At 64.3% G+C, this 55,737-nt stretch carries 53 protein-coding genes, 1 tRNA gene and 1 pseudogene; 35 read left to right on the top strand and 20 right to left on the bottom strand.

All coding sequences use genetic code 11. The features are described from left to right. Positions 1 to 1,280, bottom strand: a 1,280-nt coding sequence (locus AB4037_RS15320; RefSeq protein WP_441772112.1) for a S41 family peptidase, incomplete at its 3' end; no start/stop codon positions are given. Further along, positions 1,280 to 2,659 carry a murein hydrolase activator EnvC family protein gene (locus AB4037_RS15325; protein WP_441772113.1) on the bottom strand — a complete coding sequence of 460 codons (1,380 nt, stop codon included), beginning with the start codon at positions 2,657 to 2,659 and terminating at the stop codon, positions 1,280 to 1,282. The genes AB4037_RS15325 and AB4037_RS15320, both read right to left, overlap by 1 nt. A gap of 536 nt (positions 2,660 to 3,195) precedes the next feature. Between AB4037_RS15325 and AB4037_RS15330 the strand changes: the two genes are divergently transcribed. Both AB4037_RS15330 and AB4037_RS15335 read left to right on the top strand, forming a co-directional pair. Further along, positions 3,196 to 3,804, top strand: coding sequence for a YqaA family protein (locus tag AB4037_RS15330; RefSeq protein WP_434959055.1), 609 nt, complete (start codon positions 3,196 to 3,198; stop codon positions 3,802 to 3,804). Further along, positions 3,795 to 4,301: a disulfide bond formation protein B gene (locus AB4037_RS15335; protein WP_434959054.1), complete on the top strand. Its 507-nt coding sequence runs from the start codon at positions 3,795 to 3,797 to the stop codon at positions 4,299 to 4,301. The genes AB4037_RS15330 and AB4037_RS15335 overlap by 10 nt, the downstream gene beginning before the upstream one ends. Positions 4,302 to 4,505: 204 nt before the next feature. On the opposite strand, the gene AB4037_RS15340 is transcribed toward AB4037_RS15335, so the two are convergent. Then, positions 4,506 to 5,678, bottom strand: a complete 1,173-nt coding sequence (locus AB4037_RS15340; RefSeq protein WP_441772269.1) for an NAD(P)/FAD-dependent oxidoreductase — start codon at positions 5,676 to 5,678, stop codon at positions 4,506 to 4,508. A gap of 224 nt (positions 5,679 to 5,902) precedes the next feature. Between AB4037_RS15340 and AB4037_RS15345 the strand changes: the two genes are divergently transcribed. Both AB4037_RS15345 and modC read left to right on the top strand, forming a co-directional pair. Next, entirely contained in the window at positions 5,903 to 6,358 is a 456-nt protein-coding gene (locus AB4037_RS15345; protein WP_441772114.1) for a thiol-disulfide oxidoreductase DCC family protein, read from the top strand. Continuing rightward, positions 6,355 to 7,452: a molybdenum ABC transporter ATP-binding protein gene (gene modC, locus AB4037_RS15350; RefSeq protein WP_441772115.1), complete on the top strand. Its 1,098-nt coding sequence runs from the start codon at positions 6,355 to 6,357 to the stop codon at positions 7,450 to 7,452. The genes AB4037_RS15345 and modC overlap by 4 nt, the downstream gene beginning before the upstream one ends. Here modC and AB4037_RS15355 read toward each other — a convergent pair. Next, complete coding sequence (locus AB4037_RS15355; RefSeq protein WP_434959050.1) at positions 7,449 to 7,820, bottom strand: YkvA family protein; 372 nt, start codon at positions 7,818 to 7,820, stop codon at positions 7,449 to 7,451. The two genes, modC and AB4037_RS15355, sit on opposite strands and share 4 nt — an antisense overlap. A gap of 217 nt (positions 7,821 to 8,037) precedes the next feature. Here AB4037_RS15355 and sdhC point away from each other — a divergent pair, with 217 nt between their 5' ends. From sdhC to AB4037_RS15375, 4 genes are all read left to right on the top strand, one after another. Continuing rightward, positions 8,038 to 8,469 (top strand): succinate dehydrogenase, cytochrome b556 subunit, encoded by a 432-nt coding sequence (sdhC, locus tag AB4037_RS15360; protein ID WP_441772116.1) that lies wholly within the window; start codon positions 8,038 to 8,040, stop codon positions 8,467 to 8,469. A 9-nt stretch (positions 8,470 to 8,478) separates the two neighbouring features. Continuing rightward, positions 8,479 to 8,865, top strand: a complete 387-nt coding sequence (gene sdhD, locus AB4037_RS15365; RefSeq protein WP_434959048.1) for a succinate dehydrogenase, hydrophobic membrane anchor protein — start codon at positions 8,479 to 8,481, stop codon at positions 8,863 to 8,865. A 3-nt stretch (positions 8,866 to 8,868) separates the two neighbouring features. Continuing rightward, positions 8,869 to 10,695 (top strand): succinate dehydrogenase flavoprotein subunit, encoded by a 1,827-nt coding sequence (gene sdhA, locus AB4037_RS15370; RefSeq protein ID WP_434959047.1) that lies wholly within the window; start codon positions 8,869 to 8,871, stop codon positions 10,693 to 10,695. An 88-nt stretch (positions 10,696 to 10,783) separates the two neighbouring features. Then, positions 10,784 to 11,563: a succinate dehydrogenase iron-sulfur subunit gene (locus AB4037_RS15375; protein WP_434959046.1), complete on the top strand. Its 780-nt coding sequence runs from the start codon at positions 10,784 to 10,786 to the stop codon at positions 11,561 to 11,563. Between the two features lie 24 nt (positions 11,564 to 11,587). Here AB4037_RS15375 and AB4037_RS15380 read toward each other — a convergent pair. Both AB4037_RS15380 and AB4037_RS15385 read right to left on the bottom strand, forming a co-directional pair. Next, a pseudogene (locus AB4037_RS15380) lies at positions 11,588 to 11,937 on the bottom strand (DUF559 domain-containing protein); the annotation flags it as partial. A 60-nt stretch (positions 11,938 to 11,997) separates the two neighbouring features. Continuing rightward, positions 11,998 to 12,216 carry a hypothetical protein gene (locus tag AB4037_RS15385; protein WP_441772117.1) on the bottom strand — a complete coding sequence of 73 codons (219 nt, stop codon included), beginning with the start codon at positions 12,214 to 12,216 and terminating at the stop codon, positions 11,998 to 12,000. Between the two features lie 262 nt (positions 12,217 to 12,478). On the opposite strand from AB4037_RS15385, the gene AB4037_RS15390 reads away from it, so the two are divergent. Then, positions 12,479 to 13,060, top strand: a complete 582-nt coding sequence (locus AB4037_RS15390; RefSeq protein WP_434959044.1) for an AprI/Inh family metalloprotease inhibitor — start codon at positions 12,479 to 12,481, stop codon at positions 13,058 to 13,060. 108 nt (positions 13,061 to 13,168) lie between these two features. Here AB4037_RS15390 and AB4037_RS15395 read toward each other — a convergent pair whose 3' ends face one another. Further along, a complete protein-coding gene (locus tag AB4037_RS15395) occupies positions 13,169 to 14,008 on the bottom strand; it encodes a fatty acid desaturase (RefSeq protein ID WP_441772118.1) in 840 nt (279 codons plus the stop codon). Positions 14,009 to 14,252: 244 nt separating this feature from the next. Here AB4037_RS15395 and AB4037_RS15400 point away from each other — a divergent pair, with 244 nt between their 5' ends. The 3 genes from AB4037_RS15400 (at position 14,253) to AB4037_RS15410 (ending at position 16,991) form a co-directional block, all read left to right on the top strand. Next, positions 14,253 to 15,101 (top strand): helix-turn-helix domain-containing protein, encoded by an 849-nt coding sequence (locus tag AB4037_RS15400; protein ID WP_441772119.1) that lies wholly within the window; start codon positions 14,253 to 14,255, stop codon positions 15,099 to 15,101. A gap of 246 nt (positions 15,102 to 15,347) precedes the next feature. Then, a complete protein-coding gene (locus AB4037_RS15405; protein WP_434959041.1) occupies positions 15,348 to 15,809 on the top strand; it encodes a hypothetical protein in 462 nt (153 codons plus the stop codon). A 222-nt stretch (positions 15,810 to 16,031) separates the two neighbouring features. Beyond that, positions 16,032 to 16,991, top strand: a complete 960-nt coding sequence (locus AB4037_RS15410; RefSeq protein WP_441772120.1) for an alpha/beta fold hydrolase — start codon at positions 16,032 to 16,034, stop codon at positions 16,989 to 16,991. A 100-nt stretch (positions 16,992 to 17,091) separates the two neighbouring features. On the opposite strand, the gene hisN is transcribed toward AB4037_RS15410, so the two are convergent. From hisN to AB4037_RS15440, 6 genes are all read right to left on the bottom strand, one after another. After that, positions 17,092 to 17,877 (bottom strand): histidinol-phosphatase, encoded by a 786-nt coding sequence (gene hisN / locus AB4037_RS15415; RefSeq protein WP_434959039.1) that lies wholly within the window; start codon positions 17,875 to 17,877, stop codon positions 17,092 to 17,094. Between the two features lie 370 nt (positions 17,878 to 18,247). Continuing rightward, a complete protein-coding gene (locus AB4037_RS15420; protein WP_434959038.1) occupies positions 18,248 to 18,556 on the bottom strand; it encodes a hypothetical protein in 309 nt (102 codons plus the stop codon). Between the two features lie 117 nt (positions 18,557 to 18,673). Continuing rightward, positions 18,674 to 22,138 carry an AAA family ATPase gene (locus tag AB4037_RS15425; protein WP_441772121.1) on the bottom strand — a complete coding sequence of 1,155 codons (3,465 nt, stop codon included), beginning with the start codon at positions 22,136 to 22,138 and terminating at the stop codon, positions 18,674 to 18,676. Next, on the bottom strand, positions 22,135 to 23,391 hold the full coding sequence (locus AB4037_RS15430; protein ID WP_441772122.1) for a metallophosphoesterase family protein: 1,257 nt from the start codon (positions 23,389 to 23,391) through the stop codon (positions 22,135 to 22,137). Before AB4037_RS15430 ends, AB4037_RS15425 begins: the two co-directional genes overlap by 4 nt. 63 nt (positions 23,392 to 23,454) lie before the next feature. Further along, positions 23,455 to 23,967 (bottom strand): DUF1993 domain-containing protein, encoded by a 513-nt coding sequence (locus tag AB4037_RS15435; protein WP_441772123.1) that lies wholly within the window; start codon positions 23,965 to 23,967, stop codon positions 23,455 to 23,457. Positions 23,968 to 24,145: 178 nt separating this feature from the next. Continuing rightward, positions 24,146 to 25,075, bottom strand: a complete 930-nt coding sequence (locus tag AB4037_RS15440) for a glutaminase (protein ID WP_434959034.1) — start codon at positions 25,073 to 25,075, stop codon at positions 24,146 to 24,148. Positions 25,076 to 25,539: 464 nt separating this feature from the next. On the opposite strand from AB4037_RS15440, the gene ffh reads away from it, so the two are divergent. The 6 genes from ffh (at position 25,540) to rplS (ending at position 30,331) form a co-directional block, all read left to right on the top strand. Then, the gene (ffh, locus tag AB4037_RS15445; protein WP_434959033.1) at positions 25,540 to 27,096 is read left to right on the top strand and encodes a signal recognition particle protein; all 1,557 of its coding nucleotides are present in this window, start codon (positions 25,540 to 25,542) and stop codon (positions 27,094 to 27,096) included. Positions 27,097 to 27,174: 78 nt separating this feature from the next. After that, complete coding sequence (gene rpsP, locus AB4037_RS15450; protein WP_434959032.1) at positions 27,175 to 27,540, top strand: 30S ribosomal protein S16; 366 nt, start codon at positions 27,175 to 27,177, stop codon at positions 27,538 to 27,540. 253 nt (positions 27,541 to 27,793) lie between these two features. Further along, complete coding sequence (gene rimM / locus AB4037_RS15455) at positions 27,794 to 28,408, top strand: ribosome maturation factor RimM (protein WP_441772124.1); 615 nt, start codon at positions 27,794 to 27,796, stop codon at positions 28,406 to 28,408. Then, positions 28,398 to 29,111: an HAD family hydrolase gene (locus AB4037_RS15460; RefSeq protein ID WP_441772125.1), complete on the top strand. Its 714-nt coding sequence runs from the start codon at positions 28,398 to 28,400 to the stop codon at positions 29,109 to 29,111. The genes rimM and AB4037_RS15460 overlap by 11 nt, the downstream gene beginning before the upstream one ends. 11 nt (positions 29,112 to 29,122) lie before the next feature. Continuing rightward, complete coding sequence (gene trmD, locus AB4037_RS15465; protein WP_441772126.1) at positions 29,123 to 29,833, top strand: tRNA (guanosine(37)-N1)-methyltransferase TrmD; 711 nt, start codon at positions 29,123 to 29,125, stop codon at positions 29,831 to 29,833. Between the two features lie 129 nt (positions 29,834 to 29,962). Further along, positions 29,963 to 30,331, top strand: coding sequence for a 50S ribosomal protein L19 (rplS, locus tag AB4037_RS15470; protein ID WP_434959028.1), 369 nt, complete (start codon positions 29,963 to 29,965; stop codon positions 30,329 to 30,331). Between the two features lie 161 nt (positions 30,332 to 30,492). Here rplS and AB4037_RS15475 read toward each other — a convergent pair whose 3' ends face one another. After that, positions 30,493 to 32,328: an extracellular solute-binding protein gene (locus AB4037_RS15475; RefSeq protein ID WP_441772127.1), complete on the bottom strand. Its 1,836-nt coding sequence runs from the start codon at positions 32,326 to 32,328 to the stop codon at positions 30,493 to 30,495. 128 nt (positions 32,329 to 32,456) lie between these two features. After that, positions 32,457 to 34,397 carry an extracellular solute-binding protein gene (locus AB4037_RS15480; RefSeq protein ID WP_441772128.1) on the bottom strand — a complete coding sequence of 647 codons (1,941 nt, stop codon included), beginning with the start codon at positions 34,395 to 34,397 and terminating at the stop codon, positions 32,457 to 32,459. 421 nt (positions 34,398 to 34,818) lie between these two features. On the opposite strand from AB4037_RS15480, the gene AB4037_RS15485 reads away from it, so the two are divergent. From AB4037_RS15485 to AB4037_RS15535, 11 genes are all read left to right on the top strand, one after another. Beyond that, positions 34,819 to 35,196 carry a VOC family protein gene (locus AB4037_RS15485; protein ID WP_434959025.1) on the top strand — a complete coding sequence of 126 codons (378 nt, stop codon included), beginning with the start codon at positions 34,819 to 34,821 and terminating at the stop codon, positions 35,194 to 35,196. A gap of 143 nt (positions 35,197 to 35,339) precedes the next feature. Continuing rightward, positions 35,340 to 35,424 (top strand) — tRNA-Leu (locus AB4037_RS15490). A 122-nt stretch (positions 35,425 to 35,546) separates the two neighbouring features. Then, positions 35,547 to 36,257: an SDR family NAD(P)-dependent oxidoreductase gene (locus tag AB4037_RS15495; protein ID WP_441772129.1), complete on the top strand. Its 711-nt coding sequence runs from the start codon at positions 35,547 to 35,549 to the stop codon at positions 36,255 to 36,257. 209 nt (positions 36,258 to 36,466) lie between these two features. Next, positions 36,467 to 37,639, top strand: coding sequence for an alpha/beta fold hydrolase (locus AB4037_RS15500; RefSeq protein ID WP_441772130.1), 1,173 nt, complete (start codon positions 36,467 to 36,469; stop codon positions 37,637 to 37,639). 318 nt (positions 37,640 to 37,957) lie between these two features. After that, the gene (locus AB4037_RS15505) at positions 37,958 to 38,650 is read left to right on the top strand and encodes a helix-turn-helix domain-containing protein (RefSeq protein ID WP_434959022.1); all 693 of its coding nucleotides are present in this window, start codon (positions 37,958 to 37,960) and stop codon (positions 38,648 to 38,650) included. 4 nt (positions 38,651 to 38,654) lie between these two features. Then, complete coding sequence (locus tag AB4037_RS15510) at positions 38,655 to 39,764, top strand: extracellular solute-binding protein (RefSeq protein WP_434959021.1); 1,110 nt, start codon at positions 38,655 to 38,657, stop codon at positions 39,762 to 39,764. Positions 39,765 to 40,054: 290 nt separating this feature from the next. After that, positions 40,055 to 40,909, top strand: coding sequence for an ABC transporter permease (locus AB4037_RS15515; protein WP_434959746.1), 855 nt, complete (start codon positions 40,055 to 40,057; stop codon positions 40,907 to 40,909). Further along, entirely contained in the window at positions 40,906 to 41,694 is a 789-nt protein-coding gene (locus tag AB4037_RS15520) for an ABC transporter permease (protein ID WP_149255407.1), read from the top strand. Before AB4037_RS15515 ends, AB4037_RS15520 begins: the two co-directional genes overlap by 4 nt. A 1-nt stretch (position 41,695) precedes the next feature. Then, positions 41,696 to 42,844, top strand: coding sequence for an ABC transporter ATP-binding protein (locus AB4037_RS15525; RefSeq protein WP_434959020.1), 1,149 nt, complete (start codon positions 41,696 to 41,698; stop codon positions 42,842 to 42,844). A gap of 92 nt (positions 42,845 to 42,936) precedes the next feature. Then, positions 42,937 to 44,322, top strand: a complete 1,386-nt coding sequence (locus AB4037_RS15530) for an NAD(P)/FAD-dependent oxidoreductase (RefSeq protein ID WP_441772131.1) — start codon at positions 42,937 to 42,939, stop codon at positions 44,320 to 44,322. Positions 44,323 to 44,368: 46 nt separating this feature from the next. After that, entirely contained in the window at positions 44,369 to 44,728 is a 360-nt protein-coding gene (locus tag AB4037_RS15535; protein ID WP_322432494.1) for a cupin domain-containing protein, read from the top strand. Here AB4037_RS15535 and AB4037_RS15540 read toward each other — a convergent pair. Next, entirely contained in the window at positions 44,713 to 45,552 is an 840-nt protein-coding gene (locus tag AB4037_RS15540; protein ID WP_434959018.1) for a YihY/virulence factor BrkB family protein, read from the bottom strand. The two genes, AB4037_RS15535 and AB4037_RS15540, sit on opposite strands and share 16 nt — an antisense overlap. A 447-nt stretch (positions 45,553 to 45,999) precedes the next feature. On the opposite strand from AB4037_RS15540, the gene AB4037_RS15545 reads away from it, so the two are divergent. Together AB4037_RS15545 and AB4037_RS15550 are read left to right on the top strand one after the other, a co-directional pair. Beyond that, the gene (locus AB4037_RS15545) at positions 46,000 to 46,713 is read left to right on the top strand and encodes a DUF1223 domain-containing protein (protein ID WP_441772132.1); all 714 of its coding nucleotides are present in this window, start codon (positions 46,000 to 46,002) and stop codon (positions 46,711 to 46,713) included. 258 nt (positions 46,714 to 46,971) lie between these two features. Next, positions 46,972 to 47,901: a threonine/serine dehydratase gene (locus AB4037_RS15550; RefSeq protein WP_441772133.1), complete on the top strand. Its 930-nt coding sequence runs from the start codon at positions 46,972 to 46,974 to the stop codon at positions 47,899 to 47,901. A gap of 11 nt (positions 47,902 to 47,912) precedes the next feature. Here the strand turns inward: AB4037_RS15550 and AB4037_RS15555 are convergent, their stop codons facing one another. Beyond that, a complete protein-coding gene (locus AB4037_RS15555) occupies positions 47,913 to 48,488 on the bottom strand; it encodes a dihydrofolate reductase family protein (protein WP_434959015.1) in 576 nt (191 codons plus the stop codon). Between the two features lie 331 nt (positions 48,489 to 48,819). Between AB4037_RS15555 and AB4037_RS15560 the strand changes: the two genes are divergently transcribed. Beyond that, positions 48,820 to 49,335 (top strand): winged helix-turn-helix transcriptional regulator, encoded by a 516-nt coding sequence (locus tag AB4037_RS15560; protein ID WP_434959745.1) that lies wholly within the window; start codon positions 48,820 to 48,822, stop codon positions 49,333 to 49,335. Here the strand turns inward: AB4037_RS15560 and AB4037_RS15565 are convergent. Both AB4037_RS15565 and AB4037_RS15570 read right to left on the bottom strand, forming a co-directional pair. Next, entirely contained in the window at positions 49,325 to 50,704 is a 1,380-nt protein-coding gene (locus AB4037_RS15565) for a sulfatase-like hydrolase/transferase (RefSeq protein WP_441772134.1), read from the bottom strand. The genes AB4037_RS15560 and AB4037_RS15565 overlap by 11 nt on opposite strands. Before the next feature lie 156 nt (positions 50,705 to 50,860). Continuing rightward, positions 50,861 to 51,763, bottom strand: coding sequence for a LysR family transcriptional regulator (locus tag AB4037_RS15570; RefSeq protein ID WP_434959013.1), 903 nt, complete (start codon positions 51,761 to 51,763; stop codon positions 50,861 to 50,863). A 162-nt stretch (positions 51,764 to 51,925) separates the two neighbouring features. On the opposite strand from AB4037_RS15570, the gene AB4037_RS15575 reads away from it, so the two are divergent. The 3 genes from AB4037_RS15575 (at position 51,926) to AB4037_RS15585 (ending at position 55,071) form a co-directional block, all read left to right on the top strand. Next, positions 51,926 to 53,287 carry an ABC transporter substrate-binding protein gene (locus tag AB4037_RS15575; RefSeq protein WP_434959012.1) on the top strand — a complete coding sequence of 454 codons (1,362 nt, stop codon included), beginning with the start codon at positions 51,926 to 51,928 and terminating at the stop codon, positions 53,285 to 53,287. A gap of 75 nt (positions 53,288 to 53,362) precedes the next feature. After that, a complete protein-coding gene (locus tag AB4037_RS15580) occupies positions 53,363 to 54,241 on the top strand; it encodes a carbohydrate ABC transporter permease (RefSeq protein ID WP_434959011.1) in 879 nt (292 codons plus the stop codon). Then, entirely contained in the window at positions 54,241 to 55,071 is an 831-nt protein-coding gene (locus AB4037_RS15585; RefSeq protein WP_441772135.1) for a carbohydrate ABC transporter permease, read from the top strand. The genes AB4037_RS15580 and AB4037_RS15585 overlap by 1 nt, the downstream gene beginning before the upstream one ends. A 75-nt stretch (positions 55,072 to 55,146) precedes the next feature. Here the strand turns inward: AB4037_RS15585 and ppa are convergent, their stop codons facing one another. Then, the gene (ppa, locus tag AB4037_RS15590; RefSeq protein ID WP_434959009.1) at positions 55,147 to 55,686 is read right to left on the bottom strand and encodes an inorganic diphosphatase; all 540 of its coding nucleotides are present in this window, start codon (positions 55,684 to 55,686) and stop codon (positions 55,147 to 55,149) included. Between the last annotated feature and the right edge of the window lie 51 nt (positions 55,687 to 55,737).

Here is a 55,737-nt window from a genome sequence, read left to right on the forward strand (position 1 = left end):
CCATGCAGCAGGTCGATCGCCTTGTTGAGCTGGGTATCGTCCTTCTCGTTGGCGGGCACATAGGCCGAGGAGCCGCCTTCCTCCGACTTGTTGTCGGCATCCGGATTGGCCAGATGGCCCTTGAGACCGGATTCGCCCTTGGTCTGGTCCTTGCCCTTGAGGTCGTCGGGCACGTTCTCCTGAACCACGATCTCCGGTTCGATGCCCTTGGCCTGGATCGAGCGGCCGGACGGGGTGTAGTAGCGCGCCGTGGTGAGGCGCAGCGCACCATTGCCCTGCAGCGGAATGATGGTCTGCACCGAGCCCTTGCCGAAGGAGCGCGTGCCCAGGATGGTGGCGCGCTTGTGGTCCTGCAGGGCGCCGGCGACGATCTCCGATGCCGAAGCCGAGCCGCCATTGACCAGCACGATCACCGGCTTGCCGCCGGTCAGGTCGCCGTTGCGGGCGGAATAACGCTGCACGTCGTCGGCCTGGCGGCCACGCGTGGAAACGATCTCGCCACGTTCGAGGAAGGCATCCGACACCTGGATCGCCTGGTCGAGCAGGCCGCCCGGATTGTTACGCAGGTCGATGACAAAACCCTTGAGCTTGTCCGGGCCGATTTCCTTGCTCAGCTTGTCGATGTTCTTCTTCAGGCCATCGAAGGTCTGCTCGTTGAACTGGGTGATGCGGATATAGCCGATGTCATCGCCCAGCTTCTTGGCTTTGACCGACTGCACCTTGATGATGTCGCGCACCACCTTGATGTCAACAGGCTCGCCCTTGTTTCGCAGGATCTTCAGGATGATCGGCGTGTTGACGGCGCCGCGCATCTTGTCGACGGCCTGCTGCAGCGTCATGCCCTGCGTCGCTTCGCCGTCGATGGCGGTGATCAGGTCGCCGGAGAGGACGCCAGCCTTGGACGCCGGCGAATCATCGATCGGCGACACCACCTTGATGGCCCCGTCCTCCTGGGTCACCTCGATGCCGAGACCACCGAACTCGCCCTTGGTCTGCACCTGCATGTCCTGGAAGCTCTTGGCATCCATGTAGCTCGAATGCGGATCGAGCGAGGTCAGCATGCCGTTGATGGCAGCTTCCACCAGCTTGCCGTCCTCGGGCTGCTCGACATAGTCAGAACGCACCCGCTCGAACACGTCGCCGAACAGGTTGAGCTGCTTGTAGGTGTCGGTGACGGCGGCATTGGCACCGCCCATCAGCAGCAGGTGGGGTTGCGTCACCGCGATCGTCGCGATCGCGCCCATGGCCACGCCGCAGAATAGAATGGGAAGCTTGCGAATCATCCGCGTGCCTTCTCGCCTTGATTGGCCCACCACGGGGTGGGGTCTATGGAAACACCGTCTTTCCTGAACTCTATATATAGGGCGGGTTGACCGGCACTTGAAGCACCGCCAAACGCCGCAGCCGTCGCCTGTATTCCCAAGCCCGCCTGAGACCCCGGATCGACGTTCGATCCCAAAGACGGACCTGAACCCATGGCGGCAACCGGCTCGCCCGTCAAGACAAACTGGCCCAGCCCCACATTGATCTTGTCCATGCCGGCCATCACGACATGATACCCGCCACCGGCATTGATGATCAAGAGTTGGCCGTAGGAGCGGAACTTGCCGGCGAAAACGACCCAGCCGTCGCAGGGCGCGGTGACGCTGGCGCCGGACGTCGCCGTCAGGGTCATGCCCTTGGCGGCGCCGCCATTGCCGTCATCGGCGCCGAAGCCGCGCAGCATCGCGCCGGTCACCGGCAAGCGTAACAGACCCTTGGCCTGGTCGAAGGGCATTGCGGGGGTCAGGCGGCTCGGATCCTGCAGGGCGGCGAGCGAAGGCCGGGTCTGGCCAGCCGCCGCGTCGGCGGTGTCGGCGGCGCGCCTGGCCGGCGCCACCTCGCGCTCCATGCGGGCGATCAAATCCTTGAGATTGGCGGCTTCCTGCGCCAAGGCGGTAGCATGGGCCTGTTCGCTGGTGAGGGTGTTCTGCTCCTGCGCCAGCACCTTCTGGCGCTCCTCGACCAGAAGCTGGGTGCGGGTGCGCTGCTCGGCGAGGGTGATAAGCGCCTGCTTGAGCGTGTCGCGTTCGATGGTGATCTCGCCCCGCACCCGGGCCAATTCCTTGAGATCGGCCACCAGGGCCAACATTTCCTGGCGCATTTCCGGCAGCACCGCCCCCAGCAGCATCGCCGTGCGCACCGCCTCCAGCGCGTCGTCCGGGCTGACCAGCAGGGCCGGCGGCGGATTGCGCCCCATGCGCTGGAGCGAGGCCAGCACCTCGATCAGCAGGCCGCGCTTGGAATCGAGGGAGACGCGAATATTGTCCTCATTGCTGTCGAGCGAAGCCAGTCGCGCCTCGGCACCCAGCACCTTGGCTTCGGTCTCATGCGTCTGATCACCGGTTTCGACCAATTGCTGGCGCAGCTTCTCGCTGTCGCTCCCGATCGCCTGGATCTCCTTGCGCAGGCGCGCCAGCGTCTCGTCGGACAGCTTGATCTCGCCCTGGATGCGCGCGAGGTCCTGGCGTTTGGCGGCAGCCTCGTCGGCGGCGGACGGGGCCGACGGAGGCGCCGCCTGCTCAGCCCGGGCGGGCAGACCTGCAAAGCACAGCAACGCAAACAGCGCCCCGGCGATCATGGCCGGGCTCTTGGTCGAGTTTGCGCTGGTCTCGTTCATTCAGGATAAATGCGGCCAATATGGTTAACGAAGTTTCAATCGTTAACGATTCGTCATTGTTGTCGAGAGACACTGGCGCCGTATCCCGCCTTTTCTGGGGCAGGATGAGGTTTCCAACGGGAAGTTGATCGCCGCCTTCTGGAGCAAAGCGCGTTTAGGCGTAAACGCTTCTTTTCTCTAACTCTTTGTTTCGACGCGTCTTTGCGATTTGAACTGATGCCGTCAAATCGCAAAACGCTGTGGCGCCGGTGGATTTCCCGCCGTATGCCCGCTAAGGAAACTTCGAAGAGTAAGTGAATTGCCTTGAATCCGTCATTTTCAGCCACGACTAGCGGTGCAAGTCGTGGTGACAGCGTCGCCGGAGGTGGCGGCAAGTGATGACGGGATCACTTGTTCTCCGACCTCTTCCCAGGGGGCACGATCCCGCCGCGAGCGTGCCGGAATCCCACCACCGTCATGCTCTCATATCCTGCAACGCCCCGGACTGCCCGGCACCGCCCGATGGACGGATCCGGACTGCCTGCTCAGGGAAAACCATGCTGCGCCGCTTCTATGACTGGATGATCCGCATTTCGGAAAGTCCACGGGCCGTCTGGGCCCTCGGCATCGTTTCCTTTGCCGAAAGTTCCTTCTTCCCGTTTCCGCCCGACGTCATGCTGGTGCCGATGGCGGTCGCCCAACCGAAGAAGGCCTGGTTCTACGCCGCCGTCTGCACTGTCACCTCCGTCCTGGGCGGGGTGCTCGGCTATCTGATCGGCTGGCTGCTCTACGACACGGTCGGGTCCTGGCTGATCAGCGCCTATGGCTACCAGCACGGCGTCGAGCAGTTCCGCTGCCTCTATGCCCAATATGGCAGCTGGATCATCCTGATCAAAGGCCTGACGCCGATCCCCTACAAGATCGTGACCATCACCTCGGGCTTTGCCGGCTACAGCCTTTTCTGGTTCGTCCTGCTGTCGCTGCTCACGCGCGGCGCCCGCTTTTTCATCCTGGCCGGCTTCCTCAACTTCTTCGGCGAGCGCATCCGCGCCTTCATCGAAAAGCACCTGGCGCTGGTGGCGATCGCCTTCGTGGTGGTGCTGGTGGGCGGGTTCTTCGTCGTCGAATATCTGATGCCATCGGGTAGTACCGCAACATGCCAGTAAATCTCAGTTCCCGCTCCGCGCTCGCGGCCGGATTGATCGGCCTCGTCGTCATCGTCAGCGCCCTGGTGCTGCAGCACGGCTTCGGCTATGCGCCCTGCCCGCTCTGCCTAGAGCAGCGCTGGCCCTATTATGTCGGCGTGCCCATCGCCTTCATTCTCGCTTTCATCGGCGACAGGCTGTCGGCGAAAGTGATGGTGGTGGCCTTGCTGCTGCTGGCGGCCCTGTTCGCCTATGGCTGCGGCCTCGGCATCTACCAGGCGGGGGCGGAGTGGAACTATTGGCTCGGCCCCGCCAATTGCGCCGCCGGCAATATCGGTTCCAACCCGGCCAATGTCGGTGGGCTCCTCGATGCGATCGACACTTCCACCGTGGTGTCCTGCACCAATCCAAGCTTGCGTATCGCCGGCCTCTCGCTGGCCGGCTGGAATGCCATCGTCATGGCCGTGATGGTGCTGATCACGCTGAAGGGCGCCGCAAGCGCCGCCAAGTCGCACTGAAAGCGCGGCCAGAGCCCATCCGCGTTCGGATTGGCTCAAGTCCTGTCATTGCCGGGCTTGACCCGGCAATCCAGCCTCTCTTTCTAGTTACGAGGCCCCTCTGGATGCCCAGGGTCAAGCCTGGGCATGACAAAAATCTACGATTTCACCTTATAGGTCAGATAGTTAAGGGCTGCTACACCAGCGCTCCACATCGGCCCACCTTCAGATCACGTTGAGCTCGAAGACCGGCTTGTTCTCGATCACGCGCCGATAGCCGAACACCGACAGGTCCAGCGTCTGGAAGCGGCCCGTCGTGATCAGTTCGGCGACGGCGCGCCCGGCGGCCGGAGCCTGCTGCAGGCCGTGGCCGGAAAAGCCGTTGAGAAAGAAGAAGTTCGGCATGGCCGGATGCGGGCCAATCACAGCATTCTGGTCGAGCGTGTTGTATTCGTAATGCCCCGCCCAGGCCCGTATGAGCTTGAGCTCCTCCAGCGCCGGGACCTGGGTGGCCAGGGCTGGCCAGACGGCTTCCTCGAACAGGCTGTAATCGACCTCGAAATCGCCGTCGGCCCGCTTCTCGCCGCGTTCGTCCTCGGCACCGCCGCAGATATAGACGTCGCCCTCCGGCCGGATATAGATGCCACCTGGCTCGACCAGCAGCGGCATGCGTGGCAACTCGGTCCTGCAGCGCACCACGAAGACGGAGCGCTTGCGCGGCTCGACTGGCAGGCGGAGCCCGGCCAGGGCGGCAACGTCGCCACCCTGCGGCCCCGCCGCGTTGACGAGCGTGCCACAGGCGATGCGCCCGCCCGATTTCAGTCTGACCGCCTCGGCCTTGCCGTCCCGGTGATCGATGCCGATCACCTCGTCCTTCACATAGATGGCACCGGCATCCCGCGCCGCCTTGCGGAAGAGATCGAGCAGGGAATGGGCGTCGAACCAGCCCTCCCCCCGGCGGCCATAGGCACCGGCAGCGATGCCCTCGACATTGAGCCAGGGAAATTCATGGCTGAGAGCCTGCGGATCGAGCAGCTCGATCGCCGTGCCCTCGGCCTGCTGGACCTGCCAGTTCTGCTCGAGGATCGCCTTACCGCCCTCGCTAGCCAGCAGGAGGTAGCCGCCCTCATGGAAACCGATGTCGGCGCTCGGGCCGAAGCGCTCCTTGAGATTGCGCATGATCTCCAGGCCGAACAGGCTCATGCGGATGTTCTCGGGCGTGGAGAATTGCTGCCGGATCGAGGCGGCCGACAGGGTGGTCGAGGAATGGGCATAGGTCGGATCGCGCTCGATCACCGTGACGGAGCCGGCGAAACCCAGTTCGACCTTGAGGAAATAGGCGGTGGCTGAGCCCATGGCGGCGCCGCCGACGATGACGATGTCTGAAGAAGAAGGGATCACAAGAAGCTCGCTGGCGGAAGGGCGATTGCGCCCGGGGGTTGGCCTTTCTATGATCGCAGGTACGGGATGCGCAATATCCCCGGGTGCGCGGACGTCTCGGCCGCATCTTCCTTTCCTGCGGATGGGCCGTGTCCAGGATGCGGATCGTCCGACACTCTCTTGAGTGTCGCAGGACGTCCGCGCACCCGGGAATGCCTTCGCAAGATCATGGGAGAGTTTTCGTGAACCAATGGCGCCCGCAGCCTGCAGGCGACCTGCCCGACGGACTGATTCTGTTCGACGGGGTCTGCGTCCTGTGTTCGGGCATGGTGGCCTTCGTCGTTCCCCGGGATGCCCTCAGCCGTTTCCGATTCGTCGCCATTCAGAGTGAAGCGGGCGCCGTGCTCGCCGATCGTTTCGGCATCCGGGCGGATGATCCCGAGGCTGTCGCCGTGATCAGCGACGGCATCGCCTATTTCAAGGCGGATGCGGCCATCGCCATCGGCCGGGGCCTGCCGGGCTGGCGCTGGGCGGTCGTGCTGAAGGCCGTACCCCGCCCCGTGCGGGATTTCCTCTATGACCGTATCGCCCGCAACCGCTACCGCCTGTTCGGCAAGCGCGAGAGCTGTCTGATGCCGACGCCCGAGATCCGCGCCCGTTTCATCGCTACCCTGCCCGATCTTGCGAGCGCCGCATGATCGAGGCTGACATCATCGTCCGGCGCGCCGGCTTCACGCTCGAATCGGCCTTTACCTCGGTTGGCGGCATCACCGCCTTGTTCGGCCGTTCGGGCTCGGGCAAGACCACGCTCCTCAATGCCATGGCCGGGCTGATCCGGCCCGACAGTGGGCATATCCGCCTCGATGGGCAGACGCTGTTCGAGGCCTCCTCCCGTACCTTCCTCGCTCCGCATCGGCGCCGGATCGGCCTGGTCTTCCAGGATGCCCAGCTTTTCCCGCATCTCACCGCCAGGCAGAACCTCCTTTATGGCCGCTTCTTCAACCGTCGATCGCTCGACGTCGCCGGCCCGAAGCTCGAATTCGACGCGGTTGTCGGCGTGCTTGGCATCGAAAAGCTGTTGGGCCGCCGGCCGAACGCGCTTTCGGGCGGCGAGAAACAGCGCGTGGCCATCGGCCGCGCCTTGCTGGCCTCTCCTCGCCTGCTGCTGATGGACGAACCACTCGCCGCGCTCGACGCGCCGCGCAAGCTCGAAATCCTGCCCTTGATCGAGCGCGTGCGCGACGAGATGAAGGTGCCGATTCTCTATGTCTCGCATGCGGTGGAGGAGGTAGCGCGCCTCGCCGCCCGTGTCGTGGTCCTGGAGGCCGGCCAGGTCAGCCGCATCGGCACGCCGCAGGACGTGCTGGTACCGGCATCCGGCCCGCTCTCCAATCAGCGCTTCGAGACGGTCTCGCTGCTGGAAGCACGCGTGCGCGGCTATGACGAGCATTACGGCCTCTCGACCCTTGATCACCCGGCTGGCCCGATCAGCATTCCCGGCCGCGCCGGCCCGCCCGGGACCAAGGTGCGCGTGGTGGTGCGAGGCTCCGACGTCTCCATCGCCATGAAACGCCCGGGCAGCGTGTCGATCCGCACCATGCTGGGGGCGCAAGTCCAGGCGATCGATGCCGATGACGGCCCAGTCGCCCGCGTCGACCTCATACTCACCGGCGGCGACAAGCTTTCCGCCTTCATCACCCGCAACGCCGTCGATGAGCTTGGCCTGGGCCAGGGCGATGGCGTCCTGGCCATGATCAAGGCGGCCTCGATCGACGCGCGGTGGGAGGGCTAGCGCCCCTTCTTCACCTCGTCCAGCCAGCGCCGGGCCGCTTCGTGATGGCGCGGCAGTATGGCGCCGGAGACCATGCGGATGGCGGCATAGAGGATGGCGGCATCGTCGGTGAAGCCGAGGCCGACGATGAAATCGGGGACGATGTCGAAAGGCAGCACGAAATAGGCGAGCGCAGCCGCCAGCGTCGCCCGCACCTTGAAGGGCGTGTCGCGGTCGAGCACCGCGTAATAGGCGGCCAGGAGATCGGAAGCGAAGGGTATATGGGCGAGCGCCAGCTTCAGCTTGGGCAGGAAATTGGCCCTGAGCTGTTCCTTGCGCCGCTCGAAACGACGGCCGGCATCGTCATACATACGGGACTGTGTGACCATGTTACCCTCCTCAACGCGAGACCATGTGGCCCCGCTTGCGGCGGTTTCAAGCATCGCATGCCCAGACATCGTGAAAATATTTCGATCTGCATGGCTGCTCTGCGCCCAAAATCCGCCAGGATCTCGGGATTCGCGTTCTAATCCATTGCACTGAGCCCGCCGACAGGATATCGCATCGCAGCAAGATTATAACGGGTCGAAACTGGAGGTCCTTCCGATGGCCGATCCTAACGCGTCCGCCGGCAAGCCTGGCCTGGCTGATTCGCGTCCCTTGTCGCCGCATCTGCAGATCTATCGCTGGCCGATCACCATGACGATGTCGATCCTGCACCGCGTGACCGGCGGGGCCCTCTATGTCGGTACCTTGCTGCTCGCCTGGTGGCTTTTGGCTGCGGCGACCAGCCCGTCGGCCTTCGCCTGGATGCAGTGGTTCATCGGCAGTCCGCTCGGCCTCCTCATCCTGTTCGGTTATACCTGGGCTCTGATGCATCACATGCTCGGCGGGATCCGGCATTTCATTTGGGACTTCGGGCATGGCCTCGGGCCGGGCGAACGCAACGTCTATGCCTGGGCCAATTTGATTGGATCGGTGGCGCTCACGGTGCTGATCTGGATCGTCGGCCTGCTGGCCTTCAGCAGCGCCAACTGAGGACCCGACATGAGCAAGAGCCTCAAGACCCCTCTCGGCCGCGTGCGCGGCCTCGGTTCGGCCAGGTCCGGTACCCATCATTTCTGGCTGCAGCGCCTGACCGGCGCCGCCATGGTGCCGCTCACCATCGCTTTCGTGCTGACGGTGATCTGCCTTGCCGGCGCCAGCCAGGCCACGGCGATAGCCACCTTGTCCTCGCCGCTCGTCGCCATCCTGCTGTTCCTGTTCATCATCGCCGGTATCGTCCATATGCGGGCCGGCATGCAGGTGATCATCGAGGACTATGTCGAGACGGAAAGCCTGAAGATCCTGGCAGTACTCGCCAACACCTTCTTCTCGCTCCTGGTAGGGGCTGCTTGTCTCTACGCGCTGCTGAAACTGAATTTCGGGATGTAAGCCATGGCCGAAGGCACCGTTACCACCCCCTCCGCCCTGGGCACTGCCTATCCCATCACCGATCACACCTATGACGTCGTGGTTGTGGGCGCCGGTGGCGCGGGCTTGCGCGCCGTGGTCGGCTGTTCCGAAGCGGGGCTGCGCACCGCCTGCATCACCAAGGTCTTCCCGACGCGGTCCCACACCGTGGCCGCACAGGGCGGCATCGCCGCCTCGCTCGGCAATATGGGTCGCGACGACTGGCGCTTCCACATGTACGACACCGTCAAGGGTTCGGACTGGCTCGGCGATCAGGACGCCATCGAATATCTGGTGCGCAACGCGCCCGCCGCCGTCTACGAGCTTGAGCATTGGGGCGTGCCCTTCTCGCGCACCGAGGACGGCCGCATCTACCAGCGCCCCTTCGGCGGCATGACCACCGATTTCGGCAAGGGCATCGCCCAGCGCACCTGCGCCGCCGCCGATCGCACCGGCCACGCCATGCTGCACACGCTCTACGGCGCGGCGCTCAAGCACCAGGCCGAGTTCTTCGTCGAATATTTCGCCATCGACCTGATCATGGATGAGGATGGCCAGTGCCGCGGCATCGTGGCCCTGAAGATGGACGACGGTACCATCCATCGCTTCCGCGCCCATCGCACCATCCTGGCGACAGGTGGCTATGGTCGCGCCTATTTCACCGCGACCTCGGCCCATACCTGCACCGGCGACGGCAACGCCATGGTGCTCAGGGCCGGCCTGCCGCTGCAGGACATGGAATTCGTGCAGTTCCATCCCACTGGCATTTATGGCGCCGGCTGCCTGATCACCGAAGGCGCCCGCGGCGAGGGCGGCTACCTCACCAATTCGGAAGGCGAGCGCTTCATGGAGCGCTATGCCCCCTCTGTGAAGGACCTTGCCCCGCGTGACATGGTCTCGCGCGCCATGACCATGGAAATCCGCGAAGGCCGGGGCGTCGGCAAGCGCAAGGATCACATTTTCCTGCATCTCGACCACCTCGATCCCAAGATCCTGGCCGAGCGCCTGCCGGGCATCTCCGAATCGGCCCGCATTTTCGCCGGCGTCGATCTCACCAAGGAGCCGATCCCGGTGCTGCCGACGGTGCATTACAACATGGGCGGCATCCCCACCAATTATCACGGCGAAGTGTTCACCAAGAAAGGCAACGACCCGGATGCGATCGTCCCCGGCCTGATGGCCCTGGGTGAAGCAGCCTGCGTCTCCGTGCACGGCGCCAACCGCCTCGGCTCCAACTCGCTGATCGACCTCGTGGTCTTCGGCCGCGCGGCGGGCCTGCGTTGCGCCGAAACGATCAAGCCCGGCGAGAAGCATGCCGACCTGCCGGCCGATTCGGCCGAGAAGGCGCTCTCACGCCTCGATCGCCTGCGCTACGCCAAGGGATCGACGCCCACCGCCGAACTCCGCCTTTCCATGCAGCATGTGATGCAGAGCGACTGCGCCGTCTACCGCACGAGCGCCTCGCTCGCCGAAGGCAAGCAGAAGATCCATCAGGTCTGGGGCAGTGCCGATGACGTGCGCGTCACCGACCGCTCGCTGATCTGGAACTCGGACCTGATCGAAACCCTGGAATTCGACAATCTGATCAGCCAGGCCGTGGTCACCATGGACGGCGCAGAGAATCGCAAGGAAAGCCGCGGCGCCCACGCCCATGAGGATTTCCCCAACCGCGACGACCAGAACTGGATGAAGCACACGCTGGCCTGGGCCGACACCGAGAAGAAGTCCGTCACGATCGATTACCGGCCCGTTCACACCTACACCATGTCGAACGACGTCCAGTATATCGAGCCGAAGGCACGCGTTTATTGAGAAAGGTGGCTCGCTGACGCGAGCAGCCGCCGACCCGACATCAACAGACCTATCCGGGCGCCTTCCGCGATCCACGAGAGACTCGAAAATGGTTCAGCTCACACTTCCCAAGAACTCCCGCATCGTCAGCGGCAAGGTCTGGCCGAAGCCGGAGAGCCAGAAGAATCTGCGCGAGTTCAAGATCTACCGCTACGATCCGGACGGTGAGTCGAACCCGCGCACCGATACCTATTTCGTCGATCTCGACGATTGCGGCCCGATGGTGCTGGACGCCATCATCTGGATCAAGAACACCATCGATCCGACGCTGACCTTCCGCCGCTCCTGCCGCGAAGGCATCTGCGGCTCCTGCGCCATGAACATCGACGGGGCCAACACGCTGGCCTGCACCAAGGCGATGGACGACATCAAGGGCGTGATCAAGATCTATCCGCTGCCGCATATGCCGGTGGTGAAGGACCTGGTGCCCGACCTTACCCGCTTCTATGCCCAGCACGCCTCGGTCGAGCCCTGGCTGAAGACCGACACGCCGATGCCGGAAAAGGAATGGCGGCAGTCGCATGGTGACCGCGAGAAGCTCGATGGCCTCTATGAATGCATCCTGTGCGCTTGCTGCTCCACCTCCTGCCCGAGCTACTGGTGGAACGGCGACCGCTATCTCGGCCCCGCCGCCCTGCTGCAGGCCTATCGCTGGCTGATCGACAGCCGCGACGAGCGCACCGGCGATCGGCTGGATGAGCTGGAGGACCCCTTCAAGCTCTATCGCTGCCACACCATCATGAACTGCGCGCAGACCTGCCCCAAGGGTCTGAATCCAGCCAAGGCGATCGCCGAGATCAAGAAGATGATGGTGGCAAGGCAGGTGTGAGGGCGGGGGTGTCACCCGCGCCAGGATTGTATCCTGCACAATCTGCGGCGTTTTCAGGATTTCGGCATTCCAGAAACGCACGATGGTGAAGCCTTGTGCTTCCAGCCAGCGATCTCACTCCTGATCATGCGTGCTTTCGGCATGTTGCGAACCATCGGCCTCGACGATCAGCCTGCATTCGAAACAGACGAAATCGACGATGTATTTCCGATTGGCGCCTGCCGGCGAAACTTCAGGTGGGATAACCGGCGACCACACAATAACCGCCAAAGCCTGGCTTCCGCGTCGGTCGATTCAGCTCGCATTGAACGGGCGAAGCCACGTTGGTCCTGCTTCACGACGTTAAAAAAGGGGTAGCGAATTATTCCCCTCATCCCCCTGCCGGGACCTTCTCCCGCATGGGGAGAAGGGATTTCATCAAATTCGCGACGCGGCTACCGCACCGGGCCGGTGACGTCCACGTCTTCCACCGGAGGAAGCTTGCCGAGTTCATTGCGGTCAAGCCGGGGAGAGGCCGCGGCTGGAACGGTGGCGGGTGCGTGGAGCGTGAGCTTGGGCAGTTCGAGATTGCTGTCGACGCGGCCGATCGGAGCGGCCGACGACGTCATCGTCGACAGGGCGACCAGCACTGCAACGGCGCTCGGGGCAGCCATGGGTTCTCTCCGGGACGTGTGACGTTCAGGCCACACCTTGGCGAAATTGATTTAAGCAAGCCTTAAGATCATCGAGCCTATCAAAGATTCGACACAGAACCAGCTCAACAGGGCAGTGTGGCCTCGCGGTCCAATTTCCCCTACGGCACGCGAGATTGTTTGCCCGATTTATCGCCTGCGGCGTTGCGCTTCTTGCTGTCGCCGTGCGCCTCGATCTGTTATGGGCAGTACCTGATAACTCTGACTGGGACCGGATGGACCGATGAGATTTTCCGCGCTGGCAATTCTACCTTGTGCCCTGCTGCTGGCGTCCTGCGCGTCGTCATCCCGCCTTGGCGACGCCTTCGATTTCGGCAGTTCGCGCCGCCCCCCACCTGATGCCGGTCGCCCCGTACCGGCGCCGGAGCCGCTGATGGCCGCACCGACGGAGGACGTGACCTCCCAGCCCCTGCCGCCCGCCGGCGGCGAGGCGACGCCGGGCGGCACGGCCGCTGCCCCCTCCACCTCGCTCGCGCCGCCGAGCAACCAGGTCGCGGCCCTGCCGACCACGCCGCGGGCGCCGTCTACCGGCGGCATCTCCGGGAGTTGGAAGATTTCCGATGCGGCGCGCGGCAGTTGCAACATCTCGCTGACGCGCCAGGCCCTGCTCGACGTCTACCGTGCCTCTCCGTCCGGCTGCCAGGCCGGATCGCTCGCCAAGGTCAATGCCTGGCAGCAGCGTGGCCAGGAGATCGATCTGCTTGAGCCGGGCGGCCGCACCGCCGTGCGTCTGTTCCCGACGGGCGACGGCGCCTATGAGGGCGCGGCCACGCTGTCGGGCGCCAAGATCCGGATGACCCGGTAGAGGGTGGCTTCCGACGGGAATATCGTGAGGGCAGGCTTCGGCCTGCCCTTTTTTCCGAATCGATGAACAGAAAACAAACAGGCGGCCGATGCGATGGGCCCGCCAGGCTCATCCCTGTGCGGGCGCCCGGCCATAGGGATGGATCAGCGTGTCGTGCTCGGTGACGAAATAACGCCGGGCCACGTCCCAATAGCCGTTATAGACCAGACCGCCATTCTCACGAATCACCCGCTCGCGGTTAGCGCGGTACCAGGCCGGGATTTCGTACCAGGGCATCATCGGATTGTCGTGATGCACGACATGCAGGTTGTTGTAGAGGAAGAGCAGGCCTAGCACCGGCGCGTTCTCGACGATGGCCGTGCGCTCCTCCACGTCATTCTCCGCGCGGTGCTCGGCGAAGGAACGCACCAGCATCAGCGCCGTGCCGGGGTAGACGATCGCCACAAAATACACGAGCGGATTGAGACCGCACACCAGCACGAGCCAGGCCAGCACCACCAGGAGCTGCAGGGCGTGGCTGGTCCAGATGCGGCGATGCATCGGCTCATTGCGCCACACGGCACGGGCTTCGCGGAACAGGAAGGTCGACATTGCCCGCGCCGGCCCGATGATCATCCGGCCAAGGAAGGTGGCGTTGGCGCGGATCGTCCAGGCATGGAAGCGGCCAAGCCGATCCCATTGCTCCTGTGTCCAGTAGTGCGATTCCGGATCGTCGAGCGGGTCGGTCAGCCGTTCGTCGCGGTGATGCAGCAGGTGACTGATGCGATAGGATTCATAGGGCAGCCATAAGAGCAGCGGCCAGCAGCCGATCCAGCGATTGAGCGTCCGGTTCGAGGTCGGATGCCCGTGGATGATTTCATGCTGGAGCGAAGCATGCCAGGCGACCGTCCAGGCTCCGAGCGGAATCCAGAGCCAGAGCGGAATCGCGGCATGAAAATAGGTCAACATCCCCCAAAAGCTATAGATTAAAGCTGCAAGAGCGACGGTCGGCCACTCGACCGCCTTCCGTCTCCGCCGCGCCTGAATCTCAGCCTTACGCATTCAAATCACTCCATAATTACAGTGATGATGCGGCGAAAGCCTAAATCACACAAGGATTGTGTTGTCGCATAACATTGACATTTGTAGTTTAATAATCTCCTATGTAGATTGTTTCATCATTCGTTGATAATTATAAACATTCAGGGCAGAAATGGCACACCCTACCGCGGCTCAGAGCTTTCGCGACCGGCTCGAACGGGTCATTGGCCAGACCGGCCTGAACCAGGCGGGCTTCGCCCGCCATGTCGGCATCGATCGCTCCACCCTGTCGCAATTGCTGTCGGCGGAGAATGACCGCCTGCCGCGGGCCGAGACTTTGGCGGCTATCGCCAAGGGCTGCCGCATCTCGATCGACTGGCTGCTCGGCCTCAGCCAGCGCGAGCAGATCGGCGCCGAGCTGGTTGAAGCGGTGTTGACCATCGAGACCCAGGCCCATGCCCCCTTCAACGAGCGCTTCCTGCGTTGGCATGCCGAGGCGGCGGGCCGCAAATTGCGCACCGTGCCGATGAGCTTTCCCGACTTCCTGAAGACGGACGAGGTCATGCAGTTCGAATATGCGGTGGCGCTCGGCCCAGATTCGAACCCGGCCCTGGCCGAGCGGCGGCGGTTGACCATCGCCGCCATCCGCGATGGCGGCGAGATGGAGGCCTGTGTCTCCGTCCAGGCGCTGGAACTCTTCGCCAAGGGCCAGGCCCAATGGGAGGGCTTCGATAGCGCTGCCCGGAAGACCCAGTTCCACACCATGGCCAACCTGGTGGACGAACTCTATCCGACGCTGCGGCTCAATCTGTACGATCTTAGGCACACCTATTCGGCGCCCTTCACCATCTTCGGCAATTCCCGCGCCGCGGTCTATCTAGGACCGACCTACCTTGTCCTCAATGCCAGCGAACATATCCGCCTGCTGACACGCCGCTTCGATGACATCGTGCGCACCGCCACCGTGCAACCCCATGTCGCGGCCGCCTATCTGCGCGATCTCGGCGCCTCTCTCGACTGAGCAGGATCGGCACGGCGCGCGACCGGAACGCTCCAGCTCCACGCCTTGATGCGGCGCTGTTCAACAAGGAAAGTCCTGATTTGTCATAGCTGGGCTTGTTCCGGCTGTAACAAGGCACACGCAAACTCGGATGAAGTTTAGGTACGCCGTTCTCCATGCAAGATGAACGCCACGTGAACGAGCGCTTGCATCGTTGTTCACACAGTTCCGGCTATGGTGCCCGCAGATCTGGTCTGGAGAAGCTTCATGCCCTGCCGAACCCTTATCGGGGTGATTGCCGGTCTGGCCCTCCTGACCCTGGGCTTTCAGACCGATGTGAATGCCGCCTTCGCGCAAAACTCGTTGAATAATTACGCCCAGACGCCGCAGCAGGCACCGACGCTGGGAGCCAATCGAGGTCTTCCGCAGGCACCGAACGAGGTCGGTCGGGGGCCGGACGAGGCAGGGAATCCACGCCTGCTGCCGCCGCGCGCCATCATTTCCAGCCTGGCCGGCCGGGGATACCGCAACGTCGTCATCAAACGCGTGCGGGGCGACAGCTACATCGCCGAAGCGGAGGGCTCGGAGGGCGGGCGCGTCCTCATCGTCATCGATGGCCATACCACCGAAATTACGGGACTGCGGCAATTGGGCTGGGCCCGGCCTCCCCGCCAATGGGACAATGACAGCTGGGTCCCGCCGCGTCCCTGGAGTGGTCCACGCTGGTAGGCTCGAGCTGAAACTCGATAGCTCGGCGTGCTCCGGAGCAGTCCGGCAGCCCGCCTGCGCTCCCGGCGCGGGCGGGCTCGTTATTTGACGCTGCCACCACAAAAGATGCTGGCGCAAATTACGGTCTCTGCGAGCCGCAATTCTCTCCAATTTTCGTTTCGATGCATTTTCTTGATCGAAAAGTCTGCCGACTTTTCTGGAAAATGCGTTAAGGAGCAGGTCATGCTCCAGCCCACCAGCGTGATGCGCCTTCACGGCAGCCCCGAGAATCCCTGTCCCGATGGCGCCATACTCGAAGCGCTCACCACCCGGGACGGGATCAGCCTGCGCACGGTGCGCTGGCCTTCGCTGTCGCCGCATCCCAAGGGAACCGTCTGCCTGTTTCAGGGACGGTCGGAGTTCATCGAGAAATATTTCGAGGTGATCCGCGAATTGCGGGCCCGGGGCTTTGCCGTGGCAACCCTGGACTGGCGGGGGCAAGGCGGATCCGACCGCCTGCTGGGCGACGGGCGCCTAGGCCATATCGATGATTTCGCCGATTTCGGGCCAGATCTCGACGCCTTCATGCGCAAGATCGCACTGCCCGAATGCCCCGGCCCGTTCTACGCGCTGGCCCACTCGATGGGGGGCGCCATCCTGTTCGCCAATATGCCGCCCGGCTCGATCTGGTTCGACCGCCTCGTCGTCACCGCGCCCATGATCGAGATTGGCCGCAAGCCCCCAGGTGCCCGCTGGCTTGCACGTTTCCTCGGCGGGATCGGCCTGGGACGGCTGATCGTGCCGGGCTGGTCGACCCGCCCGGTCGGGCTCAAGCCTTTTGACGGCAATCCGGTGACTTCGGACAAGGCTCGCTATGAACGCGCCGCCCAGATCGCCCGCGACGCCCCTGAGCTTGCCATCGGCGGGCCGACGATAGGCTGGGTGCGCGCCGCTTTCCGGGTGATGGACCGGCTCGCCGATCCGCGTTTTGGGGCGGATTGGCGGATCCCTACCCTGATCATGCTGGCGGGCGACGACCATGTCGTCTCCTCGCCGGCAGCCCAGCATTTCGCCTCCAAGCTCTACGCCACCCGGACGTTGACCCTGCCCGGCTCGCGCCACGAGATCACCCAGGAGCGCGACGCCATCCGCGAAGCCTTCTGGGCCGCCTTCGACGCCTTCATTCCGGGCACTCAGGTGTGAGTCCTGGGAGCGCGGACACCTGTCCGCTCTTCTCCTGGCCGCAAATGCGGACATCGCCCCATGAACTTCATGGAGCTGTGATGTCCGCTCTGCGGGGCCGTCAGCCGGCCTGCAACAGGGAGAGCGCCGCCGCATGCACGCGAGCATCGCCCGCCGCGACGATCCGTCCGCCCGCCTGGGCAGGACCGCCGTCCCAGGTGGTGATGACGCCGCCGGCGCCTTCCACGATCGGGATCAGGGCCGTGATGTCATAGGGCTGCAGATTGGCCTCGATCACCAGATCGACCAGGCCCATCGCCAGCATGGCATAGGCGTAGCAATCGCCGCCATAGCGCGAGAGCTTCACCTTCTCTTCCACCACCGAGAACAACGCCCGATCGGGCTCGGCCATCAGGCGGGGACTGGTGGTGTAGAGCACGGCGTCGGCGAGGCCCGCGCAGGAGCGGGTGCGCATGGTGCGCTCGCCGCCCGGGCCGCGATATCGAGCCGAGCCGCCATCGCCCGAAAAGCGCTCGCGCGTGAAGGGCTGATGCATCATGCCGTAGCAGGGCTGGCCGTTGCGCAGCAGGCCGATCAGCGTGCCCCAGCCGACCATGCCGGAGATGAAGGATTTGGTGCCGTCGATCGGATCGAGCACCCAGACGAACTCGGCATCGAGGCGCTCGGAGCCATATTCCTCACCCATCACGCCATGGCTGGGAAACATCGCCCGGATCTTCTGGCGAATCACCGCCTCGGCGCCACGGTCCGCCTCGGTGACGGGATCGAAACTGCCGCCGCCGGACTTGTCTTCCGCCGCCAGGGCCGAACGGAAGAAAGGCAGGATCGTGGTGCCCGAAACATTGGCGAGTTCATCTACGAAGGCTTCGAAATCCACCGGTGCCATCTTTTTCTCCGCGCGGCCAGAGCGCTTGCTTGCGCCGGACTCCCTTAGAGTGTTTTGCGGCCCGGCGGAATCGCCGGGACTTGCAAAGGCACGTCAATGGGGAGCCGGAGCAAAGAGCGTTTCGATCTGAATGGGCCTTGCTCTAGAGTAGAACGTCGCCGGAGAAAACCGGTTTTTTACAGCATCGGGCCCGATTTCGGAATCGTGTCCGATGCTGTAAGTTCTTGCTATCACATCGTTTTTCCGAAAACCGGCACCCACTTTTCGAACGATACTCTCAAAATGAAAACCCCGCCTCTCGGCGGGGTTCCGGGGCCTCGCTGCCGACCGCTGATGCAGGCCGGTGCGAGGACGCTACCGTGAAATTCTGTTAGCGGCAGACGCGCACACGCTCGACGTGATAGCCGTAGTCGTACTGGTTCGGCACGCGCTGGCGCTCGAACCAGCAGCGGGGCTGCACATAGACCGGAGCGGGCTCTTCATAGTAGCCCTCGTCATAGTAGCGATCACGATTGGTCAGCGCACCGCCTAGGAGCAGGCCGCCAACGAGACCGGCCGCCGCACCGCCGGCAAAGGCGCCACCACGGCCGTAGCGAGCTTCGGCGGTGCCGGTCGTCGCCATCGAGGCACCGGCAACAGTGGCAACAACCAGGGCCGATGCGAGAATTTTCTTCAACATAATCAGTTCCTCACGTGGGGCGCTCCAGAAGCGCCACCAGCGGTAGCTGCTTTGTGCCCTTGAACCTATGGGATGCATTTTAGGGGGTACAAGCTGAATGGACTATGAACGCTTCCGTCAGCTTTCGGACGGGTTTTGCGGGTCCAGCATGATGATGTCGACGGCCTGTCCCAGGCGTTCGCGGGCGATCTCTACCACATGGCGATGATGCGTAAACAGGATCTTCTGCAGCCCCGAGCCCTTGGCCGCCAACACCTGCAGCGCGGCGGCGACGCGCTCCTCATCGAAGGTCATCACCAAATCGTCGCCGATGAAGGGGGGCACCTCACGCCGCCCCGCCATGGCTTCGAGATGGGCAAGGCGAAGTGACAGATAGAGCTGATCCCGCGTGCCCTCGCTCAAGCCACCGATATCGGTGGTCCCGCCATCGGGCCGACGGGCGGCCAGGCGCAGCCTGTCGGCCTCGTCATAGAGCGTGGCGATACCGGAGAACCCGCCGGCGGTGATGGTAGCGAACAGGCCGCCGGCCCGCGCGATCAGCGGTCCCTGTTCGGAGCGTAGCTGGCGCTCCAGCCCCGCCTCCAGCAACAGGGAGGCCGTCTTCAGCACCAGATAGTCGCGGGTGATGCGGGCAAGGTCGGTGCGCGCGTCCTCCCGTGCCTGGGCCGCGCCGGCCGCGCCGGCTTCCCGCTCGATCGCCTCGCGCCGCCGCCGCAATTCCCCGAGGGCGAGGGCCGCCTGCTTGTCCGCTTCGATCAGGCCGTTGAGTTCGGCCTGCACGGCCTCGCTCTCGCCCGCGGCCTCGTCGATACCGATCTCGGCCGCTTCATGCCGCAACACTGCCTCCTCCAGGCCGTCGCCCTGTCCGCCCAGTTCGGCCCGCGCAGCGGCAAGCTCACGGCGGAGGCCGGCACGCAAGGCGAGGTCGGCGGCTAGCGCGGCAAGCGCCGCCGTCTCGCAGCCGGCCGTAGCGGCAAGGCCGGCCAAGGCATCGTCATGGCTACGCTGGGCCGCCTCGGCCTTGGTCAGCGCATCGCGATAGCGATCCAGGCTCTCCCGTGCAGTGCGACGACGGATCGCCGCGTCACGGGCCGCCGTCAGAGCCGTCATCAGGCCAAGAGCCGTCTCCGCCGGATCGCCGCTCGCCTCGGAGGGAAGCTTGTCGACCAGGCCCGCGGCGTGTTGCGCAAAGGTGGTCCGATCGTCGAGAATACTGGCGATCCGGTGATCGAGGCTGCCGAACTGGGCAAGCTTGCCCTGGACGGCGATCCAGAGTTCGCTCGCCTTGGCGGCCTCCTGGGGGCTCGCCTCGGGCGCCAGGCCGAGAACGGCGAGTGCGGCGGTCCAATCCGACTGGGTGGCGGCGCGCGCCGCCTCGGCCGCTTCCTGTGATTTTTCCGCCCGGGTCAGCTCGGCCTGGTTTGCTGCGAGCTGGTCGGCGAGTGAGCGGGCCTCGCGAGCCCCGAGTTCGAGTGCGGCAAGACCGTCCTCGATCAGCCGAATCAGGCTGGGCAGGCTCTGCGCCGGTGCGCCCGCAATGCCGATCTCGGCGGCGAGAGCCTCGAGCCCTGGCCGCTCACCGGCCAGACGCCGCCGGCTCCGCTCGATCCTGAGTTCGAGCTCCTGCAGTGCCTGGCGTTCCTCGCGCAGCCTTGCGAGCTCGGCCAGAAAGCGACGCATCACCGCCGGCGCCTCCGTCTTGCAGCCGAGCGACGCGAACAGCGCCTGCCAGGCCTGCCCCACCTTCTCGCTTTCCTGCAAACGCGCCGCGATCCCCACCTCAGCCCGCGCAAGGGCCGCGGCATCCCTGGCTCGCGTCCGGCGCGCCACTTCACGGCGAGCCAGATGCTCGGCCTGTGCCAGCCTGCGGTCAGCGAGTTGATCCACGGCGCCGACGATCTTGCGATAGGCCTTCGCCACAGCCTGCGAGGGCTCGGCGATTACAGCGTCGAACAAGGCATCGCGTTCCGACCGTTCGCGGGCCAGCAAGGCATCGTCGATCAGCCCGTCCTCGCCCCCGGTTTCGGCCAGAAGAGCGTCGGCTTCTGCGAGGGCTTCCCGCAGCCGCCTGACTTCGGTTTCCTGCTCGCGGGCTGTGCTCTCCAGCGCCGCCAACGCCTGCTCGGCCTGGGTAATCTCTGCCTCGGACGGCTCGCGCCAGGCCCAGAGTCTGGGCTCATCAGCCACCGCCGGCGACAGCCGCGCCAGCCTGTCCTGCTGCAGCGCCCGGCGACGGGCCAATTCGCCTTCCTGCTCTTCGAGGGCGCCGGCTTCCGCCAGGGCCGGCTGCATGGCCTTCAGGCGTTGGCGCAGGGGGCCGGGATCGGAGCCCGCCCGGACGGAGGCCGTCTTGCGTTTCAGCCCGTCGATCGCTTCGCGCGCCCGCTCGACGGCGCGCCGGCTTTCGCCGCCTTCGCGCTCGATCTCGCGCCGGCGCTCGGCCAGCACTCGGATGCGTTCGAGGGCGAGATCGTCCGGGCTCAACGCCGAGAGGGCAGCCCGGTCCTTCTGGCCGAGCCGCCGGGCCAGGTCGTCGAGGTCATCAGCGATTTGCCGCGCTTCCGCCTCCCGCCGCGGCAGATCCTGCATCGCCTTGGCCAGGGCGGCGCGCTCCTCATTGAGGGCCGTAATCGCCTCTCCCGCCGCCAGCAAATCATCATCGACGGCGATCGCGGCCAGGGCCCGCTCGGTATCACCAATCTCGCGCGCCAGGCGGGCCATGGCCTCGCGTCCGTTCTCGGCCCGGACCAGCGCCGCCTCGATCTCGGCGGCGAAGCCGTCGGGCAGATCCGGCCGGGTATCGAGAGCAGCCAGGGCCGCCTCGGCCTTGCCCATGCGCGCGAGCAAGGGGGCGACACGGCGGACGCGGTCGATACGGGCACGCCGGATTCCGGCCTGGCGCAATTGCTCGGCCAGGGTGCGGGCTCGCGCCTCACCGGCTTCGATCTCACCTTCGAGACTGCGCACGTCGTCGGCCCGCAGAGACTGCTCGCTCAGCGCCCGGCGGGCCTGATCGTACCGCTCCTGCGCCTCATAGAAGGCACGCTTGTTCGACTTGCGGGCTCCGAACAGCCCATCCGCCTCACCCTCCAGCCCGGCGCGAACCGAAACCAGGGTCTTCAGGCCGGAGGCCGCTGCAAACAGGCTTTCGCCCACCTCGCCCTCGGCCGCCAGCATCTGGCGGGCGCCCTCGCGCAGGCCGGCTTGGTCGAGCCCGAAGGCAGCCAGGAAGACCTCCCGCGAAATGCCGCTCAACAACTGTTCGAGCAACCCGTCGTCGAGCGGCGTGTCCTCGGCATCGGTGAGGGAATTCTTCAGCCGCTTGCGTCGCCAAAACCGCAAGGGTTCGCCATCAGCCCGTTGCAGCTCGGCGCCGACCTTCAAATCCTCGTAGCGATGCCTGAAATTGGCGGGGCTGCGCGGCTCGAAACCATAGAGCAGGTCGGTGATCGCCGACAGGGCCGAACTCTTGCCCGCCTCGTTCGGGCCATAGACGATGTGCAGATCGGCATCGGGACGAAAATCGAGACGCGTCCCGGTAAAGGGACCATAGCGATCGAGATCGAGGCGGGTGAGCTTCATGCCGCCTCTCCGGCACCGGCCTTGCCGCCCCGGCGCAGGCGCGCCAAGGCGACGGCGCGTGCCTCTTCCACCAGAGCCGTCCCGATCTCCTCGCCGCGCACGGCCTGGCGCACCTCGTCCGGCAATTTGGCCAGGATCTCCTCGACGACACCTGCAAAAGCCTCAGCGAAATCCGACTCGGCTTCGAGCCCGGCCAACAGGCCTTGCGGATCGGCAAAGCCGACAGTCTCGTCCATCGCGATCTGCGGCATCGTAGTCGAGAGTTCGATGCGCTCGATATAGAGGCGCTCGCTAACCCGATCGGCGGCGGCCTGGATCTCGGCTCGCAAATGCTGGCTGTCGGCGGCAAGTCCGTCATGAACAGGCGTTTCACCCGTCAGCGTCAGGCGCAGCGCCAGCGGGCGTTCGCCCGCTGCGGTAATTTCCTCCCGCAGGGCGGGCTCGACCCGTGCCAGCACCTCGGCGAGCGTCGTCGCCTCGTCGATCGCGATGCGGCGATGGCCCCAGCGCGCCTTGTCGAGCACCAGGGGGATGAGCGAAGCGACGGCGCCATCCTCGACCTCCACCAGCATGGCGCCTTTCGGCCCGCTTTCCCGCACATGACGGCCCTGGAGATTGCCAGGGAAGACGATAGGGGGATCGGTGGCGACGATTTCGGCCGCATGGATATGACCGAGGGCCCAGTAGTCGTAGTTGCGAGCCTTGAGATCGGCCAGGCTGCAGGGCGCATAGGAGGCGTGGCCAGCTCGGCCGTCGAGCGAGGTATGCAGAAGGCCGAGATTGAACCAGCCAGGCCGCGCAGGTGGAAAATCGCGCACGATATTATCGCTCAAGGAGCGCTCCGCGAAGCTGCGCCCATGCAGCGCGACTCTTAGCTCGGGCAGCTCCATGGTTTCGGCCTTGCGGGTGCCGAAAGAATGCACCAGGGGCGGCAATGTCACCTTGCGCGAGATCTGGCTTTCCGCGTCGTGATTGCCCTGGATCAGGTAGGTGGGAATGCCGGCCCGCGACAGGCGCGCGAGCTGGCCGGCAAAGAACAGGCCGGTGTGGTAATCGCGCCAGTCGCCGTCATAGACGTCCCCCGAGATCACCAGAAAGGCCGCCTTGCGGGCCAGCACGTCGTCGATCAAGGCTTCGAACGCCTCGCGCGTCGCCCGAGCGAACAGTGCCGCCAGCTCGGGCTGGCGAGCCGTCAACCCATGCATGGGGCTGTCGAGATGCAGATCGGCGGCGTGGACGAAGCGAAAGCGCATGAGCGCTTGTAGGATCGTTTCAGCCGCTTTGTCGAGGCAGCCCGCCTGGGCCCTCAGGCACCCTCAGTCGAACAGCGGGCCGAGATAGTCCTTCTTGCTGAGCTCAACGCCATTGGCACGCAAGATGGCGTAGGCCGTGGAGGCGTGGAAATAGAAGTTCGGCAGGGCATAGAAGTTGAGATAATCGTCCGGCTTCAGGTCGCGCTGTGTGCCGGCGATCTTCAGGCTGATCGTGCGCCCGCCGCCGGCCTCCACATCGGCCTGGGGGACGGAGCGGATGAATTCCAGCGTCCTTGCGATGCGCGAACGCAATTCGGCGAAGTCCTTCTCGTCATCGTTGAATTTCGGCGCCTCGACGCCGGAAAGCCGCGCCACGCACAACTTGGCGAAATCGCAGCTCGTGCTGACCTGCCGCGAAAGCGGCAGCATGTCGGCGGTGAGCCTGAGCCCGCACATCACCGCGGGATCGACCTTCTTGGCTTCGGCAAAGGCTGTCGCCTTGTCGAGAACCCCCGAGATAGCCCCCAGAGCGTGCACGAAAACCGGCACGGTGGCCTGGTAATATGAGAGCGACATGATTTCCTCCGCATCCGTCCAAAGCGTTTTGCGATTTGTTGGAATCACCAGGAATCGCAAAGACGCGTCGAAACAAAGAGTTGGAGCAAAGAAGCGTCTACGCCTAGACGTGCTTTGCTCTGGGTGTGGCCGGCCCCTTGTACTCGGCCGAGCCCGCCAAAGCTACGGTCCTTCGACCTCACGCCCCGAAGATCGACCAGCCCATGCGGCGAGTGAGGGCCTCCAGGGCGATGCGGCCGAGATGGGAATTGCCGTTGGCGTCGAGGCCTGGCGCCCAGACCGCGATCGAAGCCTTGCCGGGGGCCACGGCGAGGATGCCGCCGCCCACGCCGCTCTTGCCGGGCAGGCCGACGCGATAAGCAAATTCGCCCGAGCCATCATAATGGCCACAGGTCAGCATGATCGCATTGATGCGGTGGGCACGCTCGGCCTGGACCACACGGTGGCCGGTGGAAGGATTGCGGCCCTGCCAGGCGAGGAATCGCCCCGCCATCGCCAGTTGCCGGCAGGACATCGCGATGGCGCAATGATGGAAATAGACACCGAGCGTGTAGTCGACCGGATTGTCGAGCACGCCGAAGGATTTCATATAGTTCGCCAGGGCGGCGTTACGGAAGCCTGTGCGCTGTTCGGAGGCGGCCACCGCCTCGTCGATGGCGATCGAGGGATCGTCGGCGAGGAAGCGCATGAAATGCAGGATCTCGCCCAGGGCCTCGCGCGGCTGGTGGCCTGAGAGGATCAAATCGGTGACGGCGATGGCGCCGGCATTGATGAATGGGTTGCGCGGAATGCCCCTCTCGTTCTCGAGCTGCACGATCGAGTTGAAGGCGCTGCCGGATGGCTCGCGTCCCACCCGGCGCCATAGCCGATCGCCGGCCTTGCCGAGGGCGAGGGTCAGGGTGAAGACCTTGGAGATGCTCTGGATCGAGAAAGCCATATCAGCATCGCCGCCGACATGCGCATTGCCGTCGGCATCGATGACGGCAATGCCGAAATGTTTGGGGTCGACGCGGGCAAGCTCAGGAATATAGGTCGCCACCTCGCCCCGGTCGCTGTAACAGGCCATCTCCTCGGCGATTTCGGTGACGATCTCATCAAGCTGGGGCAAGGCGGGTCTCGGGTTTCGATGGCGGTATCCTCCCTTACCGCAAATCGGCAGCGGTTTGGAAAGAGGTGACCTTTTTTGGTGGGGTGGTGTTTCATCCCTCATCCCCCTGCCGGGACCTTCTCCCGCAGGGGGAGAAGGGTTTTTTGTGGGAGAGGTCGAGTTTGACTGAGCAGTTCCATGGTGCATCATACCGAGCCCGAATAGATCCCTTCTCCCCCTGCGGGAGAAGGTGGCGGCAGCCGGATGAGGGGTGAAACGCCGCCTTTCCTTGACTCCTGCGCCCGTATCCCCTATGTCCCGCATCGTTCTTACACAGTAAGACGCTCTTCCTGCCGACCATCCCGAGAGGATGGAGGCCAACGCCCGTCAGCGCGATGCGCCCACGGGCGTGTTTTGCGTTGTGCGTCTTGCCTTGAAAGACGATGGCTCCGATATCCGCATCGAAGCCAAACAGGAAAAGACGAATGTTCGATGGTCTCTCCGCACGTCTGTCCGACGTGCTCGACAAGCTCACCCGGCGTGGCGCCCTTACCGAGGCGGATGTCGGCGAAGCCATGCGCGAGATCCGCCGTGCGCTGATCGAGGCGGACGTCGCGCTCGACGTCGTGCGCTCCTTCATCGACAAGGTCCGCGCCCGCGCCGTCGGCGCCGAGGTGCTGAAGTCGGTGACTCCGGGACAGATGGTCGTCAAGATCGTCAACGACGTGCTGATCGAGACCCTCGGCGGCGACGGCCAGGCCATCGACCTGCAGGCTGTACCGCCGGTGCCGATCCTGATGGTCGGCCTGCAAGGCTCCGGCAAAACCACCACCACCGCCAAGATCGCCAAGCGCCTGACCGACCGGTTCGGCAAGAAGGTGCTGCTGGCCTCGCTCGATACCCGCCGTCCCGCCGCCATGGAGCAGCTTGCCGTGCTCGGCAAGCAGGTCGGCGTCGCCGTGCTGCCGATCGTCGCGGGCCAGTCCGCCGTGCAGATCGCCAAGCGCGCCATGGATGCCGCCCGCTTCGGCGGCTATGACGTCGTCATGCTCGACACCGCCGGCCGCACCACGGTCGACGAGGCCCTGATGGCCGAGGCCGCCGAGGTCAAGGCCGCCACCGAGCCGCATGAAGTGCTGCTGGTCGCCGATGCCCTCACCGGCCAGGATGCCGTCAACACCGCGCGCGCCTTCGACGAACGCCTCGGCATTACCGGCATCGTGCTGACGCGCCTCGATGGTGATGGCCGCGGCGGCGCCGCCCTCTCGATGCGTGCCGTCACCGGCAAGCCGATCAAGCTGGTCGGCACCGGCGAAAAGGTCGACGCACTCGACGACTTCCATCCCGCCCGCATCGCCAACCGCATCCTGGGCATGGGCGACATCGTCTCGCTGGTCGAGAAGGCCGCCGAGACGATCGACGCCGAAAAGGCCGCCAAGATCGCGGCCAAGATGCAGAAGGGTGCCTTCGATCTGGAGGATCTGCGCGACCAGCTGATCCAGATGGAGAAGATCGGCGGCATGTCCGGCGTGCTCGGCCTCCTGCCCGGCATGGGCAAGATCAAGGATCAGCTCGCCGGCGCCAATCTCGACGAGAAGGTGTTCAAGCGCCAGCGCGCCATCATCGACTCGATGACCCCCGAGGAGCGTCGCAAGCCGGAAATCCTCAAAGCCTCGCGCAAGCGTCGCATCGCCGCCGGCTCCGGCACCTCGCCCGAACAGATCAACCGCCTCCTGAAGATGCATATGCAGATGGCGGACATGATGAAGAAGATGGGCGGCGCCAAGAAGGGCGCGCTGGGCAAGATGGCCTCGATGTTCGGCCTGGGTGGCGGCATGCCGCAATTGCCGCCCGGCGCCATGGATGCCATCGCCAAGGGCCAGATGCCGCCGGGCATGCCCTCGGAAATGCCGAAACTGCCGCCCCAGATGCCGAATTTCGGCCCCGGTGGCCCCAAATTGCCAGGCTTCCCCGGGCTTGGCGGACCAAAATTGCCGGGCGGCCTGCCGCCGGGCTTCCCCTTCGGCGGCAAGAAGAAATAGCTGCCGAAACCCCTTGAAGACCATCCTGCCCTTTAAGACCATCCCTACCCTTTAAGACACTTGCAAACGGAGTAACCCATGTCCCTCAAGATCCGTCTCGCCCGCCGCGGCGCCAAGAAGCGCCCGTTCTACGCGGTCGTCGTTGCCGATTCGCGCTCCCCGCGCGATGGCCGCTTCATCGAGAAGCTCGGCACCTATGACCCGATGATCGCCAAGGATTCGGGCAAGTCGCGCTGGACCGTCGATCTGGAGTCCGCCAAGGCCTGGATCGCCAAGGGCGCCCAGCCGACCGACCGCGTGCTGCGTCACTTCGCCGATGCCGGCCTGCTGGCCCGCGAAGCCCGCAACAACCCGGTCAAGGCCGTTCCCGGCAAGAAGGCGCAGGAACGCGTCGCCGAGAAGGCTAAGAAGGCCGAAGCTGCTGCAGCTGAAGCTGCCGAGTAAGCTCGACTAAGCAAGGACGAAGCGCGATTCCGGCGCACACAATTTGTGTGCGCGACCTCCCCACGAAGCTGGGGAAGGTGGGCTTGCGCAGCAAGCTCGGAAGGGGTGCAGCCAGAATAGAGCACATGGAACGGGACTTTGGGTCTGCGGTTCTCGCGCTCTATTCTGGCTGCACCCCCTCCGTCACGACTTCGTCGCGACACCTCCTCCAGCTTCGAGGGGAGGCTCCCGTGCCCTTTATTACAAGGTCCCCATGCCCCCTGCCTCGCAAAACCTCGTTGTCCTCGGCGTTTTCGGCGCAGCCCATGGCCTCAAAGGCGAGATCCGGCTGAAATCCTATACCGAGGAGCCGCTGGCCATCGCCAATTACGCGCCGCTCCTCACCAAATCAGGCCGCCAGATCAAGCTGGCCAGCCTGCGCCAGGCCAAGGATGTGCTGATCGCCCGAGTTGAAGGCGTCGGCGACCGCACCGCTGCCGAACAACTCGTCAATCTTCAGCTTTTCGTCGAGCGCGCCGTGCTGGGCACCCCCGAGGACGAAGACGAATTCTTCCACGCCGACCTTATCGGCCTTGTTGCGCGCGGCGAGGACGGCAGCAGGATCGGCACGGTCACAGGCCTGTTCGATTTCGGCGCCGGCGACATCATCGAGGTGACCCCCGATGGCGCCAAAGGGGCGCAAGGCAGCGCCAAGGGGGCGCCAGACAGCGCCAAAGGAGCGCTTGGAGGGGCCAAGCCCCTGCTGCTGTCCTTCACCAAGGCCGTCGTACCTGAGGTCGACATCAAGGCCGGACATATTGTCGTCGTGCTGCCTGAGGAAACTGGCGCGGCCGATGAGGCCGAGGAGACAGGTGACGATGAGCGCTGATTCTATTTCCACCGGCAGCCTGCAAGGCGATTTCAGGCATTTGGCCGGCACGCCAGTCGCCGGCCTGATCTTCGACATGGACGGCACGCTGGTCGACAACATGCATGTGCACAATGATGCCTGGGAAGCCTGGCATCAGCGCCATGGCCTGCCCTTCGATCGCGAGCGCTTCTTCCGCGACACCGCCGGCCGCGCCAATCGCGAAGTGGTTGGGATGGTCAAGCCCGACGCGAGCGAGCACGAGCTCGACACGCTGGGGCTGGAAAAGGAAGCGATCTACCGCGAGATCTATCGCAACCAGATGGTACCGATGCCAGGCTTGGCAGCTTTGATATCAGCCTGCGAGGCTCGCGGGCAGAAGATGTCGGTCGCCACCGCGGCCACGCCCGAAAATGCCGCTCTGGTGCTCGATGGCCTCGATTTGCGCCGCCATTTCGTCACCGTGGTCTCCCCTTCCATGGGCTATCGCGGCAAGCCCCATCCCGACCTCTTCCTTGCCGCCGCCGAGGCGATGGGCCTGGCACCCAGCCAATGCGTGGTGTTCGAGGACGCACCGCTCGGCATCGAGGCCGCCCGCAATGCCGGCATGCGCGCCGTGGGCGTGAAGACCATGCTCGACGATGCGGCCCTTGACGGCCCGAACACCGTGTTTTCGATCAAGGACTTCACGGATGAGAGGCTGAAGGGCCTCTTGGGTTTCTGAGCGTTCGTCCCGTGTGGCGTGCCTCGATCCTCACCCTCTATCCGGAGATGTTCCCCGGGCCGCTCGGCGTCTCGCTGTCGGGCGAAGCCCTGGCCACCGGCACCTGGGCGTTGGAAACACGCAATATCCGCGATTTCGGCCAGGGCCGCCATCGCTCGGTCGACGACACGCCGGCCGGTGGCGGCCCGGGCATGGTCATTCGCGCCGACGTGCTGGCTGACACCATCGATGCTCTCGGCGATGACGGTCGCCCGCGTCTGTTGATGTCGCCGCGCGGCCTGCCGCTGCAACAAGCCCATGTGCGGGCGCTGGCGGCGGGAGATGGCGCCGTGATCGTGTGCGGGCGCTTCGAAGGCGTCGACCAGCGCGTGATCGAGGCGCGGAGCCTCACCGAGGTTTCGATCGGCGACTATGTGCTGTCGGGCGGCGAGCTCGGCGCCATGGTGCTGATCGATGCCTGCGTCAGGCTGCTGCCCGGTGTGATGGGCGGCGCCACATCCGGCGACGAGGAGAGCTTCGAGAACGGCCTGCTCGAATATCCCCATTACACCAGGCCCGCCCTCTTCGAGGATCGCGAAATCCCGGACATCCTGCGCTCGGGTCACCACAAGAACATCGCGGCCTGGCGGCGGGGCGAGGCGGAGGCACTGACGCGCGCGCGCCGGCCGGACCTGTGGGCGGCCTATGAGGCGCGACAGCCGCCGCCGAAAAAGAGGAAATAGATGCGCGGTCCCAGGGGTGACATCTCTTCACCGAATTCGGTGGACTCGCCTTCCGTAATGGCGTATTGGCACGCCTCCACTTAAAGCAAGAGCAAGATGCGTCCTTCGGGTACGCGCGGAGACATGATCATGAACCTGATTCAGACTATCGAGCAGGAAGAAGTTGCCCGCCTGTCGGCTGGCAAGGACATTCCTGAATTTCAGCCCGGCGACACGGTGATCGTGAACGTCAAGGTGAAGGAAGGCGAGCGCTCCCGCGTTCAGGCCTATGAAGGCGTCTGCATCGCCCGCAATGGCGGCGGCCTGCAGGAGAGCTTCACCGTCCGCAAGATTTCCTATGGCGAAGGTGTCGAGCGCGTGTTCCCGCTCTACTCGCCGATGATCGATTCCATCAAGCTGGTCCGCCGCGGCAAGGTCCGTCGCGCCAAGCTGTATTACCTGCGCGATCGCCGCGGCAAGTCTGCCCGCATCGCCGAGCGCGTCGACCACAAGAAGTAAGTTCGACGCATCTGACGGATTTCGACGCCGGCCTGGCAACGGGCCGGCGTTTTTGTTTGTGCAAGAGCGTCCCGGACGCATCCTGCCGAAAGTTGGACCGTCTTTGCGAGCGTGGCGAAGCAATGACGCGCGAAATGCTCCTCAGCCGAACCCGTGCAAAACTACCCCTTCTGCTTCGGCCACCACAGGCCGGGGATGCCGCGATCGTAGATCACGCCGGGATCGCCATGCTCGAACTCGTCCCAATAGGCGAGAAAATGATTGGGGCGGTTGTACATCGGCACCCAGTAATAGCCCACACGCAGCACGCGGTCGAAAGCGCGGCAGGCTGTGACGAGCGCAGGACGGCTGTCGGCGGCGACGATGGCATTGATCAAGGCGTCGATTACCGGATCGGCAATTCCGGAAATATTACTCGAGCCGGGAACGTCGGCGGTCTGACTTGAGAAGGGCCCGCGCATGTCTTCGCCCGGAGTCAGGCCATAAGTTGCACGACGGGAGACGATGTCATAGTCGAACGCGTCGGTGCGGCGCTGATATTGTGAGGAATCGACGGCGCGGAAAGTCGCCGCGATGCCGAGCCGGCCGAGATTCTGGATGAAGGGCGCCGTGATCTTATAGAGGAAATCGCTCTCCTCCAGGAATTCGATGGTGAAGGCCTCGCCCGTGCCGTTCTTGAGGATGCGGTTGTCGAGGGTCCAGCCGGCCTCCTTGAGAAGCCCCAGCGCCGTTCGCAGATTGGCACGGTCGAAGCCACTTCCATCCGAGACTGGCGGCGGCAGGGCTTCGCCGAAGACGGCGTCCGGCACCTTGCCGCGATAGGGCTCCAGTAGAGCGAGCTCGTCCGGCCCGGGTTTGCCCTCGGCCTTCAGCGGCGAATTCTCGAAGATCGAAGCCGTGCGCCGGAAGGAGGAATAACTCACGTTGCGGTTCGTCCACTCGAAGTCGAAGACAAAACCGAGGGCCTGGCGCACGCGGGGATCGGAAAACTTGGCCCGGCGCGTGTTGAAGTACCAGCCCTGGGCGCCCGAGGGCGTATGGTCGGGTACGGTCTCGCGCTTGATGCGGCCATCGCGCACGGGTGGGATGTCGTAGCCCTTGGCCCAGTTCTCGGAACTACTCTCTTCGCGAAAGCGGTAATTGCCGGCGCCGAAGGCGATGAAAGCCACCGAGGGATCGCGATAATACTGCCAGGTCAGGTGATCGAAATTGTTGGTGCCGATCTGGGTCGGCAAGTTCTCGCCCCACCAATTCGCCACACGCCCATAGCTGATCGCCTCGCCCACTTCGACCTTGCCCACCTTGTAGGGCCCGCTGCCGAGCGGGGCTTCCAGCGTGGACTTGACGAAATCGCGGCTGGACCACCAGGCTTTCGAGAAGATCGGCAGGGCGGCGACGATCAGGGGGAGCGAGCGCCCGCGCCCGGGCAGCAGCGTGACGCGCACCACGTCGGGAGCCTCCGCCACTGCCTCCTTGAAGAAGCGTAGCGGCTCGGCGATGAAGGGATGTCCCTTCTCCTTCAGAATGTTGAAGGACCAGGCACAGTCCTCCGCCGTCAGCGCGGAGCCGTCATGGAAGCTGAGGCCGGGGCGCAGGCGGAAGCGATAGCTCTGCCTGTCAGCCGAGACGGCCACCGATCGGGCGGCATAGCCATACATCGCATCCGGCTCGTCCACGGCCCGCGCCATCAGCGAGGCGAAGGTAAGGTCCATCCCCACCGCGCCCGTGCCCTTCAGGACGTAGATGTGCAGGCTGTCGAACGAGTTGAAGGACTGGTTGTAGCCGGTCTGGTAGACCAGCTGCGAGAAGGCGCCGCCCTTGGGAGCATCCGCGCGCACATAGTCGAATTTCTTGAAATCAGGTCCGTATTTGAGATCGCCAAAGGTCGACAGACCATGGCTCTCGACCTCCTGTCCCCGCGCGCCCACCGGCAGGAGCGCACAGGCTGCGCCGAGGAAGCCGGTCTTCAGGAGCGTGCGGCGATCGAGTTCGGCCATGGGCGGGGTCCTTGTGGGGGGACAGACGGATAGTTCGGGTGCACGGGCATCTTGCCCGTTCTTCCTATCCTGCCAGTGCGGCGGTTCAAGAATGGGCAAGATGCCCGTGCACCCGCAACACGTCGACGCTACTTCGCCGCTCCGGTCTTGGCGGCCAGGGCCTCGTCATACCACCAGACGGTGGGAAAGCCGCCGGTCGGGCTCTGCGTGGGCAGTACAGCCGGCTGGCCGAAGCGGTTCCAGCGCAAAGTGTGCCATACATCGTTGTACCACATCGGTACCACATAGTTTCCGGCGAGCAGCACCCGGTCCAGCGCCTTGGTGGTGGCGACCAGTTCGGCCCGGTCCTTGGCATAGACGATGCGCTCGGTCAGTGCGTCCACCGCCGGATCCTTGATGCCGATGATGTTGCGCGAAGTCGGCTTGTCGGCGGCAGCCGAGCCCCAATAATCGCGTTGCTCATTGCCGGGCGACTGGGTCTGGCCCACGCCGAACAGGATCATGTCGAAGTCGCGGTTGTTCTCGCGCTGGTTGAACTGGGTGTCGTCGACCACACGCACCGAGGCCTCGATGCCGATGCGCTTGAGATTCTCGGCATAGGGCAAGGCGATCTTGGTGAACGTATCGCTGGAGAGCAGGATCTCTACTTTCATCACCTCGCCGTTCCTGGTGTTGGTGAGCTTGCGATCCTTGAACTCCCAGCCGGCCTCCTTCAGCAGGCCGATGGCTGCGCGGATATTGGCGCGCTGAGCTTCGTCGCTGCCATTGACGGGATTGGCATAGGGCGTGGTGAACACTTGCGGCGGCAGCTTGTCCTTGAGCGTTTCGAGGACGTCGCGCTCCTGGCCCTGCGGCAGCCCCGTGGAGGCGAGTTCGTCGAGACCGGCGAAATAGGAGCCGATGCGCTTGTACTGGTTGAAGAAGATCGTACGGTTCAACGTCTCGAAATCGAAGACCAGGTTGAAGGCCTTGCGCACCCTGACATCCTCGAACTTCGCCCGCCTCAGGTTGAAGGCAAAGGCCTGCATCCGGCCGGATGTGTTTGAGGGGAAATCCTGCTTGACGATGCGCCCTTCCGTCACCGCCGGGATGTTGTAGAGCGTCATCCAGTTGGCGATGACGTTCTCCAGGCGGAAGTCGTAGGAATCGCTCTTGAACAGTTCCGGAAGTTGCTGGGTGTTGGTGTAGTAGTCGTAGCGGATCTCGTCGAAATTATAGTGGCCCTTGGCGGTGGGCAGGTCGACACCCCACCAATCCTTGACCCGCTCATAGACGGCCCCGCGCCCGGCCTCGAAGCTCTTGAGACGGTAGGGGCCGGAGCCGAGCGGCGGCTCGAGCGTGGTGTTGGCGACGTTGCGCGGCTTGCCGTCGGGCCCGTTGGCCAGCCACCAATGTTTGGGCATGACATAGAGCTGGCCGAGGATCTGCGGCAGCTCGCGATTGCCCTTGGTCGAGAAGGAGAACGTCACCTGGTCGGGTGCGCTGACCTCGGCCTTGGTGACGTCGTGATAATATTGCGCGGTCTGCAGGTTGTTGGCCTTCTGCACCTCGAAGGACCAGACCACGTCCTCCGGCGTCAGCTTGGTGCCGTCGTTCCAGCGCGCCTTGGGGTTGATGCGGAAGGTCACCGAGGAGATGTCGTCGGGAAAGCGCACGGCATCGGCGATCTCGCCATATTCGGTGGACGCTTCGTCCTGCGCTGATGTCATCAGGTTCTGGTAGACATTGGTGATGCCGGCCTCGATGTTGCCCTTCACGGAGACGCCGTTGATAGCCATCAGCGCGATATTGAAATTGTCGAAGGTGCCGCTGATCGCCAGCCGCACCCGGCCGCCCTTGGGCGCATCGGGATTGACATAGTCGAAATGGTCGAAAGCTTGCCTGTGCTTGGGCTCGCCCAGCAGGGAGATGCCGATGCGCCAGGGTGGTGTCGTGCTCGCCGTCGCCCCGGCAGGCGCTTCGGCCGGTTTGGCGGCCTCCTCCGCCGAAGCCTGCCAGGGCGCGAAGACAGTCAGGCTCATGAGGACGGCAAAGGCGGCCGAGGCGAGAGGGGAACGGACGGGGTGCATGGGATCTCCGTTGGTTTCCCTCGCCATGGGCAGGGAGACGGGGGGCGGCCGGGGCGACGCCGCTCGATTGCAGCACGGCTTGCGGGCAGCGCCCGCCAGCCCGCGAGGATTAGGAGCCAATGCGGCGGAAATGCAGCTGATTCGGCAAGATGACATCGTGTTCACCTCGAGCAAAGCACGTTCACAGCTGAGCAGTCGTTTTGCTCCAGCTCCCCGTTTCCCAACCGATCCAGCGGATTGCCTGGGGCCTTTGCGCTTCCCCGCGATTGCACCAAATCGCGAAGCGTTTCCGCAGGAAAGCGCGTGCCAACGCGCCCGGCCGGGCTTATTCTGATTGGGCAGTCCTTGCGCCGGACGGCTGCGCCGGTTTTCGACGCCGAGCGGTACGGGCCGGCAAGAGGAACGATCCGGAGGCACCGCCATGCTGGGAGACAAGCTCGCCGTCGCCACTTTGCCCGTGCGCGATCTCGCCACGGCCCGGCGTTTCTACGAGGAGCTGGTGGGGCTGGAGATCGCCTTCGAGCATGCCGGCAGCGCCATCGCCTACAAGGCCGGCCCCTCGATCGTGCTGGTCTACGCCTCGGCCAATGCCGGCACCAACCACGCCACCGCCGTGACCTGGGTGGTGGGCGACGACATGATCCGCCTGGTCGAGGCGCTCAAGGCCAAGGGCGTCGCCTTCGAGCATTACGAGATCCCCGGCACCACGCTGGAGGGGGACATCCACCGCACCGGCGACCTCGAACTCGCCTGGTTCCGCGACCCCGACGGCAACATCCACGGCCTGGCGAGCGGGTGATCCCGGGTGCGCGGGCGTCGCGTCCGTTCTTGGAAACGCCGCACGCGCCGATAGGAAAGAACGAGCAGGACGCCCGTGCACCCGAAAAGCCCGCAATCGCGGATTGACGCCGCCCCATCCCTCGCTATAGTGCCGCCCGCGTTGCCCCTATGGCGGAACTGGTAGACGCGTCCGACTCAAAATCGGATTCCGCAAGGAGTGCTGGTTCGATTCCGGCTAGGGGCACCACTTCCACTTCATGCTGACGGGTGTGCCGCTGCGATCAGTTGCGCGCGCCGCAATCCTCACCCTTCCCTCCCACTCCCGCCCGTGACACTCTCCCGGTCCAATCACACCAGGGAGTGCCCACCATGTCCTCGTCCCCCGCCATCATCGTCACCGGCGCCGCCGGCAATCTCGGGGCTGCGGTGGTGCGCGAGCTTGCCAAGGGCAGCGCCCCGCTGGTCCTGATGGAACGCTCGACGGACAAGCTCGAGGCGCTGGTCGCCTCGCTGCCCTCGGACACCCAGGTGCTGTCGATCGCCGGGACGGACATGACCTCGCAGGAAGCTTGCGAAGCGGCGGTGGCCAAGGCTGTCGAGCGGTTCGGGGCGGTGGGCGGGCTGGCCAACACGGTGGGCGGCTTCGCTATGGCGCCAGTCGCCAAGGCCCTTGCGCAATGGGATGCCATGCTCACCGGCAATGCCCGCACGGCGCTCGCCATCAGCGCCGCGGTACTGCCGGCGATGCAGAAAGAGCGCCATGGCCGCATCGTGCATGTGGCGGCGCTGGCCGGGCAGAAGGCCTCGGCCGGGATGGCCGCCTATGCCGCCTCCAAGGCGGCGCTGCTCCGGCTCACCGAGGCCATTGCCGAGGAATATCGCAAGGACGGCATCAGCGCCAATTGCGTGCTGCCCGGGGTGATCGACACGCCGCCGAACCGTGCGGCCATGCCCAAGGCCGATACCAGCACCTGGGTGGCACCGGAAGCGATCGCACGATTGATCGCCTTCCTGCTCTCGCCGGAGGGCGGTGTGGTCACCGGCGGGGCGATTCCGGCGACCGGCGTGCCGGCTGCGTGAGGCCACGAGGTTGTTACTTGGGAGCGCGGACCTCACAGTGACATGCTTGCATGTCGCGATGTCCGCTCTTCTTTTCGCAAGCTCGGCGCTTCCAAGAGCGGACAGGATGTCCGCGCTCCCAGGAGTCGCTGGATGTCGCCATCGGGCAATTGCCCGGCAATCTTCCAGCGCTATAGTTCCCTCCAAAATCCTGCCGGAGGAGGAACCGCATGCTGAACCCTTTCGTCCGTCTCACCCGCGTGGCCACGCTCGCTCTGCCCCTGGCCCTCGGCCTCGCGATGGGCGCCGTTGCGCCCGCCAGCGCCAAGGGCTGCGAGGATCTGGCAGCCGGGCGCTGCAAGGTGAAGCTGCCCGGCGGCATCACCATGGCCTATGTCGAGACCGGGCCGAAGGACGGGCCGGCGGTACTCCTCATCCACGGCCTCACCGACAATATCCGCTCCTGGTCGACCACGATGGCGGCGCTGCACAAGCGCGACCCCGGCCTGCATATCCTTGCCATGGACCTGCGCGGCCACGGCCAGACCTCGATGCCACCCCGCACCACCTGTTCGCCCGCGCCGGAAAAATGCTTCCGGACCAGCGATTTCGCCGGCGACATCGTCGCCTTCATGAAGGCCAAGAAGATCGCCAAGGCGACGCTGGCCGGCCATTCGCTCGGCAGTTTCGTCACCCAGGAAGTCGCCCTGGAGCACCCCGAACTGGTCGAGCGCACCGTGCTGGTGGCGAGCTCCACCAAGGGCGTCGACAATGTCGCCTTGCGCGACTACGTGCTCAAGGAGCCGGTGGAGGGCTCCTGGAAGAAGGCCCTGGAGGCCAAGGGCTGGAAATATCCCGCCGGCTTCTACATGCTCACCCCGCTGAAGGCCGATCCCAAGGCCGAGGACTGGATCGCCAAGAACTGGGTGGTCGATCCGGCGGCCGATCCCGCTTTCCTCAAGCCCTATGTGCCGGAGACCGCCAATGTCCGGCTCGGCACCTGGATCGGCGCCAGCAAGGCGCTGCTGGCCACCGACAACACCGAACGGCTGAAAAGCTTCTCCGTACCCGTGCTGGTGCTCTGGGCGACGCAGGACAGCATCTTCCTGGAGGCCGACCAGGCCTGGCTGAAGCAATCCCTCGGCGAAGCAGCCAAGGCCAAGGGCATCCCCGCCTACTGGAAGCGCTATGGCGTGATTCCCCTGCCGGCTTCCGGGGCGCAGGTCAGCGATATCGGCCATAATGTGCAATGGGGGGCGCCGGATGCCGTCGCCGCCGACATCGAGGCCTTCATCAAGACGGGAGCACCCACCAGCGATCTCCTGCACAGCGACAAGCCGCCGGCGCTCGACCACATTCTCACCGAACCTGGCAAGGCGGAAGTGATCAAGCTCGGCCAGTAAGGCGCCGAGACTTGATGGAGCAAAGTCGGCATGTTCAGTGGCACGCATGACGGTTCCGGGCCGGTTTGAAGAGACTGACGCGATAGTCGCAACGAGGCCGAGAAAAGCTCGGTTTTGTCATGCCCGGGCTTGTCCCGGGCATTCAGCCACCGCCGCGGTCCTGGATTGCCGGGACAAGCCCGGCAATGACAAAAGTCGAGTTCCATCGATTTTTCCGTCAGACCGGCCCGCAGAGGCCCGCCTCGACCATTCACTTTAAGGCTTGTTAAGTACGGCAATTCACTTTATGCCTTGTTAAGTGAATCTGCCGAGGCCCTGATGAAGCGTGCCGACGATCACAATGCCGACAGCGGTGCCGCGCCCAATCTGGAAGCGCGGCGCTCCAGCGTCCTGGGCCAGCGCGTCAAAGCCTTCCGCACCGCGCGCCGGCTGACCCTGCGCGAGCTCGGCGACCTCACCGGCACCACCGCCAGTTTCCTCTCTCAGCTCGAGCGTGGCCTTTCCGGCGCCAATACCTCCACGCTGATGGGGATCGCCAACGCCCTCGGCATCAATGTCGCCGACCTCTTCGACGAGGGCGAGGCTTTGCCGCACAAGGTCGTCTCCCGCTCCGAACGTCCGGCCTTGCCGGCCAGCGGCGGTTGCCACAAGACCTTGCTGTCCCGGCGCCCGCTTCGTGACCTCGAAGTCTATTCCGGCGAGTTCGATGTCGGCGGCTCCACAGGCGACCTGCCCTATACCCATGGCAATTCCCACGAGATGTTCCTGGTGCTGCGCGGGCGCCTGCAACTGACGCTCGGCCAGGAGAGCTTCATCCTCGAGGCGGGTGACAGCATCGAATATTCGTCCTCGACACCGCACAAGACGGCGAACATCGGCGACACGCCGGCCGAGGTGGTGTGGATCATCTCCCCGCCGACCAGCGGCGCCGCCGATCTCGACCAATATGTGATCCGGAAATCGCTCGCATCCGGGTCGCCACAACAAACAAGCGAGTCTCCAGAGGGATAATGGGATGACAACTGCAACGGCATTTGCCCGACTATCTTGCGCCAAAGCGATTTGTGCCGGCCTGGCCGGCGCCGCCTTCACTCTGCTGGCGGCATCGGGCGTGCAGGCCCAGAGCGCACCGCCGGCCGGCACCATCGGGGAGGGCTCGCTGAAGGACAAGACGCTGACCTTCGTCTCCTATGGCGGCATCTACCAGGACGGCCAGAACGCGGCGCTGAAGGAATTCGCCGAAAAGTCCGGCGTCAAGCTCCTGAACGACGGGCCGACCGAACTCGCCAAGCTCCAGGCCCAGATCGAATCGGGCAACGTCACCTGGGACGTCGTCGACACCGGCGACCTCGCGCCCTTCGCCTATTGCGGCAAGTACTTCCAGAAGCTCGACTTCACCAAGATCGACGTCTCGCACATTCCGCCCGGTCAGGTCGGTCCCTGCAGCGTGCCGGCCATGAATTACGGCATCGTGCTGATGTACAAGACCGACAAGTTCAAGGACCATCCGCCCAAGAACTGGAAGGACTTCTTCGACACCAAGAATTTCCCGGGCACGCGCGGCATCGATGGCAGCGGCGACCCACCGGTCGGCCTGCTCGAACAGGCGCTGCTGGCCGACGGCCATCCCGTGGACAAGATGACGCCCGAGGATATCGACAAGTCCATCGCCCGGATCAAGGCCCTCGGGCCCGATACCGTGTTCTGGAAAACCGGCGCCGAATCCCAGCAGCTCGCCGAGTCCGGCGAGATCGACATGCTGCTGATGTGGACCGGTCGCGCCATGACCGCCGTCAAGAACGGCGCCAAATACACCCCCGTCTGGCAGGACTGGCTGGTGGTCAAGGACCAGCTCGCCATCCCGGTCGGGGTCAAGGATCCCGCCGCCGCCCATGCGCTGATCAACGCCTATCTCGGCAAGAGCGCGCAGGAGGCCCTGACCCAGAAGACCTCCTATTCCCCGGTCAACAACGAGGCCAAGCCCGAGGTCGACGCGCAGGTGCAAGCCTTCCTCACCAACACGCCCGAACGTGTCAAGCAGGGCTATGGCTTCAACACGGCCTTCTGGACCGAGAATTTCCAGGCCCTGAACGAGAAATGGGGCTCGCTGCTGGCAGGCAATTGAGCGAAGGGATCTTTAAACCCTGCCCAGAGAAGCGCGACCAGCCTTCCCCACGAAGCTGGGGAAGGTGCTCAAACGGAGTTTGGGCGGATGGGGTGTGGCGGGCAGCGCAGCGTCATTTGAAGGTCTGCATACCCGTGGTGCAATCTTGTTTTGCTTGGGGTGCTGCCCGCCCCACCCTTCCCGACCTCGCTTCGCGAGGCAGCGCACACAACTTGTGTGCGCGCCCTTCCTTGTAGGCATACCCAGCCAAAGCGGAGCTTTTGCGCGTGACTGACACCATGCAATCCTCCATGGCCATCGCCCGGCAACGCAGGTTGAGGCCGCTTTCTGCCTATCCGTCGTTGCTGACGGTCCCGGCCGTGCTGCTGCTGATCCTCGCCATGGGCTATCCCTTGCTGACGGTGGTGGTGCGCAGCTTTGCCGAGCCGAGCTGGGGCCTGCAGAACTATGTCTGGTTCTTTTCCACCCCGGCGAACCTGACCGTGCTGGCGCGCACCTTCTCCATTGCCGCCTGGGTCACCCTGGTCTGCGTGGTCGCGGCCTATCCCTATGCCTATCTGATGACGGCGGTCGGGCCGAAATGGCGGCTGGTGCTCATTCTGTGCGTGCTGGTGCCCTTCTGGGTCAGCGGCGTGGTGCGCACGCTCGCCTGGGTCGTGCTGCTGCAGGATTCCGGCGTGATCAACACGGCCCTCCAGGCGCTCGGCCTCGACGGCATCAAGCTGATCCGCACCCCGCTCGGCGTCGTCATCGGCATGGCGCAGGTGCTGCTGCCCTTCATGATCCTGCCGCTCTATTCGGTGATGCGCAGCATCGACCTGCGCCTGATCCAGGCGGCGCGCAGCCTCGGTGCCAACCCGGTCCGTGCCTTCTGGCAGATCTACCTGCCCCTGTCGCTGCCCGGTGTCTTCGCCGGCGCCATCATCGTCTTCATCCTGTCGCTCGGCTTCTACATCACCCCGGCTTTGCTGGGCGGGCCGCGCAGCACCATGCTCTCCACTTTGGTGCAGAACCAGGTGCTGAGCCTGCTGGCCTGGGGCCGTGGCGGGGCGATGGGCGTGATCCTGCTGGTGGCGACCTTCCTGCTGCTCGCCATCGCCGCGCCTTTGATGCGCCAGCGCCACAAGCAGGCCTCGAGGAGCTGACGATGAAACCGCTGCGTCTCTTCCTCGCTCTGTTCTGCCTCTTGATCGCGCTCTGGCTGGTGTTGCCGACATTGGTGATCATTCCAATGTCGTTCAATCAGAACAAGTCGCTGGCCTTCCCGCCATCGGGCTTCTCCTGGCAGTGGTACGAGAACTTCCTCACCAATCCGGACTGGTCGTCCAGCTTCTTCAATTCGCTGCGCATCGCCACCGTCGTCGCCATCATCGCCACGCTGATCGGCACGCTCGCCGCCCTCGGCCTCAGCCGCATGAAGCATGCAGGGGGAGGCATCCTGCGCGCGCTGCTGATCACGCCGATGGTGGTGCCGGGCGTGGTGCTGGCGGTGGGGATCTATTCGGTCTACCTCACCTACAAGCTGGTGGGCACGGATCTCGGCTTCGTCATCGCCCACACCATGCTGGCGATCCCCTTCGTGCTGATCGCCGTCTCGGCCAGTCTCGAAATGTTCGACGTCAGGCTCGAAAAGGCGGCAGCCAGCCTCGGCGCCAACCGTTTCACCACCTTCCGCACCATCACGCTGCCGCTGATCGCGCCCGGCATCCTGTCGGGCCTGCTCTTTGCCTTCGTGACCTCCTTCGACGAGATCATCGTCGCGCTGTTCATCACCAATCCCTATCTGAAGACGCTGCCGGTGCAGATCTTCACCTCCATCACCCGCGACGCCGACCCCACGGTCGCCGCGGTGGGAACCATCGTCTTCCTTGCCACGACATTGCTGATCGCCGCCGGCCTTCTCCTCGGCGCGCGATCGAAGAGGAGCTGAGATGTCCAACGCCGCAGCCGCCATCGCTACTCCTGCCGGCTCCCCTCAGGGCGCGGCCGGCGCCGCCATCGATATTCGCAATGCCAGCAAGCATTATGGCAACTTCACTGCGCTCGACGATGTCAGCCTCCATATCGAGCCCGGCGAGTTCATGACGCTGCTCGGCCCCAGCGGCTCGGGCAAGACGACCACGCTCAACGTGGTGGCCGGGTTCACCGAGCTCTCCAGCGGTGCGCTTGCCGTCGGCGGCGAGGACATCAGCGGCTTGCCGGCGCATAAGCGCAATATCGGCGTGGTCTTCCAGCACTATGCCCTGTTCCCGCATATGACGGTCGGCAAGAACGTCGCCTACCCCCTCGCCTTGCGCGGTGTTCCCAAGGGCGAACGCGAGGCGCGTGTCCGCCGCGCCCTCGACATGGTCAAGATGGCCGATTTCGCTCACCGCTATCCCAGCGAACTTTCCGGCGGCCAGCAGCAGCGCGTGGCGCTGGCCCGCGCCATCGTGTTCGACCCGCCGCTATTGCTGATGGACGAGCCGCTCGGCGCGCTCGACAAGAAGCTGCGCGAATGGCTGCAGCTCGAGATCAAGCGCATCCATCGCGAACTCGGCACCACCTTCGTCTATGTCACTCACGATCAGGAAGAAGCCCTGGTGCTGTCGGACCGCATCGCCGTGTTCAACCATGGACGCATCGAGCAGGTCGGCACCGGGCGCGAACTCTATGACGAGCCGGCCACCCTGTTCGTCGGCAAGTTCATCGGCGAATCCACCACCCTGCGCGGAAGCGTGGAGACCTCCGGCAGCGAGACCTGCCTCACCATTGCCGGGCAGAAGGTGGTTTCGCAGGAAAGGCTCGCCGACGGCCGGCAGCCGGTGATGCTGCTGCGGCCCGAAAAGCTCTCGCTCGCCCCGGCGGCCACGGGCGCGAGCGCCGGCCACAACAGCCTGTCCGGCCAGGTCAGCGAAGCGATCTATCTCGGCTCCAGCTCCAAATACCAAGTGGTACTGGCCGACGGCTCGGTCGCGATCGTGCGCGCGCCGCTGGAAAGCCGGCCCTTCGTCATCGGCGATGCGGTCGATCTCACCTGGGCGACCAGCGACGCCAAGCTGCTGGCCGACGACGAGCGCGCCGACCTGACCCTGACTTAAACGAACAGCGCCAACCTTTACCCTCGTCATCAAGGGGGTAAGCGCCACCTCCGCACCGCCATATTGCATCTCTTTTACGCGAGCCCCCCATCATGGACGTCAAAGTCAACGGCAACATCTCGTTCTGGTATGCCGATATCGGCGGCGTGCCCGGCTATCGCCCGGCGCTGCCGGGCGACCGCAGCGCCGATGTCTGCATCGTCGGCGGCGGCTTCACCGGGCTGTGGACGTCCTACTACCTGAAGAAGGCCAATCCCGGCCTCAACATCATCGTGGTCGAGAAGGAATTCGCCGGCTTCGGCGCCTCCGGGCGCAATGGCGGCTGGCTCTCGGGGGGCTTTGGCTGGTCACGCGAGAAATATCTGAAGACGTCCTCGCGCGGCGCGGTCGTCGACATGGAAGCGGCGATGCACGGCTCGGTGAACGAGGTGATCGCCGTTACCGAGCGCGAGGGCATCGACGCCGATGTCCGCCGCAACGACACGCTGACGGTGGCCGTCAACCAGGCCCAGCTCGGCCGCATCCGCCAGTCCTACGAGTATGAGAAGGGCTGGAGCGTCCCCGATGCGCGCATCAGCCTGATCGGCCGCGATGAGATGCGCAAGCGCATCGAGATCCACAATGTCGAAGGCGCCCTGGTGCATCACGACACCGCCCGCGTGCAGCCGGCCAAGCTGGTGCGGGGCCTCGCCGCCGTGGTCGAGCGCCTGGGCGTCTCCATTTACGAGCAGACCGAGGTCGTCGGTATCGAGAAGGGGGCGGTGACCACCAAGCGCGGCACCGTGCGTGCGCCGATCATCATCAGGGCGACGGAGGGCTTCACCGCCGGCATTCCCGGCTTCGAGCGCCTGTGGATCCCGATGAACAGCGCCATCCTGATGACCGAGCCCCTCAGCGAGGAGCAATGGAGCCGGATCGGCTGGAACGGCTACGAGCTCCTGGGCGATGCCACCCATGGCTATTGCTATGCCCAGCGTACCCGCGAAGGCCGCATCGCCATGGGCGGGCGCGGCGTGCCCTATCGCTACGGCTCGGCCACCGACATGCGCGGACAGACGCAGGATCAGACCATCGCGCAGCTCTACGCCATCCTGATGCGGCATCTGCCCCAGACCAAGGGCCTCAAGATGGAGCATGCCTGGTGCGGCGTGCTCGGCGTGCCTCGCGACTGGTGCACCACCGTCGGCCTCGACCGCAAGAACGGCATCGGTTGGGCCGGTGGCTATGTCGGCCTCGGCGTGTCCACCTCCAATCTGTCCGGCCGCACGCTGGCCGACCTGATCCTGGAGCGCGACACCCCGCTGACCCGGCTGCCCTGGGTCAACCGCTCCGTGCGGGAATGGGAGCCGGAACCCTTCCGCTGGCTCGGCATCCACTCGATGTACCAGCTCTATCACATGGCCGACCGGCGCGAGTCGGCAGGCCTCAAGCAGACCTCGCGCCTCGCGACCTTCGCCAACAAGATCACCGGGCGCTGACAAGCCCGGGTTTCATTTGCTTCAACGCGCCTCGATTGGAATGACCATGATCGACAGCCGAACTTTCGCCGATCTCACCTCCCTGGACCTCGGTCCCTTCGGACCCAAGCCCACCACCCTCAGCGAAGGCCAGGTCGAGGCGGCAAAAACCCTGTGGAAGTCCGAGGACGGCCTGATGGAAGTCGGCGTATGGGAATGCACGCCGGGCCGCTTCACCGCCTCGCGCGAACGCAATTCGGAAACCTGCCATATCGTGTCGGGGCGGGTATCGCTGCATGACGCGGGCGGCCAGACCCGCGAGGTGCGGGCTGGCGAGGCCCTGGTCCTGCCCAAGGGCTGGAAGGGCGAGTGGACCATCCACGAGACCACCCGCAAGCTCTACATCATGCATTACGACGCGGCGTGAACGCGTTTGTGGCGCCGCTCGGCCAGGATGGCGTTGATCTCCGCCCCGAGCAGGAACGCCAGCGCCACCAGCCACAGGAAGAACAGTGCCGCGAAGACGCTGCCCAGGCCCGCATAGAGCTTGGAGTAGGCGGCAAAGTCGCTGATATAGATGCTGAAGGCGTAGCCGCCGGCGAGCCAGAGCCCCATGGTGATCAGCACGCCTGGCCAGATCACGCCGAGCGAAGGGCGGCTCGCCACCAGGAACAGATGTACCAGGATGATGGCGCCGCCGAGCACCGCCGTGGTGATGCCATAGCGGGCGATCTCGATCAGTGCCTGCAGCGGTGCCAGCACCGGCGTGAAGCTGACCGCCGCCTGCCATATCACCGGCCACAGCACCACCAGCAGAGCGAGAGTGACCAGAGCCAGCGAGGCCAGCAGCACGAAGAACAGGCTCTGCAGCCGGCACCACCAGAAGGACCGCATCTCGACCAGGCCATAGGCCCGGTTGATGCCGACGCGGATGGCCTCGACGCCATTGCTGGCCAACACCACCGCCACGATGGCACTGACGGTGAGCAGGCCGGGGCGCGCCGTGCCCAGTACCCTGGTGACCTCGCGGGCGATCGGCTCGGAAACTTCATGCGGCCAGGTTTCGAACAGCAGGCGGACGATCTCGTTCTGCAGGTCGGCGGTGCCGAGCACGCCGGCCAGGGACGCCACGAAGATCAGGAAGGGAAACATCGCCGTGAGCAGGGACAGCGCCATATGGCTCGCCAGCGCGTAATCGTCATGCTCGGTGACCCGTTGCGTGAGATCGGAAATGAATTTGTACGCCCGCATGGGGCAATCATGCCATTCCATTCGAAGATTTACCAGGAAAGGCCACGAAACATCCCGAGAAAACGCTAATCGCACTGTGCTAAAGCGTTTTGTGATTTAATTGCCTTACGTCAACTCGCCAAGTCGCTCCAGCCAATCGGTAGGATTGGCTTGGAACCAAGGAGCGAGGGCCCACAAGCGTTCACAGCTGAACGCGCTTTGCTCTGGAGGACACGGGCGAAATCGCTCGATATCACACCCCTTCACGAATCGCGGAGGTGCCCCCTTCTCACCACTGTGTTACTCGCCCGTTCATCTTCGATGGGCTATGGCTTGCGGGTGTTTCTCACCGGAGCAAGGCACTTTTCAGCAAGAATGCGCCCTGCCCGCACTCCCTGTTTCAACCCGTCTTTGCGATTCCCGGCAGTTCGGCCAGATTGCAAGGCGCTTTAGGCCTGGACGAGATCGATGCGGCGAAACCTGGTTGCAGCGCTGTTGTTGCTGGCCGCGAGCAGCCCGGCGATGGCGCAGCCGCGGGCCGTGGTGGAGCTGTTCACCAGCCAGGGCTGCTCCTCCTGCCCGCCGGCGGACAAGATGATGGGCGAACTCTCCCGTGATCCCAGCGTCATCGCACTGTCCCTACCGGTCGATTACTGGGACTATGTCGGCTGGAAGGACACGCTGGCCGACAACACCTTCACCCGCCGCCAGCGCGCCTATTCGGAGGCACGCGGCGACAGGGCCGTCTATACCCCGCAGATCGTGGTGGATGGCGTGCAGCACGCTGTCGGTTCCAATGGCGAGGAAGTTCGCCGGGCCATCGAGATGGCCGCCACCCATCCCAGCGTCCTCAGCGTTCCCGTCGCCATTTCCGGCAAGAACGGTGCTTACAGCATCTCGTTGGGCAAGAGCACCCACAAGGGCGAGGTCTGGGTGGTGCCCATCGAGACGAGCGCGGAAGTCAAGATCGAGCGCGGCGAGAATACCGGCAAGACGGTGACCTATTCCAATGTCGTGCGCTGCTTCCGCAAAGTCGCCGATTATGATGGCAGTGTCGCCACGGTAACGCTGAAGCCGGACGTGACCAGCGCCCCGGGGGCCGACAGTTTCGCCGTGTTGGTGCAGGCCAATGCTGCCGGCAGGCCGGGCGCCATTCTCGGTGCTGCCCTGCACAAACCCTGACCTGCTGTTTTTGATCCCCATCGGCCCAAGGCGTTTCCCAGAAAAGTTGACAGGCTTTTCGATTAAGAAAACGCGTGAAAACAAAAAGTTGGAGAAAAAGTGCGATTCAGAGAAATCGCATTTTGCTCGCGGCGCTTTTCTCCTGCGACAATCCTCCCTATCTTCCGGTCTCCCACGCATCGTGGCGGCCGAGTCGTACAGGTGTGCGCTGGCCATTGCCCCGAATCCGCACCGACGCCCCCGCCTGACGAGCTTCAAATGATTGACCAGAACGATATTCGCGCCGCCTATCAGCGCGTCGCCTCCCATATTCGCCGCACGCCACTTCTCGACACCCAGGCGGGAACCTTCGGCCTCGCACATGGCGTACAGCTCAAGCTCGAATTCCTGCAGCATGCCGGCTCGTTCAAGCCGCGCGGCGCCTTCAACAACCTGCTGTCGCGCGACGTGCCGGCGGCCGGGGTCGCCGCTGCCTCGGGCGGCAATCACGGCATCGCGGTTGCTCACGCCGCCCGTGCTCTCGGCCACAAAGCCCGCATCTTCGTCCCGGTGATCTCCAGCCCAGCCAAGATCGCGGCGATCCGCGCCCGCGGGGCCGATCTCGACATTGGCGGCGAGCGCTATGCCGATGCTCTCGCCGCCTGCGAACGCTATATCGCCGAGACCGGCGCGCTCTCGGTGCACGCCTTCGATGCCTGGGAGACCATTGCCGGCCAGGGTACGCTCGGGCTGGAATGGGAGGAACAGGCCGGTGGGGCGCTCGATACCGTCCTGGTCGCCACCGGCGGCGGTGGCCTGATCGCGGGTATCGCGGCCTGGTTCGCCGGCAGGGTCAAGGTCGTTTCGGTGGAGCCGGAAGGCTCGCAATGCCTCAAGGCGGCGCTGGAGGCCGGCGGCCCTGTCGATGTCGGCGTGGAGAGCGTGGCAGCGGATTCGCTCGGCGCCCGCAATTGCGGCGCCAAGGTCTATGCCGTCGCCAGCCGCCATGTCGGCGAGGCCATCACCGTGCCGGACAGTGCCATCGTGGAAGCGCAGAAGCGCGCCTGGGCCGATGCCCGCCTCGCCCTCGAACCCGGCGGCGCCACCGCCCTGGCGGCCCTGGTCGGCGGCGCCTACCGCCCGGCACCGGGCGAGCGCGTCGGCGTGCTCGTCTGCGGCGCCAATGTGGACCTTGCGACCATCGGCTGAGGCCGTATGCCTCAGTTGCGCTGGCGCCGGTAGTGCAGGATGACGGCGCCGGTATCGAGCGGGCGGTTTTCGATCAGCTCCAACCCGAGCTTGGGCAGGCCTGGCTCGAACAGGCGCTTGCCATTCCCGAAGATCACCGGCGTCACCATCAGGCGATATTCGTCGACGAGATCGAGGCTGATGAGGCTGTTGGCGACGCCGGCGCCGCCGAAGCAATAGATGTCCTTGTCTGCGAGGCTCGATTTCAGCCTCCCGATCGCGGCGGCGAGATCCGCTCCCGCCAGGGCGGCGTTCCAGCCGGGAGCGCCGGACAAAGTGGAGGAGACCACCGTCTTGGGCAGGCGGTTCATCACCGCGGCATGGGGAATGCCGGCGGCGGGGCTGGCGGGATCGGTCTCGGCCGGCTCCCAGAATTCCTTGTTGAACAGGAAATTGGTGCGGCCATAGACGAGATGGCCGGCCCGCTCCAGGGCATGGCCGGACCAATGGGTTTCCAAATCACCCGACCACGCCGGCGGCACAAAGCCGTTCGGGCCCTCGATATAACCATCCAGACTCGTGAACATCGCCAGGACCAGTTTGGTCATCGTCATTCCTCCCAGGAATACCAGTTGTTATATGCAATCAGTTGCCTTCTAGCTCAACTACTCCTATTTTGCAAGCGGTCAAGCCATTTTACGATGGATGGTATCACCCGAAATCGTAAAGGCTCTTCCGCCAATCCGTTGGATCGGGTTGGAAACAAGGCGTTGGAGCGAACGAGCGTTCAGCCACGAGCGCGCTCTGCTCCAAGCAGAGTTTCCCAGTGAGGCGCTTGAATGGGGCTCGCCGGGAAACTCTGAACTATTTGATATCTTGCAGGTTCCTTTTGATTGCGCCCTGGGCTCGATCAAGAGGCCCCTGCTTGGGAGTGCGATGATGAATACGGCCTACCGGTCGGGATGCCCGATCAATCTGACGCTGGAAATGCTGGGGGACCGCTGGAGCCTGATCGTCATTCGCGATGTCATGTTCGGCAACCGGCGGCATTATCGCGAGCTCCTGACCCAGTCGGAGGAAAAGATCGCCTCCAACATCCTGGCCGACCGGTTGAAACGTCTTGTCGAAAGCGGCCTGCTCAGCCGCCGAGACGACCCCAGCCACAAGCAGAAGGCGATCTACAGCCTGACGGAGCCGTCTATCCAGTTGGTGCCACTGCTGGCGCAGATGGGCGCCTGGGGCCGCCGGCACACGCCGGCTTCACGCCGCTTGTCGATCCGCGCGCAATTGCTGGAGGAAGGCGGCCCGCCACTGTGGGAGGCGTTCATGGAGGAATTGCGGGCCCTGCATCTGGGCACGCCCGTGCCAGCCCGCTCGGTCCTGGCCGAATTGCAGGCAGCCTATCTGGCTGTGATGGCGCAGGAAGAGGGCGCGTCGGATCCCGTCAAGGCCTGACCGGATCGACGTCCCGCTCGGGATCGGCAAAGCCGATCAGGTCCTGCGGCTTCAGCCGGTACTGGCGGGAGTAACGGTCGGGCGCGTCGAGGATCTCAGGCGTGTGTCCCTCCTCGACCTCGGCTATCCAGGCGAGCAAGCGGGCCTTCAAATCGTCCGATATGCCGCGGAAGGCCGTCATGCCGACGAGGTTCACCATCTCATAGGGGTCGTTTTCGAGGTCGTAGAGATAGCTTTCGCGATAGACGTCCGAGCGGGGAGCTCCCTGGTCGTAGTCGGAGGTCACGCCATATTTCCAGCGCTGCGTACGCAGGGCCCGCCCTGTCTCCGTCTCGCTGATCTGGACGAGGATATCCTGCCGCCAGGGCTGCCGGGCATCCCGGATGACCGGCATGATCGACCGGCCCGCCATCGCGGCGGGTATGTCGAGGCCGGCGGCATCAAGCAGGGTCGGGGCAACGTCGATGGTGCTGAACAGGGCGCGGACCTGTCCGCCCGACATGAAGCCCGGCCCGGTGATCATGCTCGGCACCCGGATCGCGCTCTCATGGCAGGAGCGCTTATACTCGCTGTTGCGCGTCTTGAAATGGCAGGCATGGTCGGAGGTGAACATCACAATGGTGTCGTCGAGCATGTCCAGGCTCTTCAGGGCATCGATGAGCCGACCGAAAGCCTCGTCGAGGCGTTTCACCATGCCGTAATAACCACTCAGGTGCCAGGCGCTGCTGCCCTGGAGGCCGACGAGATCCGGCGGCGTCCACTGGCTGGCAGCCATGGCCTCCCGGTAGCCGTCGGGCGGGGGATAGTCGTCGACATGGTTCTGGTGATGCGGCTCCAGGAACGAGACGAACAGGAAGAAGGGCTTGTCCTGATGGTCGTCGCAATAGCGGATGGCGGCATCGGTCAGGGCATCGATCCGGTATCCCGGCAGTTTGCGGCGGCGGTCTTCGGTATCGAACAGCACCGCATCATAGGCATCGGACACGAATTCCAAAAGATTGGCCGCGAGCCAATTCTGGTAGCCGCCACGCTCATGCTTGGGCACGGGATCGGTGTCGCCCAGATGCCACTTGCCGATATAGGCGGTGTCATAACCGTTGCGAGCAAATTCCCTGGCGATGGTGACGGCGTCGTCAGGCAGGGGAATGCCGTTACGGAACACGCCGGTCTGCGTGGCGAAGCGCCCGGTTTGCATCGAGGAGCGCGCCGGCCCGCAAAGCGGCTGGCTGGTAAAGGAATTGTAGAGGTGCGTCCCCGCACGGGCGAGTCGGTCGAAATGGGGGGTGAGGCCCATCGGATTGCCGTGCACGCCCGTGGTATCGTGGCGTTGCTGGTCCGTGAAGAAGACCACGACATTCGGCTTTTTCATCCAGATCCCGCTCCAATTCGTCCGCTTTCGCCCTCGAAGAGTGAAGAGGGCGAGCACCGTCTGGATGGTTTAGCGGCTCGATTCAGACCCGGAAAATGATATTAACTCACCCCCACCATAACCTGACGGAATATCGCGACTACCCGCAAGCTCCGTTCACGCCAGTGTCCCCTGCTCGTCCACCAGTTGCTCAAGCAGGTCGAGCGAGCGGGTGAGGATCGGAAACTCGCTGGTCGAACGACGAAAGCAGGCGCCCGAGGCAAAGCGCCAGAACGGGTCTTCGAACAGGAGCTTTTTCAGGCCGGCGGCTTTGGCCATCGCCTCGACCTGCACCGGCGCCAAGGTGAAGTAGGAGGTGCCGCTGATGATCCGGAAGCTTGCCGCCAGGGTCTCCACCTCCATGACGATCTCGGGCGAGCGCAGGCGCCTGTCGCGAAAATAGGTCTTCAGGCGTTCGACCACGGTGCCGTCGCGCTTGTAGACGATCCAGCGGCGATCACTGAGGTCTCGGGCGGCCACGCTGTCCGACTGAGCCAGCGGGTCGTCGCCGCAGCAATAGACGCACATCTCGACATTGAACAATTGCCGGGTCTCGATGCCTTCCGGCGGTTCGCCGCGCAGGATGCCGAGCAGCAGGTCCACGCGCCCCTCCAGCAATTGCGGAAAGGTCGTATCGGCGAGGTTGTAGTCGAGGGTGAACCGTGTCTGCGGAAATTCCAGACTCAGCCTTTTCACCAGGTCCGGAGCGATCGCCATCTGATAGGACATGCCCGCCGCGATGGTGAACATCTCGACGCTGCCCTTGCCGAGCGCCCTGATCTCCTCGCGGGCGTGACGATGATGGGTTTCGATCGCCCGCGCGCGCTCGAGCAGTTTGCGGCCGGCGACTGTGAGTTCCATGCCGCGCGTGGTGCGGTGGAAGATCTGGCTGCCGAATTCGAGTTCCAGCCGGCGAATGGTCTTGGTGAGGGCCGGTTGCGACAGGCCGATCTTTTCGGCTGCCGCCGTGAGATTGCCCTCCCGCGCCACCGCGAGGAAAGCCTTGAGATTGCGATCCATGCCATTCCCAAAAGTTATGGATAGATGCACTCAATATCATTTTCCAAGCTTGGCGGCAGTACCTATCGTGCAATCCGGAGCGGGGCCAATTCCGGTTATGGGCGGAGCCTGGCGGCAGACTCCCGGCCGAGCGGTCGGAGTATCGGACAAGGGAGAACTCGAATGAGCCATCGGCATGCCAAACCCGCGATCCTCGCCGCCCTGTGCATGTCGATATCAGCCACAGGCGTGGCGAAGGCCGAGGCCCCCTTCGCGGAGGTTGGCAAACAGGCGCCGATCACGGTTCTGATCAATGCCTCGCCCTGGTACAAGGGCTTTGAAAAGGCCGTCGAACTGTACGAGGACCAGACTGGTAACGTGGTCAATCTCGAGGTTACGCCGTTTGACGGCATGCTGGAAAAGGCTCGCTCGGCCGTGCGCAACGGTGGCACCAGCCCGCTCGATCTGGTGAACATGAACGGCCTTTCGGCGGTAGAGTTCTATGAAGGCGGTTTTCTCACGCCGTTCACGGATATCGATCCCGATTTCAAATGGCCGAAGGAAGCCTACACCTATGGCGACAGCAATTGCTGGGACGCCGGGAAGCGATATCCTGATTGCAGCACGGGCAAGGTGATGGGCTTTTCGCCCAACGGCAATGTCCAGCTCTATTACTACCGCAGCGACGTCTTCAAGGAGAAGGGCCTCAAGCCGCCGGCAACCTTCGACGAGGTGCTCGCCGACTGCAAGCTGCTGCACAATCCGCCGGCCGCCTACGGCTATTTGCAGCGCGGCGAGAAGGGCAATGGCATCTTCTATGACTGGATGGCCTATATGCTCAGCTATGGCGCCAAGGCCGAGGCCGACCCCGCCCATGGCGACTACACGGTGACGATCAACAGCCCGCAGGCCAAGCTGGCACTCGACAAGTTCATCGAGATCAGCCGCAATTGCGGCCCCGCCAATTACGCGAGCCTGGGCCAGGGCGACGTCATCCAGCTCATGCAAACAGGCAAGGGCATGCAGGGACATGCCGTGGTCGCAGCCTTCCCCAATTTCGACGATCCGCGCAAATCCGCCGTTACAGGCCAGATCGATGCGGCCGTCCTGCCCAAGGCGAACGCCGAGGCGGAACCCGGCATCGCCATCGGCAACCTCATTCTGGGAGTGCCCGCCAATGCCTCGGAAGCCGGCAGGAAGGGCGCGGTGGCCTTCGCCAAATGGTTCCTGACCTATGAGGCGCAATATGCCTATGCCGAGGCGGGCGGCATTCCGGTGCGCAGCGACGTGCTCTCCTCCGACCTCAGGAACCGGCCGGAATTTCGCTGGATGCCGGCCTATCAGGATTCGCTGAAATATGGCCGCCAAGTCTTCTTCTATGCGGAAGGCACGGCCATCAGCAACAATGTCGGCCTGCGCATCAACCAGGCTCTGGTCGGGGAAATGAGTTCGGCCGCCGCCCTCAACCAGATCGCCCGGGACATGAAGGCCCTCTTCGAGAAGAACGGCCGCAAGACCGGCATGCTGCCACCCTTGCCGGAATGACCCCGACAATCGCACAGGGAACGGGAGGAAGCCGGTTGCCGTGACAACGGTGCCGCCATTCTGAAAGGGGAAAGTGTGTCCGATTTCGTCGACCGCCACCTCGCCTGGTTCATGCTGGGACCGGCCATGCTGGTCCTGCTGGCCCTGACGATCTATCCCGTGCTCAACCTGATGGCGATGGCGTTTGCCGACATCCGCTTCGAACAGGCGCGGGAAATCTGGACCTTCCGGCCTCTGGATAATCTGCGCCAACTCGCTGGAGATGAAGTCTTCCGGCGAGCCCTGCTCAACACCGTCGTCTTTGCCGTGGCGGCCGTCTGCCTGGAAATGCTGATCGGGCTGGCACTGGCCATCCTGGTCTCGTCGCTAAGCGGCCTGAAGGGGCTGGTGCGAACGGTGCTCATCCTGCCCGTCCTGATGCCGCCCGTGGCCATCGGCTCGATGTGGAAGCTGATGTACAATCTCGACTTCGGCGTGCTGAACCAGGCCGTAACCGCCATTGGCCTGCAGCCGATCAACTGGCTTGGATCGAGCTCCCTCGCTTTGATCTCGGTGATCATCGTCGACGTCTGGCATTGGACGCCCTTCGTCTTCCTCATCCTGTTCGCCTCGGTCGAGGGCATTTCGAAGGATATCGTCGATGCCGCCAGGCTGGATGGTGCGGGCAATTGGGACATCGTCACCCGGATCATCGTGCCCTTGATCTGGCCGCCACTGCTGGTGGCCGCGCTGTTTCGCATCATCATGGCCTTCAAGGTGTTCGACCAGGTGTTCCTGCTCACCTCGGGCGGCCCCGGCAATGCCACCGAGGTGGTGAGCCTCCATCTCTACAAGGTCTATTTCCAGGAGAACCAGCTCGGCTACGGCTCGATGCTGTCGCTGGCGATCATCCTGGCGCTGCTCTGCTTCATCTGGATCAGCCGGCGTGCCGGAAAAGCCATGGAAGCGCGCTGATGCTGGAGCTTCGCGGCAACTCCCGCGCCATCGGCTACGGCCTGATCGCCCTTGGCGTCTTCATCACGATCGCCCCCTTCCTGTGGATCGCGCTGCAGTCGCTGAAGAACGAGATCGATATTCTGCGTGGAAGCTGGCTGTTCGCACCGAACGGGTTCAACTACGCCGACGTGCTCTATTCGCGGCGCTCGGATTTTCCCGCCAACATCCTCAACAGCCTCATCGTCGCCGCGACCTCCACGGTCTCAGTGCTGGTGATCGGCACGCTGGCCGCCTATGCGCTGACCCGGCTGACCGTGAAGCCCTGGATCTCCAGATTGTTCCTGGGCTGGACGCTGATCTTCAACATGCTGCCGACGCTGACCCTGGTCGGGCCCTGGTACCTGATCTTCCGCCAAGTCGGGCTGGCAGGCTCGCTGACGGCCCTGGTGCTGACCCACATCACCCTCAATCTGCCGATGACGATCTGGATGATGATGGCCTATTTCCGGGAATTGCCGCAGGAGCTCGAGGACGCTGCTCGCGTGGACGGCTGCCGGCAGATCGACGCCTTCTGGCGGATCTTGCTGCCGTTGACGACGCCCGGCCTGATCGCGGCGGGCGTGCTGGCTTTCGTGTTCTCGTGGAACGAATTCTCGGTGGCGCTGACACTGACCGATCGATCGACGGCGACGGTACCGGTCGCCGTCGCCCGCTTCGCCCAGCAGTTCGAGGTGCAATATGGCCAGATGGCCGCCGCCTCGGTGCTGTCGACCATCCCTGCCGTAGTGTTGATGTTCTTCGGCCAACGCTTCGTGGTGCAGGGGCTGACCATGGGCGCCGTGAAATGACGGCGCCCAGCGCAGGCTGTCCGGCATTGGGGGCGAACGACCGCGCTCGCCGTCCAACCCGCGCAAAGGGCAGCCTCAGCCCTTGTTGCTCGCCTTGTAGCGTTCGATGGCCGCGAGGATCATCGCCTCCGCTTCCTTGGCGTCGCCCCAGCCCTCGACCTTGACCCACTTGTTCTTCTCGAGATCCTTGTAGTGCTCGAAGAAGTGCTCGATCTGCTTGAGGGTGATCTCCGGCAGGTCGGTATAGTTGTGCACCTTTTCGTAGCGGCGGGTCAGCCGCGACACGGGCACGGCGATGATCTTCTCGTCGCCGCCGGATTCGTCGCTCATCTTCAGGACGCCGACAGGACGCACCGCGATCACGGCGCCTGGGATGATGCCGCGCTGGTTGGCAATCAAGACGTCGATGGGATCGCCATCATCGGACAGCGTGTGCGGAACGAAGCCGTAATTGCCGGGGTAGCGCATCGGCGTGTAGAGGAAGCGATCGACCACGAGCGCGCCGGAATCCTTGTCCATCTCATACTTGATGGGCTCGCCGCCGACGGGAACTTCGACGATGACATTCACCTCATGCGGCGGATTGCGTCCGGTCGAGATCGCTTCGATACGCATCGTAGATCACATCCTGTAAGGCAGGTTCTGGCGCAGGATGCCTCCAGACCC

The sequence above is a fragment of the Labrys sp. KB_33_2 genome, from assembly GCF_052114505.1.
Classification (GTDB): domain Bacteria; phylum Pseudomonadota; class Alphaproteobacteria; order Rhizobiales; family Labraceae; genus Labrys.

What these genes read in the sequence shown, in the direction of transcription:
- AB4037_RS15495 (WP_441772129.1), top strand. Translation starts at nt 35,547, where the DNA reads ATGTCCTCGTCCCCCGCCATCATCGTCACCGGCGCCGCCGGCAATCTC.
- AB4037_RS15405 (WP_434959041.1), top strand. Translation starts at nt 15,348, where the DNA reads ATGCCCTGCCGAACCCTTATCGGGGTGATTGCCGGTCTGGCCCTCCTG.
- AB4037_RS15565 (WP_441772134.1), bottom strand. Translation starts at nt 50,704, where the DNA reads ATGAAAAAGCCGAATGTCGTGGTCTTCTTCACGGACCAGCAACGCCAC.
- AB4037_RS15560 (WP_434959745.1), top strand. Translation starts at nt 48,820, where the DNA reads ATGAATACGGCCTACCGGTCGGGATGCCCGATCAATCTGACGCTGGAA.
- AB4037_RS15410 (WP_441772120.1), top strand. Translation starts at nt 16,032, where the DNA reads ATGCTCCAGCCCACCAGCGTGATGCGCCTTCACGGCAGCCCCGAGAAT.
- sdhD (WP_434959048.1), top strand. Translation starts at nt 8,479, where the DNA reads ATGAGCAAGAGCCTCAAGACCCCTCTCGGCCGCGTGCGCGGCCTCGGT.
- AB4037_RS15545 (WP_441772132.1), top strand. Translation starts at nt 46,000, where the DNA reads ATGCGGCGAAACCTGGTTGCAGCGCTGTTGTTGCTGGCCGCGAGCAGC.
- AB4037_RS15395 (WP_441772118.1), bottom strand. Translation starts at nt 14,008, where the DNA reads ATGTTGACCTATTTTCATGCCGCGATTCCGCTCTGGCTCTGGATTCCG.
- AB4037_RS15500 (WP_441772130.1), top strand. Translation starts at nt 36,467, where the DNA reads ATGCTGAACCCTTTCGTCCGTCTCACCCGCGTGGCCACGCTCGCTCTG.
- AB4037_RS15400 (WP_441772119.1), top strand. Translation starts at nt 14,253, where the DNA reads ATGGCACACCCTACCGCGGCTCAGAGCTTTCGCGACCGGCTCGAACGG.
- modC (WP_441772115.1), top strand. Translation starts at nt 6,355, where the DNA reads ATGATCGAGGCTGACATCATCGTCCGGCGCGCCGGCTTCACGCTCGAA.
- ffh (WP_434959033.1), top strand. Translation starts at nt 25,540, where the DNA reads ATGTTCGATGGTCTCTCCGCACGTCTGTCCGACGTGCTCGACAAGCTC.
- AB4037_RS15335 (WP_434959054.1), top strand. Translation starts at nt 3,795, where the DNA reads ATGCCAGTAAATCTCAGTTCCCGCTCCGCGCTCGCGGCCGGATTGATC.
- AB4037_RS15585 (WP_441772135.1), top strand. Translation starts at nt 54,241, where the DNA reads ATGCTGGAGCTTCGCGGCAACTCCCGCGCCATCGGCTACGGCCTGATC.
- AB4037_RS15570 (WP_434959013.1), bottom strand. Translation starts at nt 51,763, where the DNA reads ATGGATCGCAATCTCAAGGCTTTCCTCGCGGTGGCGCGGGAGGGCAAT.
- AB4037_RS15420 (WP_434959038.1), bottom strand. Translation starts at nt 18,556, where the DNA reads ATGTTGAAGAAAATTCTCGCATCGGCCCTGGTTGTTGCCACTGTTGCC.
- hisN (WP_434959039.1), bottom strand. Translation starts at nt 17,877, where the DNA reads ATGGCACCGGTGGATTTCGAAGCCTTCGTAGATGAACTCGCCAATGTT.
- AB4037_RS15425 (WP_441772121.1), bottom strand. Translation starts at nt 22,138, where the DNA reads ATGAAGCTCACCCGCCTCGATCTCGATCGCTATGGTCCCTTTACCGGG.
- AB4037_RS15355 (WP_434959050.1), bottom strand. Translation starts at nt 7,820, where the DNA reads ATGGTCACACAGTCCCGTATGTATGACGATGCCGGCCGTCGTTTCGAG.
- AB4037_RS15540 (WP_434959018.1), bottom strand. Translation starts at nt 45,552, where the DNA reads ATGCGGGCGTACAAATTCATTTCCGATCTCACGCAACGGGTCACCGAG.
- ppa (WP_434959009.1), bottom strand. Translation starts at nt 55,686, where the DNA reads ATGCGTATCGAAGCGATCTCGACCGGACGCAATCCGCCGCATGAGGTG.
- AB4037_RS15480 (WP_441772128.1), bottom strand. Translation starts at nt 34,397, where the DNA reads ATGCACCCCGTCCGTTCCCCTCTCGCCTCGGCCGCCTTTGCCGTCCTC.
- AB4037_RS15435 (WP_441772123.1), bottom strand. Translation starts at nt 23,967, where the DNA reads ATGTCGCTCTCATATTACCAGGCCACCGTGCCGGTTTTCGTGCACGCT.
- rimM (WP_441772124.1), top strand. Translation starts at nt 27,794, where the DNA reads ATGCCCCCTGCCTCGCAAAACCTCGTTGTCCTCGGCGTTTTCGGCGCA.
- AB4037_RS15510 (WP_434959021.1), top strand. Translation starts at nt 38,655, where the DNA reads ATGACAACTGCAACGGCATTTGCCCGACTATCTTGCGCCAAAGCGATT.
- AB4037_RS15525 (WP_434959020.1), top strand. Translation starts at nt 41,696, where the DNA reads ATGTCCAACGCCGCAGCCGCCATCGCTACTCCTGCCGGCTCCCCTCAG.
- AB4037_RS15375 (WP_434959046.1), top strand. Translation starts at nt 10,784, where the DNA reads ATGGTTCAGCTCACACTTCCCAAGAACTCCCGCATCGTCAGCGGCAAG.
- sdhC (WP_441772116.1), top strand. Translation starts at nt 8,038, where the DNA reads ATGGCCGATCCTAACGCGTCCGCCGGCAAGCCTGGCCTGGCTGATTCG.
- AB4037_RS15550 (WP_441772133.1), top strand. Translation starts at nt 46,972, where the DNA reads ATGATTGACCAGAACGATATTCGCGCCGCCTATCAGCGCGTCGCCTCC.
- AB4037_RS15430 (WP_441772122.1), bottom strand. Translation starts at nt 23,391, where the DNA reads ATGCGCTTTCGCTTCGTCCACGCCGCCGATCTGCATCTCGACAGCCCC.
- AB4037_RS15330 (WP_434959055.1), top strand. Translation starts at nt 3,196, where the DNA reads ATGCTGCGCCGCTTCTATGACTGGATGATCCGCATTTCGGAAAGTCCA.
- AB4037_RS15530 (WP_441772131.1), top strand. Translation starts at nt 42,937, where the DNA reads ATGGACGTCAAAGTCAACGGCAACATCTCGTTCTGGTATGCCGATATC.
- AB4037_RS15385 (WP_441772117.1), bottom strand. Translation starts at nt 12,216, where the DNA reads ATGGCTGCCCCGAGCGCCGTTGCAGTGCTGGTCGCCCTGTCGACGATG.
- AB4037_RS15475 (WP_441772127.1), bottom strand. Translation starts at nt 32,328, where the DNA reads ATGGCCGAACTCGATCGCCGCACGCTCCTGAAGACCGGCTTCCTCGGC.
- AB4037_RS15460 (WP_441772125.1), top strand. Translation starts at nt 28,398, where the DNA reads ATGAGCGCTGATTCTATTTCCACCGGCAGCCTGCAAGGCGATTTCAGG.
- AB4037_RS15555 (WP_434959015.1), bottom strand. Translation starts at nt 48,488, where the DNA reads ATGACCAAACTGGTCCTGGCGATGTTCACGAGTCTGGATGGTTATATC.
- rplS (WP_434959028.1), top strand. Translation starts at nt 29,963, where the DNA reads ATGAACCTGATTCAGACTATCGAGCAGGAAGAAGTTGCCCGCCTGTCG.
- AB4037_RS15505 (WP_434959022.1), top strand. Translation starts at nt 37,958, where the DNA reads ATGAAGCGTGCCGACGATCACAATGCCGACAGCGGTGCCGCGCCCAAT.
- AB4037_RS15390 (WP_434959044.1), top strand. Translation starts at nt 12,479, where the DNA reads ATGAGATTTTCCGCGCTGGCAATTCTACCTTGTGCCCTGCTGCTGGCG.
- AB4037_RS15535 (WP_322432494.1), top strand. Translation starts at nt 44,369, where the DNA reads ATGATCGACAGCCGAACTTTCGCCGATCTCACCTCCCTGGACCTCGGT.
- rpsP (WP_434959032.1), top strand. Translation starts at nt 27,175, where the DNA reads ATGTCCCTCAAGATCCGTCTCGCCCGCCGCGGCGCCAAGAAGCGCCCG.
- AB4037_RS15515 (WP_434959746.1), top strand. Translation starts at nt 40,055, where the DNA reads ATGGCCATCGCCCGGCAACGCAGGTTGAGGCCGCTTTCTGCCTATCCG.
- sdhA (WP_434959047.1), top strand. Translation starts at nt 8,869, where the DNA reads ATGGCCGAAGGCACCGTTACCACCCCCTCCGCCCTGGGCACTGCCTAT.
- AB4037_RS15325 (WP_441772113.1), bottom strand. Translation starts at nt 2,659, where the DNA reads ATGAACGAGACCAGCGCAAACTCGACCAAGAGCCCGGCCATGATCGCC.
- AB4037_RS15575 (WP_434959012.1), top strand. Translation starts at nt 51,926, where the DNA reads ATGAGCCATCGGCATGCCAAACCCGCGATCCTCGCCGCCCTGTGCATG.
- AB4037_RS15485 (WP_434959025.1), top strand. Translation starts at nt 34,819, where the DNA reads ATGCTGGGAGACAAGCTCGCCGTCGCCACTTTGCCCGTGCGCGATCTC.